This window comes from Streptomyces albospinus (assembly GCF_014648695.1).
In the GTDB taxonomy this organism is placed as follows: domain Bacteria; phylum Actinomycetota; class Actinomycetes; order Streptomycetales; family Streptomycetaceae; genus Streptomyces; species Streptomyces albospinus.
Genome location: NZ_BMRP01000005.1, coordinates 118,464 through 175,949, shown reverse-complemented (window position 1 = coordinate 175,949; position 57,486 = coordinate 118,464). Strand labels below are relative to the sequence as shown.

57 protein-coding genes (2 of these 57 running past the window's edge) are annotated in these 57,486 nt (G+C 68.9%); 49 read left to right on the top strand and 8 right to left on the bottom strand.

Annotated features, from left to right (window positions below; translation table 11 throughout):
* The 26 genes from IEZ17_RS10140 to IEZ17_RS10015 form a co-directional block, all read left to right on the top strand.
* Positions 1-21: the 3' end of a roadblock/LC7 domain-containing protein gene (locus IEZ17_RS10140; RefSeq protein ID WP_189298689.1), read on the top strand. The gene continues 390 nt to the left of window position 1, outside the view; only the last 21 of its 411 coding nucleotides appear in the window; the start codon falls outside the window, past its left edge; the stop codon is at positions 19-21.
* Positions 18-374 (top strand): DUF742 domain-containing protein, encoded by a 357-nt coding sequence (locus IEZ17_RS10135; protein WP_189298687.1) that lies wholly within the window; start codon positions 18-20, stop codon positions 372-374. The genes IEZ17_RS10140 and IEZ17_RS10135 overlap by 4 nt, the downstream gene beginning before the upstream one ends.
* Complete coding sequence (locus IEZ17_RS10130) at positions 352-954, top strand: GTP-binding protein (protein WP_189298685.1); 603 nt, start codon at positions 352-354, stop codon at positions 952-954. The genes IEZ17_RS10135 and IEZ17_RS10130 overlap by 23 nt, the downstream gene beginning before the upstream one ends.
* Positions 951-2,129 carry a cytochrome P450 family protein gene (locus IEZ17_RS10125; RefSeq protein WP_189298683.1) on the top strand — a complete coding sequence of 393 codons (1,179 nt, stop codon included), beginning with the start codon at positions 951-953 and terminating at the stop codon, positions 2,127-2,129. Before IEZ17_RS10130 ends, IEZ17_RS10125 begins: the two co-directional genes overlap by 4 nt.
* A 13-nt stretch (positions 2,130-2,142) precedes the next feature.
* Positions 2,143-3,396, top strand: coding sequence for a cytochrome P450 family protein (locus IEZ17_RS10120; RefSeq protein ID WP_189298681.1), 1,254 nt, complete (start codon positions 2,143-2,145; stop codon positions 3,394-3,396).
* Positions 3,393-4,145, top strand: a complete 753-nt coding sequence (locus IEZ17_RS10115; protein ID WP_189298679.1) for an HAD family hydrolase — start codon at positions 3,393-3,395, stop codon at positions 4,143-4,145. The genes IEZ17_RS10120 and IEZ17_RS10115 overlap by 4 nt, the downstream gene beginning before the upstream one ends.
* Entirely contained in the window at positions 4,142-5,986 is a 1,845-nt protein-coding gene (locus IEZ17_RS10110; protein WP_229852120.1) for a CDP-glycerol glycerophosphotransferase family protein, read from the top strand. Before IEZ17_RS10115 ends, IEZ17_RS10110 begins: the two co-directional genes overlap by 4 nt.
* The gene (locus IEZ17_RS10105) at positions 5,983-6,933 is read left to right on the top strand and encodes a thymidylate synthase (RefSeq protein ID WP_189298675.1); all 951 of its coding nucleotides are present in this window, start codon (positions 5,983-5,985) and stop codon (positions 6,931-6,933) included. Before IEZ17_RS10110 ends, IEZ17_RS10105 begins: the two co-directional genes overlap by 4 nt.
* Positions 6,934-6,950: 17 nt before the next feature.
* Positions 6,951-8,660, top strand: a complete 1,710-nt coding sequence (locus tag IEZ17_RS10100; RefSeq protein ID WP_189298863.1) for a carbamoyltransferase family protein — start codon at positions 6,951-6,953, stop codon at positions 8,658-8,660.
* Positions 8,657-9,709 (top strand): glycosyltransferase family protein, encoded by a 1,053-nt coding sequence (locus IEZ17_RS10095; protein WP_189298673.1) that lies wholly within the window; start codon positions 8,657-8,659, stop codon positions 9,707-9,709. Before IEZ17_RS10100 ends, IEZ17_RS10095 begins: the two co-directional genes overlap by 4 nt.
* A gap of 96 nt (positions 9,710-9,805) precedes the next feature.
* A complete protein-coding gene (locus tag IEZ17_RS10090) occupies positions 9,806-10,315 on the top strand; it encodes a P-loop NTPase family protein (RefSeq protein WP_189298671.1) in 510 nt (169 codons plus the stop codon).
* Positions 10,316-10,346: 31 nt separating this feature from the next.
* Positions 10,347-11,195, top strand: a complete 849-nt coding sequence (locus IEZ17_RS10085) for a class I SAM-dependent methyltransferase (RefSeq protein ID WP_189298668.1) — start codon at positions 10,347-10,349, stop codon at positions 11,193-11,195.
* Complete coding sequence (locus IEZ17_RS10080) at positions 11,192-11,950, top strand: phosphotransferase (protein WP_189298667.1); 759 nt, start codon at positions 11,192-11,194, stop codon at positions 11,948-11,950. Before IEZ17_RS10085 ends, IEZ17_RS10080 begins: the two co-directional genes overlap by 4 nt.
* Entirely contained in the window at positions 11,950-12,606 is a 657-nt protein-coding gene (locus tag IEZ17_RS10075) for a histidine phosphatase family protein (protein ID WP_189298665.1), read from the top strand. The genes IEZ17_RS10080 and IEZ17_RS10075 overlap by 1 nt, the downstream gene beginning before the upstream one ends.
* Positions 12,603-13,439 (top strand): aminoglycoside phosphotransferase/kinase family protein, encoded by an 837-nt coding sequence (locus IEZ17_RS10070; RefSeq protein WP_189298663.1) that lies wholly within the window; start codon positions 12,603-12,605, stop codon positions 13,437-13,439. Before IEZ17_RS10075 ends, IEZ17_RS10070 begins: the two co-directional genes overlap by 4 nt.
* A 36-nt stretch (positions 13,440-13,475) precedes the next feature.
* Positions 13,476-14,474 carry an NAD-dependent epimerase/dehydratase family protein gene (locus tag IEZ17_RS10065; RefSeq protein ID WP_229852119.1) on the top strand — a complete coding sequence of 333 codons (999 nt, stop codon included), beginning with the start codon at positions 13,476-13,478 and terminating at the stop codon, positions 14,472-14,474.
* A gap of 31 nt (positions 14,475-14,505) precedes the next feature.
* Positions 14,506-15,627, top strand: a complete 1,122-nt coding sequence (locus IEZ17_RS10060; RefSeq protein WP_189298662.1) for an adenosylhomocysteinase — start codon at positions 14,506-14,508, stop codon at positions 15,625-15,627.
* A gap of 5 nt (positions 15,628-15,632) precedes the next feature.
* Positions 15,633-16,184, top strand: coding sequence for an NUDIX hydrolase (locus IEZ17_RS10055; RefSeq protein ID WP_229852118.1), 552 nt, complete (start codon positions 15,633-15,635; stop codon positions 16,182-16,184).
* Between the two features lie 34 nt (positions 16,185-16,218).
* Positions 16,219-17,022 carry a 3-deoxy-manno-octulosonate cytidylyltransferase gene (locus IEZ17_RS10050; protein ID WP_189298658.1) on the top strand — a complete coding sequence of 268 codons (804 nt, stop codon included), beginning with the start codon at positions 16,219-16,221 and terminating at the stop codon, positions 17,020-17,022.
* Between the two features lie 475 nt (positions 17,023-17,497).
* Complete coding sequence (locus IEZ17_RS10045; protein WP_189298656.1) at positions 17,498-17,965, top strand: NUDIX domain-containing protein; 468 nt, start codon at positions 17,498-17,500, stop codon at positions 17,963-17,965.
* A 2-nt stretch (positions 17,966-17,967) separates the two neighbouring features.
* Positions 17,968-19,947, top strand: coding sequence for an ABC transporter ATP-binding protein (locus IEZ17_RS10040; RefSeq protein ID WP_229852135.1), 1,980 nt, complete (start codon positions 17,968-17,970; stop codon positions 19,945-19,947).
* A 22-nt stretch (positions 19,948-19,969) separates the two neighbouring features.
* Positions 19,970-22,120, top strand: coding sequence for a methyltransferase, FxLD system (gene fxlM, locus IEZ17_RS10035; RefSeq protein ID WP_189298652.1), 2,151 nt, complete (start codon positions 19,970-19,972; stop codon positions 22,118-22,120).
* A gap of 92 nt (positions 22,121-22,212) precedes the next feature.
* The gene (locus IEZ17_RS10030; RefSeq protein WP_229852117.1) at positions 22,213-23,145 is read left to right on the top strand and encodes an NUDIX domain-containing protein; all 933 of its coding nucleotides are present in this window, start codon (positions 22,213-22,215) and stop codon (positions 23,143-23,145) included.
* A 26-nt stretch (positions 23,146-23,171) separates the two neighbouring features.
* Positions 23,172-24,374, top strand: coding sequence for a bifunctional class I SAM-dependent methyltransferase/NUDIX hydrolase (locus IEZ17_RS44150; protein ID WP_189298651.1), 1,203 nt, complete (start codon positions 23,172-23,174; stop codon positions 24,372-24,374).
* Positions 24,371-25,612, top strand: coding sequence for an MFS transporter (locus IEZ17_RS10020; protein ID WP_189298649.1), 1,242 nt, complete (start codon positions 24,371-24,373; stop codon positions 25,610-25,612). The genes IEZ17_RS44150 and IEZ17_RS10020 overlap by 4 nt, the downstream gene beginning before the upstream one ends.
* A 277-nt stretch (positions 25,613-25,889) precedes the next feature.
* Complete coding sequence (locus tag IEZ17_RS10015; protein ID WP_189298647.1) at positions 25,890-26,684, top strand: class I SAM-dependent DNA methyltransferase; 795 nt, start codon at positions 25,890-25,892, stop codon at positions 26,682-26,684.
* Between the two features lie 141 nt (positions 26,685-26,825).
* On the opposite strand, the gene IEZ17_RS10010 is transcribed toward IEZ17_RS10015, so the two are convergent.
* Positions 26,826-27,236, bottom strand: a complete 411-nt coding sequence (locus IEZ17_RS10010; RefSeq protein ID WP_189298645.1) for an NUDIX hydrolase — start codon at positions 27,234-27,236, stop codon at positions 26,826-26,828.
* Positions 27,233-27,895 (bottom strand): NUDIX hydrolase, encoded by a 663-nt coding sequence (locus IEZ17_RS10005; RefSeq protein WP_189298643.1) that lies wholly within the window; start codon positions 27,893-27,895, stop codon positions 27,233-27,235. The genes IEZ17_RS10010 and IEZ17_RS10005 overlap by 4 nt, the downstream gene beginning before the upstream one ends.
* A 479-nt stretch (positions 27,896-28,374) precedes the next feature.
* Here IEZ17_RS10005 and IEZ17_RS10000 point away from each other — a divergent pair, with 479 nt between their 5' ends.
* The 7 genes from IEZ17_RS10000 (at position 28,375) to IEZ17_RS09970 (ending at position 34,157) form a co-directional block, all read left to right on the top strand.
* Entirely contained in the window at positions 28,375-28,884 is a 510-nt protein-coding gene (locus IEZ17_RS10000; RefSeq protein WP_189298641.1) for a nucleoside-diphosphate kinase, read from the top strand.
* A 73-nt stretch (positions 28,885-28,957) separates the two neighbouring features.
* The gene (locus IEZ17_RS09995; RefSeq protein WP_189298639.1) at positions 28,958-29,257 is read left to right on the top strand and encodes a hypothetical protein; all 300 of its coding nucleotides are present in this window, start codon (positions 28,958-28,960) and stop codon (positions 29,255-29,257) included.
* A 156-nt stretch (positions 29,258-29,413) separates the two neighbouring features.
* A complete protein-coding gene (locus IEZ17_RS09990; protein ID WP_189298857.1) occupies positions 29,414-30,004 on the top strand; it encodes a CYTH domain-containing protein in 591 nt (196 codons plus the stop codon).
* A gap of 40 nt (positions 30,005-30,044) precedes the next feature.
* Positions 30,045-30,812, top strand: coding sequence for a hypothetical protein (locus IEZ17_RS09985; protein ID WP_189298637.1), 768 nt, complete (start codon positions 30,045-30,047; stop codon positions 30,810-30,812).
* The gene (locus IEZ17_RS09980; RefSeq protein WP_189298635.1) at positions 30,812-32,203 is read left to right on the top strand and encodes a hypothetical protein; all 1,392 of its coding nucleotides are present in this window, start codon (positions 30,812-30,814) and stop codon (positions 32,201-32,203) included. The genes IEZ17_RS09985 and IEZ17_RS09980 overlap by 1 nt, the downstream gene beginning before the upstream one ends.
* A gap of 22 nt (positions 32,204-32,225) precedes the next feature.
* The gene (locus IEZ17_RS09975; protein ID WP_189298633.1) at positions 32,226-32,966 is read left to right on the top strand and encodes a class I SAM-dependent methyltransferase; all 741 of its coding nucleotides are present in this window, start codon (positions 32,226-32,228) and stop codon (positions 32,964-32,966) included.
* A gap of 165 nt (positions 32,967-33,131) precedes the next feature.
* The gene (locus IEZ17_RS09970) at positions 33,132-34,157 is read left to right on the top strand and encodes an endonuclease/exonuclease/phosphatase family protein (RefSeq protein ID WP_229852116.1); all 1,026 of its coding nucleotides are present in this window, start codon (positions 33,132-33,134) and stop codon (positions 34,155-34,157) included.
* Between the two features lie 191 nt (positions 34,158-34,348).
* Here IEZ17_RS09970 and IEZ17_RS09965 read toward each other — a convergent pair whose 3' ends face one another.
* The 3 genes from IEZ17_RS09965 to IEZ17_RS09955 all read right to left on the bottom strand — a co-directional run bounded on the left by IEZ17_RS09965 (position 34,349) and on the right by IEZ17_RS09955 (position 36,808).
* Entirely contained in the window at positions 34,349-35,860 is a 1,512-nt protein-coding gene (locus IEZ17_RS09965; RefSeq protein ID WP_189298629.1) for a glycosyl hydrolase family 18 protein, read from the bottom strand.
* 189 nt (positions 35,861-36,049) lie between these two features.
* On the bottom strand, positions 36,050-36,412 hold the full coding sequence (locus IEZ17_RS09960; protein ID WP_189298627.1) for a hypothetical protein: 363 nt from the start codon (positions 36,410-36,412) through the stop codon (positions 36,050-36,052).
* Between the two features lie 219 nt (positions 36,413-36,631).
* Entirely contained in the window at positions 36,632-36,808 is a 177-nt protein-coding gene (locus tag IEZ17_RS09955; protein WP_189298625.1) for a hypothetical protein, read from the bottom strand.
* A 23-nt stretch (positions 36,809-36,831) separates the two neighbouring features.
* On the opposite strand from IEZ17_RS09955, the gene IEZ17_RS09950 reads away from it, so the two are divergent.
* The 6 genes from IEZ17_RS09950 to IEZ17_RS09925 all read left to right on the top strand — a co-directional run bounded on the left by IEZ17_RS09950 (position 36,832) and on the right by IEZ17_RS09925 (position 43,921).
* Positions 36,832-37,689: a hypothetical protein gene (locus tag IEZ17_RS09950; protein ID WP_189298623.1), complete on the top strand. Its 858-nt coding sequence runs from the start codon at positions 36,832-36,834 to the stop codon at positions 37,687-37,689.
* Between the two features lie 121 nt (positions 37,690-37,810).
* Positions 37,811-38,443, top strand: a complete 633-nt coding sequence (locus IEZ17_RS09945; protein WP_189298621.1) for a 2'-5' RNA ligase family protein — start codon at positions 37,811-37,813, stop codon at positions 38,441-38,443.
* A 74-nt stretch (positions 38,444-38,517) separates the two neighbouring features.
* Entirely contained in the window at positions 38,518-39,621 is a 1,104-nt protein-coding gene (locus IEZ17_RS09940) for a glycosyltransferase family 4 protein (protein ID WP_308427619.1), read from the top strand.
* A gap of 247 nt (positions 39,622-39,868) precedes the next feature.
* Positions 39,869-42,046 (top strand): hypothetical protein, encoded by a 2,178-nt coding sequence (locus tag IEZ17_RS09935; RefSeq protein WP_189298620.1) that lies wholly within the window; start codon positions 39,869-39,871, stop codon positions 42,044-42,046.
* A 133-nt stretch (positions 42,047-42,179) separates the two neighbouring features.
* Entirely contained in the window at positions 42,180-43,325 is a 1,146-nt protein-coding gene (locus IEZ17_RS09930) for a hypothetical protein (protein ID WP_189298618.1), read from the top strand.
* A gap of 80 nt (positions 43,326-43,405) precedes the next feature.
* A complete protein-coding gene (locus tag IEZ17_RS09925; RefSeq protein ID WP_189298616.1) occupies positions 43,406-43,921 on the top strand; it encodes an NUDIX domain-containing protein in 516 nt (171 codons plus the stop codon).
* A 121-nt stretch (positions 43,922-44,042) separates the two neighbouring features.
* On the opposite strand, the gene IEZ17_RS09920 is transcribed toward IEZ17_RS09925, so the two are convergent.
* A complete protein-coding gene (locus IEZ17_RS09920) occupies positions 44,043-44,549 on the bottom strand; it encodes a hypothetical protein (protein WP_189298614.1) in 507 nt (168 codons plus the stop codon).
* A gap of 294 nt (positions 44,550-44,843) precedes the next feature.
* Here IEZ17_RS09920 and IEZ17_RS09915 point away from each other — a divergent pair, with 294 nt between their 5' ends.
* From IEZ17_RS09915 to IEZ17_RS09905, 3 genes are all read left to right on the top strand, one after another.
* Entirely contained in the window at positions 44,844-46,769 is a 1,926-nt protein-coding gene (locus IEZ17_RS09915; RefSeq protein WP_189298612.1) for a hypothetical protein, read from the top strand.
* Positions 46,770-46,842: 73 nt separating this feature from the next.
* The gene (locus IEZ17_RS09910) at positions 46,843-47,118 is read left to right on the top strand and encodes a hypothetical protein (RefSeq protein WP_189298610.1); all 276 of its coding nucleotides are present in this window, start codon (positions 46,843-46,845) and stop codon (positions 47,116-47,118) included.
* 257 nt (positions 47,119-47,375) lie between these two features.
* Positions 47,376-48,203, top strand: a complete 828-nt coding sequence (locus tag IEZ17_RS09905; protein ID WP_189298608.1) for a hypothetical protein — start codon at positions 47,376-47,378, stop codon at positions 48,201-48,203.
* Positions 48,204-48,506: 303 nt separating this feature from the next.
* Here IEZ17_RS09905 and IEZ17_RS09900 read toward each other — a convergent pair whose 3' ends face one another.
* Positions 48,507-48,914: an acyl-CoA thioesterase gene (locus IEZ17_RS09900; protein WP_189298606.1), complete on the bottom strand. Its 408-nt coding sequence runs from the start codon at positions 48,912-48,914 to the stop codon at positions 48,507-48,509.
* A gap of 95 nt (positions 48,915-49,009) precedes the next feature.
* The gene (locus IEZ17_RS09895) at positions 49,010-50,416 is read right to left on the bottom strand and encodes a helix-turn-helix transcriptional regulator (protein WP_229852115.1); all 1,407 of its coding nucleotides are present in this window, start codon (positions 50,414-50,416) and stop codon (positions 49,010-49,012) included.
* Between the two features lie 1,069 nt (positions 50,417-51,485).
* Here IEZ17_RS09895 and IEZ17_RS09890 point away from each other — a divergent pair.
* From IEZ17_RS09890 to IEZ17_RS09855, 7 genes are all read left to right on the top strand, one after another.
* On the top strand, positions 51,486-52,547 hold the full coding sequence (locus IEZ17_RS09890) for a hypothetical protein (RefSeq protein WP_189298603.1): 1,062 nt from the start codon (positions 51,486-51,488) through the stop codon (positions 52,545-52,547).
* Entirely contained in the window at positions 52,544-53,299 is a 756-nt protein-coding gene (locus IEZ17_RS09885; protein WP_189298601.1) for an ATP-binding protein, read from the top strand. The genes IEZ17_RS09890 and IEZ17_RS09885 overlap by 4 nt, the downstream gene beginning before the upstream one ends.
* Positions 53,300-53,426: 127 nt before the next feature.
* Entirely contained in the window at positions 53,427-54,056 is a 630-nt protein-coding gene (locus tag IEZ17_RS09880) for a WhiB family transcriptional regulator (protein WP_189298599.1), read from the top strand.
* 68 nt (positions 54,057-54,124) lie between these two features.
* A complete protein-coding gene (locus IEZ17_RS09875; protein WP_189298597.1) occupies positions 54,125-55,501 on the top strand; it encodes a DUF2637 domain-containing protein in 1,377 nt (458 codons plus the stop codon).
* Complete coding sequence (locus IEZ17_RS09870) at positions 55,498-55,689, top strand: hypothetical protein (protein WP_189298595.1); 192 nt, start codon at positions 55,498-55,500, stop codon at positions 55,687-55,689. The genes IEZ17_RS09875 and IEZ17_RS09870 overlap by 4 nt, the downstream gene beginning before the upstream one ends.
* Positions 55,690-56,062: 373 nt before the next feature.
* On the top strand, positions 56,063-56,650 hold the full coding sequence (locus IEZ17_RS42200; protein WP_229852114.1) for a plasmid mobilization protein: 588 nt from the start codon (positions 56,063-56,065) through the stop codon (positions 56,648-56,650).
* Positions 56,647-57,486 carry the 5' end (the start) of a relaxase family protein gene (locus IEZ17_RS09855; protein WP_189298593.1) on the top strand. 882 nt of this gene lie beyond the right edge of the window, so 840 of the gene's 1,722 nt are visible here — the first part of the coding sequence; it begins with the start codon at positions 56,647-56,649; its stop codon lies beyond the right edge, outside the window. Before IEZ17_RS42200 ends, IEZ17_RS09855 begins: the two co-directional genes overlap by 4 nt.

The following is a 57,486-nucleotide window of genomic DNA, read 5'->3' as shown; positions in this document are numbered from 1 at the left end:
ACGGAAACACCGCTGGCATGAGCAGGCCGCGGCAGGACCCGGATCTGGTCAGGCCGTACGTCCGCACGGGCGGACGTACCCGCCCCAGCAAGGACGTGCGCCTGGAGAGCCTGGTCTTCGCCGCGACCGGCACCCTTCCTGGTCTGAGCCCGGACGCACGCCGCGTGATCGCTCTGTTCGCGCCCGCGCAAGGCGGAGGACTCGCCGTCGCCGACATCGCCTCCGCGCTCGCCCTCCCGCCCTCGACCACCCGGATCCTCGTCGCCGACCTCATCGACCACGGACTGATGACCCTCGCGCAGGGCAACAACGTCGACCGGCCCCCGGCCTCACTCCTCGAAAGGGTTCTCAATGGCCTCCGCGCTAACGCCTGACCGGTTTGTCGCGCCGACGGTGACGGATACCGCGAAGATCGTGGTCGCCGGATCATTCGGCGTGGGCAAGACCACCTTCGTCGGCAGCGTCTCCGAGGTGTCTCCGGTCCACATGGAGGAGACCATCACCCGCGCCAGCACCTTGGTCGACGACCTGGCCCGTACCCCGGCTAAGTCCACCACCACCGTTGGCGTGGACTTCGGGCGCAAGCACCTGAGCGATGACCTGGTGCTCTACTTGTTCGGCACCCCCGGCCAGGCCCGATTCAGCTTCCTGTGGCAGGAGTTGATCCTCGGCGCCCTCGGCGCCCTGGTGCTCGTCGACCCCCGCGACCTGGACGCCTCCCACGAGATCCTCGGCCTCCTCGAAGAGCACGGCGTCCCGTACGCGGTCGCGGTCAACCAGTTCGACGGCGCACCCCGTCACCCGCTCGAAGAGATCCATGAAGCCCTCGCTCTGGAGGGGCATACGCCGCTGACCGTGTGCGACGCCCGGGAGCAAGCGTCCTGCATGCAGGCCCTGATCCAGCTCACCGAATACCTCACCCGTCACGCGCACCGTCTGGAGCCCCGACCGTGAGCACGTCGACCCGCCGCATCCCCTTGTACGAGCCGGACTTCGCCAGGAATCCGCACGTCGCCTACCAGCGCATGCGGGAGCAGTTCGGCCCACTGGTCCCTGTGGAACTGGCCCCCGGCATGCCTGCCACGTTGGTCGTCGGCTACGAGGAGGCCCGCCGCATCCTGGGCGATCCGCAGCGCTTTCCCGCCGACCCACGCCGGTGGCAGGCGTCCGTCCCTGACATGTGCCCCATCCTGCCCATGATGATGTGGCGTCCCAACGCCCTGCGCTCGGCCGGCGCTGAGCACGCCCGCTATCGAGCCGCGAACACTGCCGCTCTGGGGGCCGTCGACCAGCACGCGCTGCGTGCCCACGTCGAACTGGTCGCGGAGCAGAAAATCGACGCCTTTAAGGCCAGCGGCAAGGCCGACCTGCTGTCCCAGTACGCCTGGCCTCTCGCTTTCCAGACGCTCAGCTATCTGCTCGGCTGCCCCGACGAGGTCGGCTACCGTATCTCGGACGGGATGGCGAAGATCTTCGACGGGGTCAACGCCTCCATCGGGAATCAGATCCTTGCGCAGGCCGTCGCGGACCTCGTGGCCCTGCGCCGCCGGCATCCCGGCGACGACGTGACCAGCAGGCTCCTCACCCACGTCGCGCGGCTCGACGACTCCGAGATGGGCCACCAGCTCATCACCCTCCATGGGGCAGGCATCGAGCCCTTGGTCAACCTGATCACGAACACCCTCCTGGAGATGCTCACCAACAGTGACTTCTCTGGGGACCTGCACTCCGGAGACGCCTCCGTCCGTGAGGCCCTGGACACCGTTCTCTACCGCGACCCGCCGCTGGCCAACTTCGGGATGAGCTACCCGCCCCGGCCGGTGGACATCGGCGGCTTTCTCCTGCCACCCGACAAGCCGGTGGTCATCAGTTACGCAGCTTGCAACAACGACCCCGCCCTAGGAGCCCACCGGCCGCTGGGCAACCGGGCGCACCTCGCATGGGGCGCCGGGCCGCACAGCTGCCCGGCCAGCTCGCACGCCTACCTCATCGCGGAGGCCGCCATCCTCCACATCCTCGATGCCCTGCCCGAGATGGACCTCGACGGGCGCCGCGAGGACCTCGTCTGGCGCCCCGGCCCCTTCCACCGGTCCCTGGCTGCGCTGCCCGTCACCTTCCCCCTCAGCTGAAAGAGGTCCTGCCATGCCTGAGCAGCAGATACTCGTCCTTGATCCCACCGGATCCGACCCGGACACCGAACACCGGATCCTGCGCGAGCGCGGTTCGGCCACGTTGGTCGACATCCTCGGCGTGCGCGCCTGGTCCGTCTCCGACCCGGCCCTCCTCAAGCAACTGTTGACCAACAAGGACGTCTCCAAGGACGGCCGCGCCCACTGGCCGGTCTTCGCCGAGACCGTGCCGACCTGGCCGCTGGCCCTGTGGGTGGCCGTCACCAACATGTTCACCGCGTACGGCAAGGACCACAGCCGTCTGCGCCGCATGGTCGCCCCCGCGCTCTCCGCCCGACGCACCGCCACCCTCCAGACGGATATCGAAGCCCTTGTGCACGGCCTCCTCGACGGCCTCGACGCGCGTCCGGCTGACGACACTGTCGATCTGCGCGAGCACCTGGCCTACCCGCTCCCGATCGCCGTCATCGGCAATCTCATGGGCGTCCCCGCGGACCAGCGTACGGAGTTCCGCACCGTGGTGGACAACGTGTTCGCCACCCACCTCTCCGTGGAGGAGCAGGCCGCGAACACCACAACCCTCTACGACCTCCTAGACACACTGATCGAGATCAAGCGCGCCGAGCCCGGCGAGGACATGACCTCGCTGCTGATCTCCGCACGCGACGAAGAGGGCGACGGTTCGGCCCTCAACGACGCCGAGTTGCGCGACACGCTCCTCCTGATGATCAGCGCGGGGTACGAGACCACCGTCAACGTCATCGACCAGGCCATCACGACTCTGCTGTCCGACCCGCAGCATCTGGCCCACGTCCGCGCCGGCCGAAGCACCTGGCAGGACATCGTCGAGGAGACGCTCCGCCACGAGCCCGCGGTCAAACACCTCCCCCTGCGCTATGCCTGCGCCGACATCCCGCTCCCCGATGGGCAGACGATCCGGGCGGGAGAGGCGATCCTCGCCTCTTACGCCGCCGCCAACCGCCACCCGGAGTGGCACGGCGAGGACGCCGACCGCTTCGATGCCACCCGGTCGAGCAAGGAACACCTCGCGTTCGGGCACGGCGTCCACTTCTGCCTCGGGGCCCCGCTCGCACGCCTCGAAGTCGCCACCGTGCTCCGAGAGTTTTTCGAGCGCTTCCCCGACGCTCAACTCGCCACCGAGCGCGGCAAACTGGAGCTGCTGCCGAGCCTAATCAGCAACGGCCACAATGCCGTCCCTGTGCGGCTGCGGCCCGCAGCTCCGACCCACTCGGGAACAAGTCGATGAACGCGGCCGGAGTGCCTTCCCCTTCCTCGTGTGCACGGTCTGCCTCGCCTTCGAAGACCACCGAGGCGCCCGAGCCATCAGAAGCCCAACCTGCCGGTACCGGACGAGCGCTACTGCTTGACCTGGACGGCGTCCTCCTGGACACGCGGCCTGTGATGCGAGAAGCGTGGAAGAAGGTCCAGGAGGACCATCACCTCGATATCCCGTTCGCCGCGTACGAGGCCCACCTGGGGCGAGAGTTCAGCGACATCATGCAGCGGCTCGGCGTCGTCGATGCCGACGGCGTCCACCGGACCTACGGATCCGCCTCGACAGCCGCAGCGCATATGGCCCAGGAGTTCATGGGGATCACGGACATCCTGCACGCCTTCGTGGCTGCTGGCTGGCGGCTTGGAGTCGTGACCTCCAAGCACGTCGACCGGGCCGCGCCTCTCCTTGCGCGACTGGGTTGCCCTTTCGGCACCGTGCGGACGCCCGCAGGTTCCGGCCGGTCGAAGCCGGCACCGGACCCTCTCCTCCTCGCGATGGTGGACCTCGGAGTCGACCCTGCGTCGGCCGTGTACGTCGGGGACATGCCGGTGGACCGAGAGGCGGCAGCTCGTGCCGGGATCGCCTACGTACATGCCGCCTGGGGGTACGGCGAGCCCGGCTCGACGGCCGTGAAGGTTGCTCAGTCCCCATCAGACCTGCTCGGCCTCCTTCGCCAGGCCCCGGCATGCGCTCCCTTTGTCGAAGGGAGCCTGGTGTGACCCCGTCGGCATTCGGAGACCTGGGCCTTGTCCGTAACGACGGCCGCCGACCCGCCTGGGACCTCGTCGGCGCCGGCCGCTTTGGCCTCGCCGACTCCCTTCGCATCAGCACGCGAGACCTGGAGGCGCTGCCGCTGAACCAGCCGGTCCTCCGCTCGCTGACCGGACGCGTAATGGATGCCCTGCACGAGTACGGCGCCGGCCGAGCCCACACTCCCGGCGGAGCTGACTGGCTCCACGTCCAGCACGTACCTGTCCGCCGACTGGTCACACAGGTCCTGCGGAAACTGCTGGCACTGAGCGCCTGGGAGCCGTTCGCCACCGCACCCGGGCCCATCACTCCGATGCCGTACGAGGGCCTCGTCGGTGTGCGGCCGAGCAGCTCTCAGGAGTATCGGACCTACACGGTCACCTGGTCGGGCATCGCCTATCTGCTCGGCGGCACAGCGGCACACAATCCGCCGCGCACTGCGGAGTTGAGCACGCTCTTACCCTCCAGCGTGGCTGCCACCGAGTCGCCTCCGCGCCCTGCGGGCCTGCCCCGGGGCGGAGCCGTAGCCCTCTCCTGGTCGTCCCGCCACGCCGAGACCTTGGTGCCGGTACTTCGAGAGCTGGCTCGCCGAGGGCACAACAGCGTACTCATCGACCTCGCCACTGACCCCGGTCAACGCTGCTTAACAGAGAGCGGCGACGGCGTGAGGGTGTGTCCTGCACCAGTTGGGCTCTTCCAGCTCTGGGGTGAGGCCGACGGACTGTGCCCCGAGGACGACGGCCAGACCGTCGCGCTCGGTCCGCACACGATCCGTCTGTCGCGCCTCGTCCGGCTGATGTCCGCGCTCCTGGCGATGGGCGGCGGCTGCACGCAGCCGTCCTGGGCCGCTCTGGTCCAGGTGGAGCGCTGGCTGGACGGCGTCCTAAGTGCCGTTCAACCGCACTCCGTCGTCATCAGCAACGACACAAGTCCCCTGGGAGCGCTGGCGGTTCATACCGCCGACCGGCACGACGCCAACACCGTGCACGTCCAACATGGCGCCTGGACAGCAGAGTCCGTCGCGTGGCCCGCCCTCCATAGCCGGGACGTGGTCGTGATGGGCGAGCGCGACCTTGCCCTCGCCCGTGACTGGGCCAAGCACCCGAAGAGTGAAGTGCACGTCCTGGGGCAGCCCCGATTCGATGCCCTGACCGCCCTGGGCCGTGGGGCGCAGCGGCGGTACCTGGAAAAACTGCTGTCGGTCGGCACACGGCGCACCCCGTCGAAGATCGCCGTATGGGCCTGCCAGCCCTTCCGGCCCGAGCATCTCGCCCGCCAGGCCGACCTCCTCCTCGACGGACTGCGGTCAGCCGGCTCGGACTGGGGACTGGTCATCGCTCCCCACCCGGCGCAGCGCGACAGCGTGTTCGCGCCGCTTGTGGAGCGGGCGGCCGGTCTTCCGGTTGCCGTCGCCGATACCCGGGTGGGAGCGCGCGGGTGCCTGGCCGGCGCGGACGTGGTCGCGAGCGCCTACTCGACGTGCGGCATCGAAGCCGCACTGCTGGGCGTGCCCGTTCTGGAACTCGCCGCCCCAGGCGAGCGGACCCTCGGCTTGGCTGGTCACGGCATCGCGCAGCGGTGCGGCGATGCGGATGAAGTCGCCACCGCTCTGGCGGAGCTGCCCCGCTTCCGCCCGCCAGCTGGTGCCGCCGATTGGGTGTGCCGGTGGCGCGGCGACAGCGCCGCCCAGGTCGCCCGCCTCATCGACCACCGTGCCACGCACCCCGACCTGCCCTTTGACCCCCTTCACGACGAAGCCCGCAGCACGAGGTCCGTGCCTGAGCCGGGCGAAGGAGTTCCAGCCTCATGACCCACCTGACCGCCGACACCATCGCCGAGCTGTTCTCCGGCGCCGTCACCCTGGCCAAGTCCGGCGACAAGGTCAGCCCACGCGGCATGCTCACGCGGGAAGTCCGCGACGTCCACATGCTGCTCACTCAGCCGCGGGCCCGCCTGCTGTACGCACCGCCGGTCAGGATCCTGAACCCGGCCTTCGCCGTGGCCGAGACCGTCTGGCACCTGTCCGGCTCGGACGCTCCGTGGATCTTCGACTACAACACGCGGCTGCGGCAGTACGCCGACGACGGGAGGCTGCTCGGCGCATACGGGCCCCGGATGCGGAACTGGGCCGGCAAGGTCGACCAACTGGCCCGCGTCGTGGAGGTCCTCAAGGAGGACCCCGACTCCCGCCGTGCCCTGATTCAGCTCTACGACCCGGTTCAGGACGCCGCCGGGCACAAGGACGTGCCCTGCACCCTCGGCTTCCGCTTCCATCTGCGCGCCGGGCGCCTGCACATGGCGACGATGATGCGGGGCCAGGACGTGTGGATCGGCATGCCGTACGACGTGTTCTTCTACACCGTGCTGCACGAGCTGGTCGCCGGATGGCTCGACGCGGAGCTGGGCGAGTTCCACCTGCACGTCGGCTCGCTCCATGTCTACGACCAGCACGTCGAGCAGGCCGAGCAGCTCACCTCTCTCACCGCGAGCCCGGTCATGCCCGACCTGCGCACGCCGTGGAAGGGCGTCGACGGGCTGCTCGACCAGGTCGAGGCCCGCGACGTGACCGGCCACCCCGGCTGGGACACGATGGCCGAGACGCTGCGCAGCTACCGGCTGTGGAAGGACGGACTGCGCCAGCAGGCGTGGCGGGCGGCCGACGGGATCGACGGTCCCCTCGGCCAGGCCCTCACCACCTGGTACGGCGAGCTGGAACGCCGCTCCTCGAAGCCCTCCGCGACCGCCGGGGCGAGGTGACGGCCGCCGTGAAGCGCATGCCTTCGGTCGTCCTCGGCCTGTGCTCGTTCACCCACGACTCGTCGGCCGCGCTCCTGGTGGACGGCGAACTGATCGGCTTCGTCGAGGAGGAACGCCTCTCCGCTGAGAAGCACACCAAGCTCTATCCGGCCCGCGCCATCGAGTGGCTGCTGGGACAGGCCAAGCTCACCGCCGCCGACGTGGATGCCGTCGCCTACAACTTCCAGCCTGCCCACTACCTCGCCGAGTCGCCCGCAGCCCTGCGCCTGGCGCTCTCCCCGGCGACCCGCGACCGGGCCCTGGCCCGAGCACGCGGTTTCGCCAAGGTGGCCCTGCGTACCCAGCTCCGCCTGCGCGTGATCGGCCGGCAGTTCCCCGCCGCCCGCGTCGTGCCGGTCCTGCACCACCGCGCCCACCAGCTCACCGCCTTCGCCGCCTCGGGCTGGGACGAGGCCGCCGTGCTCGTGGTCGACAGCCTCGGCGAGCGGCAGACCACCACCATCGCCCACGGGCACACCGCGATCCGCCCGGTCACGCAGCCCCTGGAAGCGATCAACGACCCGGCTTCGCTCGGGTACGTGTACGGCGCCGTCACCGAGCACCTGGGCTGGCGCCGGGGCGACGAGGAAGGCACCGTGATGGCGCTGGCCGCCCTCGGCGACCCCGCCCGCTTCCGCCACCTGTTCGCTGAGGCCGTCCGCACAACATCAACGGGCTTTCACATCAACCCCGCCTACTTCCCCACGCGCACCCTCACGTCGGGATACGAGCGGACGTCCCGCCGTTTCATCGCCGAGACCTGCCCCGAGCGGCACCCGAGCGAACCCCTGGCCGAGGTCCACCAGGACCTTGCGGCAGCCCTCCAGGAGCGGACCGACCAGGTCATGGTGCACCTGGCCCGCCGCGCCCACGTGCTCACCGGCTCCCCGCGCCTGTGCGTGGGGGGCGGTGTCGCCACGAACTGCGTGAGCATCGGGAAGATCATCGAGGCCGGCGTCTTCGACGAGGTGTTCGTGCCGCCCGCGCCCGGTGACGCCGGTACCGCGATCGGCGCCGCCCTCGCCGTGCACGTCGACGTCCGCAGCCCGCGCCCGCTCGTCGGCGCCGCCCGCACCTGCTACCTCGGCCCGTCCTACGAGGATCAGGCCCTCGACCTCACGCCCTGGCCCGGCCTCCACCAGAAGACCCTGGGCATCGAAATCGCGGAGTTCCTCGCCGACCAGCTGGCCCACGGCACGATCGTCGGCCTGTTCCAGGGGGCCGTCGAAGCCGGGCCGCGCGCCCTGGGCAACCGCTCGATCCTCGCCTCCCCGCTGGAGCCCGGCGTCGTCGAGCGGCTGAACGCCACCGTAAAGTTCCGCGAACCATTCCGGCCCTTTGCGCCGATGGTCCTGGCCGAACGCGCCGACGAGTTCTTCACCCTCGGCCAGCAGGCGCCGTACATGTCCATGGCCTCCGGCGTGACGGACACGACGCGCGAGCAGGTGCCAGCCATCGTGCACGCCAACGGCACCTCCCGCCTGCAGACCGTCACCAGGTCGCAGAACCCGTTCATGCACGCAGTCCTGACCGCCTTCGGCCGCCGCACCGGGGTGCCCGTGCTGATCAACACCTCCCTCAACGTCAAGGGCAAGCCGATCTGCGGGACACCGGAGATGGCCCTGGACTGCCTGGCCAGCTCCGGGCTCGACGCCCTGCTCCTCGAAGGGCGGTGGATCACCAAATGAAGATCGGATACAGCTTCTGGGGCTTCCTCGGCAACGGCGTCACCGACACCCCGGACGGGGGCCGCAGTCACCGCCGCCCCTTCATCGACGCCCTCCTCGCCCGCGGTCACGACATCGTCTTCCTGCAGGCTGACCGCGACCGTCTCGAAGCGGGCGAGGACCTCGGCGGCGCGTACGCCTTCGACGACGGCTTCCCGGATATGGACGTCCTGTTCCTGGAGTGGCGCTGGGCGATCACCGGCCGCAACACCACCGTGTGCGGGAGCGAGGGGCACACCTGCGACCTGCACCGCCAGGCCCAGCTCATCAACCACTACACCGTGCGGCACCGGATGCCCACCGTGATCTGGGACAAGGACCGCACCTTGCGGGCCGAGAGCGTGTGGCGCCGCACGGCGCACACCCGGGTCTGTGAGGCCGCCCTCGCTCCGACCCACGGCGCGCACTCCCTGCTCTTCCCCGTCGCCGAGGACCTCCTGGCGCAGGCCGACCCCCTCGCTCTCGCGGCCCGGCCTCGGGACCTGGCGCTCGGCTATGTGGGCAACCAGTACGACCGCGACGAGTCCTTCGACCGCTTCTTCGCCCCGGCCACCGCCCGCGTCGAGCACCTGGTCGCCGGGAAGTGGACGAAGACCGACCGCTGGCCGGACGTCCGCTTCGTGGGCCGGATCCCGTTCGAGGCCGCCGCCGGCGTCTACGGCCGGTCGCTGGCGACGGTGCTCATGCTGCCCGAGCGGTACGCCGCCGTCGGGCAGATGACCCAGCGCATCTTCGAGGCTGTGCTCGCCGGGTGCCTGCCGCTGGCCCCGGCGGACATCCGCTTCGCCGACCGGTTCGTCCCCGCCGAGCTGGTCGTGCGCTCCGGCAGCGACGTGCTCGAACACCTCTCCTACCTCCGCGAGATCGCCGGCACACAGCAGCACGCCGACCTGATCGCCGCGTGCGTGGACCGTCTGCGCCTGTTCGGCCTGAGCAAGCAGGTCGACACCCTGGAATCCGTCCTGCACCGGCTCGTCCAGGCGACCGCGACCGAGCGGGGAGCTGCCTGATGCCGACCGCCCCCCAGGCCATGGTGCCTGGATCATCCGGACGTGTCCTGGAGGATGGCTTCGCCGTACCCCCGAACCTCTCTACGCTGGAGCACCATGAAGAAGGTCGCCATCGTCGGCTGCGGAGGCAGCGGCAAATCCCACGTGGCCCGCGAACTGGGCGCGACCCTCGACGCCCCGGTGACGCACCTGGACGCCGCGTTCTACGACGACGAGTGGAACGCGTTGCCCATGGACAAGTTCACCGAGCTGCAGCGCGAACTGGTCTCGCAGCCGCGGTGGGTGATCGACGGCAACTACAACTCGACGCTGCAGGTGCGGCTCGAAGCCTGCGACACGGTGGTCCTGATGGACGTGTCGACCGTGGCGGCGCTGTACGGGATCTTCTCCCGGCAGATCCGGCACGGGGCCGGGCACAAGGGCAACGGGGTGCACAACCGCATCCACTGGGGCGTGATCAAGTACGTCGCCACGTACCGGCGCAAGATGCGGCCCCGCGTGATGGCGAAGATCGAGGAGTTCGGCTCCGGCGTGGATGTGGTGCTGCTGGCCAACCGGCGCCAGACGCGCCGCTGGCTGCAGAAGGTGGCCGCCGAGCAGTCCTGAACGGCCCGTGCCCCCGGTCAGGGGGTGTGGCATGAACGAGCCCAACCCGTTCCTGGACCCCGCCCGGCAGGAAGAGCTCTACGGGCACGCCGCCCGGCTGGCCGGGCGGACCAGCGCCCTGATGCGCGCGAAGACCTCCGGCCACCCCGTGCCCGAGACGATCGTCAGCCTGGTGCAGACCCACCACGCGCAGCCGGACCGGCTCGGCGTGGTGCTCGATATCGGCTGCGGTCGCGGCACGAGCAGCCTCGTCATCGCCGAGCAGCTCCGGCCGCAGCGCGTTGTTGGCTTGGACTCCGCGCCTTCCCTGCTCGCCCAGGCCCGCGAGCGCGCCAAGGACCTGCCCGACACCACGGTGGACTTCGTCGAAGGCGACTTCCGCGACCTCCCGCTGCCCGCCGGATCGTGCGACGTCGCCGTCGCCGCGTTCTGCCTCTACCACTCGCCGCAGCCCAAGGACGTCATCGCGCAGATCGCCAGGGTCCTCGCCCCCGGCGGCCTGGCCGTACTCGTCACCAAGGGCCTCGACAGCTACCGGGAGATGGACCAGCTGGTTGCCTCCGCCGGCCTCGACGCGCAGGCCGACAAGCACGAGAGCCTCTACACCGCCGCGCACAGCGGCAACCTCGCCGACCTGGCCGCCTCCTCGCTCGACGTGATCGCCGTCCTGGACGAGGAGCACTCCTTCACCTTCGGCGGCCACGACCACACCGCGCAGTACCTGGCCACCAACCCGAAGTACAACCTCGCGCCCGGCCTGTACGGCAACCCCGGGGCCCTGGCCGCGACGTTGCACGAGTTCCTTCCGGACCAGCCGCTGACCACCAGGTCCCTCATCACCTTCGTCGTCGCCCAGCCGAACGAAGGGCGGCAGCCATGACCGTCCCGCAGTTCACCAAGCACTACGCGACACCGGAGCGCGCGGCGGGGGCTGTGCGCCACTACCGGTGGATCAACGAGCATGCCAAGCCGCTGCGGCAGCCGGCGCTCTACGCCATCGGACCGGACAGCCTGACGTTCGAACGGATCGAGGGCCACTCCGTACGCCCCGAGGACCTCCCGCGCATGGCGGAACTGCTGGGCCACGCCCACGGTGCCGCCTGGGCCAGCGACCTGCAGTCCGCATCGCTGGGCAGCCCGCACCGCTTCCAGGACGGCACGACGTTCGACGACTACCTCGGCCCCCGGCAGATCGCGCTCCGGCGTCGCCACGAGCAGGGCTACCTGCCGAGCAAGGTGGCCTTGTACGCGATGCTCGGCCTGCTGGAAGAGACCGCCCAGGGGCCGTTCGCCTTCTACAAGGACAGCAATCCCCGCAACTTCATCATCACCAGCACCGGGGACATCGTCACCGTCGACACCGACGACCTGTCCCTCGCCCCCATGGGATACGACCTCGCCAAGCTCATCGCGACGCTCCACCTGACGTACGGACCCCTCAAGGCCCAAGCCGTCAACGCCGCCCTGCTCGCGTACAACGCGGCGGCCGGAAGCTACGGTGCCCGGCTCGGCGCCACGGACCGCGAACGGCTCGACGACTTCCTGGCCCTGCATGCCGTCCTGACCGCCCCGTACATCGGGCGCAACGGCTACCGCTACAGCTGGCCGCTCCGCTCCCACCTCCGAGGAACCTGATGATCACCACCGAACTCGTCTTCGTCCGGCACGGCCAGGCCCAGTGCAACGCCGACGGCCTCGTCGGGGGCCCGAACACCTGCACCGGACTGACCAACCTCGGGTACGCCCAGGCCGAACAGGCCGCGCGCCGCCTGGCTACCGAACACCTGAAGAAGCCCTTCGACGTGGTCTACGCGGGCCCGCGGATTCGTCTCGTCCAGACCGGCGAGATCATCGCCCAGACGCTCCAGATCCCGCTGCTCTTCGACGACCGTCTCGACGGCCCCGTCCACGGCGATGCCGACGGCAAACCTTGGGATGCGGTGAAGACGGCCGCCAACGGCGGCCCGCATGCGCACCCCGACACTCCCTGGGCCGCTGGCTCCGACACCTGGAACGGGTACCTGAAGCGCGCCAGCAAGAACCTGAGTCAGCTGATAGAGGAGAACGAGGGCAAGCGCGTCGTATTCGCCGCCCACGGAGAGACGGTGATCACCGCGCACACCCTGCTCCTCGACATCCCGCTCGGCTCACCGGCGGGCTTCACGCATAACCACGCCTCCATCACCCGCTGGCAGCACCACCGCAACCGCCTGGGCCAGACCCGCTGGATGCTCGATCGGCACAACGACACCGAGCACCTCAGCCTCCTCACGCCGGAGCCGACCCCGTGATCGCGACATCGGACGATCCCCGGATCCGGCTGGCGTACCACTTCCTCGGCGCAGTCGAGATCGCACCGGACCCCTTGCTCCCTCCCCGGGTCGTGCGTGTGGTGACCGGCGATGGGCGTCACTTCGTTGCCAAGCAGCACGCCGGGCCGGACCGGTACGCGCGTGAGCTTCATGCCTACCGGACATGGGGAACCCACCTGAGCGGCCACGCGCCGAAGCTGGTCGGCCGTGACGACGCCACCCGCACTCTTCTGCTGACCGCGCTCGCGGGCGATCGGGCGGACACCGTGGGACCGGGCTCACCCGAGGAGGAGCTGGCCCATCACGAAGCTGGCCACGTCCTCGGCGCGCTCCACCGGGCCACCTCCATGCCCCGGGGCGGCGCCGCCGGCGCAGCGCTCGCCGAGCGTTTCCAGAGCTGGATCGATCAGGCCGTTCACGCCAGCCTGATCGACACGGCCGAGCGGAACCTGCTGAAACACCACGCGGCCATCCTGGGCAACAGCCTCATGGACAGCGCGGTCTGCCATCTCGACTACCAGCCGCGCAACTGGCTGGTAGGCGATGCCTTTGGTATCTGCGACTTCGAGCACATGCGACGTGACGCTCGCGTCCGCGACTTCGCGCGGCTCGAATTCCGACGCTGGCAGGCCGCACCCCGCCTTCGTACAGCTTTCTTCGACGGCTACGGGCGTCCGCTGAACGACACCGAACGGCGCCTCCTGGAGTCCTTCGGCGCCATTGAGGCGGCCACCGCCCTGGTCAAGGGCCACAAGGAGAACGACCTCACCCTGAGCGCGCACGGCAGAACCGTCCTGTCCCGGCTCACCTGACCTTCCCTCTTCGACCACACCTCTCTGGAGATTCCCGTGCCGCAGCACGAGCAGCCCCCGGTCACCGCTGCCCCCCGTCGGGCCGTGGTGACCGGCTCCGCCGGATTCATCGGCTCCCACCTCGCACACGCCCTCGTCCAGGCCGGCACCACCGTGATCGGCGTGGACCGCCGAGACCCGATCACCGAACCGACGGCCGGCGCCAACCTCGCCGCCCTGCGGGGGCTCCCGGGATACCACCACGTCACCGCCGACCTCCTCCACTGCGCGATCGACCCTCTCCTGATCGACGCGGACGCGGTCTTCCACCTCGCCGGAATTCCCGGCGTACGGCCTTCCTGGGGCCCGCAGTTCGGCGACTATGTCGCGTCCAACGTGCTGGCCACCCACCGGGTCCTGGAAGCCTGCACCCGCATCGGCGTCCCGCGACTGGTCGTCGCCTCCTCCTCCAGCGTCTACGGTCCGACCGACGGCGGCGCGAGCGTCGAGGCCGACCGTCCGAAGCCCGCCTCCCCGTACGCCGTGACCAAACTGGCCGAGGAACAGCTCTGCCTCGCCTACGCCGAGCGCCCCATCGGCCCCAGCGTCGTCGCCCTGCGGTACTTCACCGTCTACGGCCCCCGCCAGCGCGCCGACATGTTCACCCACCGCGCCCTGCAGGCCGCCCTGACCGGACAGCCTCTCCGCCTGTACGGAGACGGCCACCAGCGACGCGACTTCACCTACATCGACGACGTGGTCGCCGCCACGATCGCCGCCGCCGTCGTGCCGACTGCGAACGGTGCGATCAACGTGGGCGGCGGGTCGAACGCCTCGCTGCTGGAGGTGATCAACATCGCCACCAGCCTCACCGGCCGCGACATCCAGCTCCAGCAGGACCACGCCCGCAACGGTGACGTCCTCCTCACCCGTGCCGACCCCAGCCGTGCCCGACAGGTCCTCGGCTGGCAGCCGCGAGTCGACCTCCACAACGGGCTGCGTGCCCACATGCAGGCCCTGGCCGCCCAACTCCCCAACTACAGCCGAGCCGCATAGCCCCGCGACCCGGAGCCCGAGAGGAGAGGTAATGGAAAGTCCCGAGCGAGCGCGGCTGGACGCCTTCTTCCGGCAGATCACCGTGCAGTTCCCCGCGGGCGAGGCGATCACGACGCTGGTCATCACGCATCTGCTCCCCGAGCGGCCTGCGTTCTTGCGCGCCATGACCGCAGTGAGCACGGTCGGCGCCGTGCTGCCCAAGCCCCGGTCGATCCACCAGCCGACCCTCGACGCTGTCCGCCGCACCCTCCCGGTCCACGACCTCACCCGGGAGCGGTTCGCCGACAAGACCCAGGCGCTGCACTACCTGGAGGACACAGCCAGTGGCCAGGACGTCGTCCTGGTGGACATCGGCGGCTACTTCGCGGCGAGCCTCGACACCCTCGTGAGCAAGTTCTCCGGCCGCATCCTCGGCGTCGTCGAGGACACCGAGAATGGACACCATCGGTACGAAGCGCTCGACTCCCTGCCGTGCCCCGTCGTGTCCGTGGCCCGCTCCCCGCTCAAGGACTGCGAAGACCACCTCGTCGGCCGGTCGATCGTGTTCTCCACCGACGCCCTCGTCCGCGCCCGCGGGGACATCCTCACCAGCCGTAACGCCTGCGTCATCGGCTTCGGCAAGATCGGCCGGGCCATCGCCCAGACCCTGCGCGCCCAGGACCTGCGCGTCACCGTGTACGACAGCGATCCGGTCAAGCGAGTACAGGCACACTCCCTCGGCTTCCGCACCAGCACCTCCACCACCGAGGCTGTGCACGACGCGGACCTCGTCCTATGCGCCACCGGCAATCTCGCCCTCCGACACGGAGACTTCGCCGCCTTGCGCAATGGCGCCTACCTCGGATCGGTGACCTCATCCGAGGACGAACTCGAACTCGGCAGCCTCCACGACCTCTACCAGCGCAGCCCCGTCAGCGCCCAGTTGACGCGATACGAGGTCACCGGCCACTACTTCTACGTGCTCGCCGACGGCGGTGCCGTGAACTTCGTGCACGGTGCCGCCGTCGGCGCGTACATCCACCTCGTCCAGGCCGAGATACTCGCCGCCACCGCCGCGCTGAGCCACACCCGCTTCCAGCACGGACTGCACGAGATGTCGGCGGCCGACCGCGACGCCATCGCCAGGACCTGGCTCCACCACTTCGAAAGGTGACCCCAGTGCCTCCCTCCGTCGACCACATCCGCTTCGTCACCGAGGCATACCTCGCCTGCCACCCGGACGAACGTGACTCCCTCACCGTGCTGTTCGCCGCGCTCACCGACGCGGACGACCCCACGAACCGCAAGACGTTCCCTGCCCACGTGACATGCAGCGCCATCGTCATCAACGGCGCCCGGCACGTGCTGCACATCGTGCACAGGGCGTCCGGGAAACTGCTGGCGCCCGGCGGCCACAACGAACCGGATGACGGGCACCTGCGCGACGCCGCCTTGCGCGAACTGCACGAGGGGGCCGGCATCCCGCCCAACGCCGTTGTTCCCCTTTCCGGCTTCGAGGACGTTCCCCTCGACATTGACGTGCACACCATCGACGCGAACCCCTCGAAGGACGAGCCGACCCACCACCACGTGGACTTCCGCTGGGTGTTCCTTCTCGGCGCAGAGCACCCGGTGACCCTCCAGAACAAAGAGGTCGACGGCTACGAATGGCGGCCGTTCACGAGCGCCGCCTCGCCCACCGTCCGCTCCAAGCTCGCTCTGCTGCCCTGAAGTCCCGCCCCTACCCGATCACCAGGAGGACGCCGTGGCCGCCACCACAGCTCTAATTCCCGGCGCCGCACCGCGCCGGCACGTCGCCGTCATACCCTGCCGCTGGGGCGCTTCGCGCTTCCCCGGCAAACCACTGGCCGTCCTCGGCGACAAGCCGCTGCTCTGGCACGTCCACCAGCGCTGCCTGGAGGCCAAACGTCTCGACGGAGCCGTCGTGGCGACCGACGACGAACGCATCGAAGCGGCGTGTCGCCAACTGGGCATCGAGTGCATCCGTACCGGAGAGCACCTCACCGGCACCGATCGCGTCGCGGAGGTCGCCGAGCGCCTGCCGGCCGAGGCGTACATCAACGTCCAGGGCGACGAGCCCTTCATCGAGCCGTCAGCCATCGACGCCGTGTCCGAGACACTCGCCGTCCTCGACTTCGGGACCGCGGCCGTCAATGCGTACGCCGAGTTGCGCGACACAGCAGCCGTCCTCGACCACAACGTCGTCAAGGTTGTCGTCGGCGCCGACAGCCGGGCTTTGATGTTCTCGCGGCAACCGATCCCCTATCCGCGCAGCAGCTGGCCGTCCTTCCTGCGACAGCTCGGTCTCTACGGCTTCACTCGCGAAGCTCTTGAACACTTCCGGCAGCTTCCTCAGGGCCCACTCGAACGGGCAGAGGGCGTCGAGATGCTTCGGTTCATCGAGCACGGCCACCGAGTTCAGATGCTGCCCGTGTCCGACAACGGCATCGCCGTCGACACACCAGAGGACCTCGCCCGCGCCGCCGCAATGCTCTCCCACCCCACCACATCACACCCACGACTCCCGCCCCCGATGCCGCTCGGCTGACCCCGACGGCAGCACCACCCCGCCCCGCCTGATGGGCCATCACCCCTTCCGTCCGCAACCTCCGACACAGCGGCGAAGCGGCGCCGCCCCCACACGCGTGACGAACGCGCGGTTCGCCTTCCGACGGACGCGGGTGTACCTGACCAAACCAATGGAATAGCACATGTGTTCCAAGAAATACCTCTCTCGTGCCCCGAACGACTGGCCTCGCGGCCCGTTATTCCGAGCACCTGTCCGAGAAGCACGCACACCGAGGAGGCCGTATGCCCCGCCACAAGATCGCACTTGGCGCGCACACCATGCTCGAAATCCCCGTGCCCGTGCACCTTGGACCCCCTCCTGGAGCCTGTCCCCCTCATCCGTGTGCGCCCATCTGCGCTCCGGGCGCCGCGTCGGCATGGGAAGTGGCCAGGCCCGAACCCCGGCGCGTCCTGGTACCCGGTCGCACCGGAGGGACACCCGAGGAGGCTCTCGCGTGACGGACCGGTACACCAGCATCGTCGATGTACTCATGCTCCCGTACCGCGACGACGGACGCATGCCGCTACTCCGACGGGCGCATGATCAGTACGCGCCGGGCCAACTCACAGTCGTAGGCGGCCACTTGGAAGATGGCGAATCCCCTCTGGAAGGGGCGATCCGGGAGGCGGAGGAAGAGCTGGGGATCTGGATCAACCCTCGTGACGCCGAGTTCTGTGGACTCTTCCAGTTCGTTGCTGCAGACGGGGCTCGGCGCCTCGGGGCGGCCTGGGTAACCCGCGCCTGGGAGGGGACCCCGACCAACAACGAGCCCGACAAGCACTCGGAGTTGCTCTGGGCCGAGCCAGGCGACCCGCCCCGAGACTGCCACCCATACACACAGGGCGTACTTCGCCACTTCGTCGAGGGAACGATGTACGCCGTCATCACGGCCGAGCCGGCCGCGACAGGCGGTGTTGCGTGAAGATGCTGCGCCGCCCTCGGCTGACTGAGCCCAAGGTCTCCGCCTCCGAACTGGAGCTGTTCGGCGGTCCGTTGCGATACGACATGGGCTGGAGCACACACGAGTACGCCCGCCTCGACCTCACCTTGTGGGGCGCCCTGAAGTCTCTGCCCGGACTTGTCGGGCGCACCATCGCTCTCGCATGGCGCACCGACCGACGCTCCCTGATCACCGTCGGCGTGACGGAGGTCGGCCAGGGCATCGCCGCCGCGGTCAAACTGCTCGCCCTCAACGCCGCCCTGCACGCCATCCTTGCGGCGGGCACCGATGTCCGCGGCCTGCGCCACGCACTACCCGCGGGCGTCATGCTTGTCGTGATCAACAGCGTCAACGCCCTCCTGGCTTCCTGGTCCACCTCGGCCGCAGGAAGTCTCGAGCCCAAGGTCGAACGCGCCGCCTCCGAGCAGTACCTGGCCGCCTGTGAGCGCGTCGAAATGGAGGCTATCGAGGACGGGGCATTTCGGGAGCTGATCGACCGGGCCCAATACGGAGCCAACGAAGCCCGGCACATGATCGGCTCCAGCGTCGCGGCCATCAACAGCGTGCTCTCGCTGGTCGCCTCCGGCGGGGTACTGCTGACGCTCAACCCGGCCTTGTTGCCCATGCTCATCCTGATTGTGGCCCCGCGCGGCTGGGGCGTCATGCGGGTGGCCCAGCAGCGCTACCTCTCGACCATGACCTGGATCGAGCACCTGCGCGCCAGTCGGGTGCTGTCCAATCTCCTCACCTCCGTCACCGCTGCACTGGAGGTGCGCGTCCACGGCGTGGGCGCCTATCTGCTGCGTCACTTCAAAACCATGTCGCACACCGCGGAAAGCGAGCAGGAACGCCTGGCCAAGGACAAGGCCCGCACCGAACTGGCCGCCTCGGCCCTGCAGGGCGTCGGCTACCTGCTGACCTTCACACTGATGATCAGCCTGTGCCTCACCGGCCATATGAGCGTCGCCGCCTTCGGAACCGCTGTCATGGCCCTCAACTCCGGCTCCGCGGGCATCGGCGCTCTCGTGCACACGATGAGCCAGTTGCACGAACAATCCCTGTACGTACACGACCTGGCCGATTTCCTCGTCAAGTCCCAGGAGCGTGCCATTCCGCAAGGCGGCCTCCCCCTTCCCGAGCGGCCCCGCTCGATTCACCTGGACCACGTCTCCTTCCGCTACCCCGGCCGCGACGAACCCGCGGTCAAGGACGTCTCGTTCAGCATCCCGTTGGGCAGCGTCATCGCCCTGGTGGGGCCCAACGGGAGTGGGAAGTCGACGCTGGTCCGACTGCTCTCTGGTCTCCACCTACCTGGCGAGGGCGGCCAGATCCGCTGGGACGACGTCGACGTCGCCGAGGCTGATCGACGCCAGTTGTTCGGCCACGTCAGCCTGCTCACCCAGACGTTCGAGCGCTGGCCGTTCACCGCGGCGGCGAACATCCGCATCGGCGAGCCCGAACGTGCGGCCACCGCCGAGGAGCTGCACGCCTCTGCCGTGTATGCCGGCGCGGACGGTGACATCGCGGCACTGCCCCGGGGGATGGACACCCTGCTGGGCAAGCAGTTTCGCGGCGGCAGCGACTTGAGCGGCGGCCAGTGGCAGAAGATCGGCTTAGCTCGTGCCCACTTCCGCGACGCCTGCATGATCATCGTGGATGAGCCGACCGCTGCCCTCGACCCGGATGCCGAGCAACGGGCCTTCGATCAGATCCTCGGTCTCGCCGGGCCCGACCGCATTATCGTCCTCGTCACCCACCGCATGGCCGCGGTCCGGCACGTCGACCGCATCTTCGTCATGCACGAGGGCCATCTGATCGAACAGGGCAGTCACACCGAGCTGTTCGCTGCCGAGCCCCCCAGCCGCTACGCGCAGATGTACCGGCTCCAAGCCGAGCAGTACGAGCATCTCCCTGCGCGCGCCGTGCCCGGACCCACTCAACCAGCCGCCGCCGAATCGAACTGAACGCATCGCCCCGAGGAGCCCCGTGACCTCCGCTTCCACGACCGACAAGCCCGCCGTCTCCAGCCCCGATCAGCTGCGTACCGCTCTCGTCGACCAGCTGCTCGCCGACCACTGGATCCACACGCCGGCCGTCGAGTCCGCCTTCCGGAAAGTCCCGCGCCACCGATTCGTGCCCGAGGCCGAATGGGCCGACGCCTATGCCAACGACATCGTGGGCGTACGCAAGAACAGCGAGGGACAGGCCACCAGCTCGGTCTCCGCTCCCTGGTTGCAGGCCAACATGCTCGAAGCCGCCCGCATCCGCGCCGGCCACCGGGTCCTGGAGATCGGCTCCGGCGGCTACAACGCCGCCCTCATCGCAGAACTCGTCAGCCCCACCGGCACCATCACCACCCTGGACATCGACCCGGTCGTCACCGACGGTGCCACCCGCTTCCTGGCCCAGACCGGATACGACCACGTCCAAGTGGTCACCGCGGACGCCGAACACCTGCCCGCCGACATCGTTCCCGAAGGCGGCTTCGACGCCATCCTCGTCACCGTCGACACCTGGGACCTGCCCTGGATCGACGCCCTCGCCGACGGCGGACGCCTCGTCGCGCCACTCCGTCTGCACGGATACCACTGGGCCATCGGCTTCACCAAGCGCGACGGGGCCCTGCACAGCGACGAGCCGCTCATCGTCTGCGGCTTCGTCGCCATGCAGGGCGACGGCGCCTGGAACCCGAACCGGCGCACCGTCCCCGGCACCGGCGTCCGCCTGTCCTGGGAGGACGGCACCCCACTGCCCGTCGACCAACTCGCCCCCGCCTTCACCCGCGAACCGACGGTGGCGCACACCCACGTCACCGTCGGCGGCCAGGAACCCTTCGACGCCCTCACCCTCTACCTGGCCGGCGCCCTGCCCGGCTTCTGCCGCCTCTCGGTCGACCCCGACGGCAACAACGGGATCCTGAACCCGCCGCCCCAGCACTGGCCCGGCGCTGCGATCGTCCGCGGCGCCTCCCTCGCGCGGCTGGCCACCGAGCGCATCGGCGACGGAGACGACGGCAACGGCCTGTACGAGTTCGTCGTCCACGGCTACGGGCCCCACGGCCACCTGGCCGCCAAGGAGATGGCCGACCAGGTCCAGCACTGGCAGCGCAACCACCGCGCCGCCCTCTGCCCGCACATCACCATCCACCCACTGGACACCAACGCCCCCGCGCCCTCGCCCGGCGCTGCGCACGTATTCGTCAAGAAGCACACCCGCGTCGCGATCGACTGGCCGACGATCCCCGGCACTGCGGCCCTGCTCACCGACGACGACGGCCGCTACCTGCTCCACCTTCGCTCGGCGAACAAACCGATCTGGCGCCCCGGACACTGGGCCCTGCTCGGCGGCAACACCGAGAAGGGCGAGACCTGCGCCGAAGCCATCGCCCGGGAACTCGACGAGGAGATCGGGCTCGCCATCCCCGACCTGACCGGCTTTGTCACGCTGGACACCCTGGACGCGAGCGGAACCTTCAAGGACCGCGTGCGCGTCTACCGCGGCACACTGAACACCCCAGCGCACGAGATCGAACTTCACGAGGGCATCCAGCTTCGCTGGACGCGCATCGAGGAAATCGACGAGATGACCATGGACCCTGGCACCGCCGCGGTCCTGCACGCCCATCACCACGCGGACCACCACAGGAAGCGCCAGGACACGACGCTCCCCGTGGTGGAAGTCCGCGAGCCGCGCGACCACCGCAGCCGCAGCGTCATCGGCGCCCACCTCGTTCTCATCCGCGACGGGGCCGTTCTCCTGGGCAAGCGCCACCCTGACAGTGCATTCGCTCACTCGACCTGGCACCTTCCCGCCGGCCATCGAGAAGACCTGGAATCCGCCGTCACCTGCATGGTCCGGGAAACGGAGGAAGAAACCGGACTCCGCATCCCGGAGAGCGACCTGTCGCTCGTCCACGTCCTAGACCTGCTCGACCCCGGGAGCACGATCCCGCGCATGGGGCTGTTCTTCGCCCCCTCCCGCTGGGAGGGCGAGCCGGTCGTGCGCGAACCCGAGCGCTGCACCGAGTGGCGCTGGTGGCCCCTCGATGCCCTGCCCGAGCCCATCGTCGAGTACACACGCGTCGCCTTGGACGCCATCTCCAACGGCACCTTCTACGTCCCCATGGGCTGGTCCTGACGGGAGCTGCTTCGAACGACCGGCCTGGGCAGCACTCTCAGCGGATCCACAGCCCTGCCGTCGAACCACCAGCGAGAAGGGTGCGTTCACACATGTTCACCACCCAGGACGAAGAGGACCGCAGCAACGCCGAAGGGCCGGGCATGCCGTCGAGCACACACGAAGAGGAGAAGGCCGCGCCACAGCGCCAGCACCGCTTCCGCCTCATGGGCCGCTACTACGGGCAGGTGGAGTCGGGACGCAAGACGATCGAGGTCCGCGTCGCCACCCCCGAGAAGGCGGCCGTCGAGGCGGGGGACGCCGTCGTCTTCCACGACCGGGACAGCGGCCGGGAACTCGACATCATCGTGAAGCGGATCACTCCGTACGCCTCGTTCGAGGACCTACTCAGCGCGGAGGATGCCACCTGTATCGACCCGGACGGATCGCGTGAGGACCTCCTACGCAACCTCCGCGGCATCTACCCGCAGGCCAAGGAAGCGCTCGGCACCCTAGCCTTCGAGTTCGACCACCGGCCTGCCCGGCCCGGCCGCCCCATGCCGATGACGCCCTCGCAGTACGCGCAGACCGTCCCCCACCACACGGTCTACGGCTGCCTGTACGTCCGCGACGAGCACGACCGGCCGGTACAGCTGCGCTCGGTCTACGGCTCGCGGGGCTGGCAGTTCCCCGGCGGCAACCTCGACACCCCAGGAGAGGACCCACTCCAGACCGCCCTCCGGGAGACGGTCGAAGAGACCGGACTCCAACTCGGCCTGGAGACGCCGTGGCTGCTCATGACGCACTTCCTGCACGCCGGTCCGCGTATGCCGCTGAACAAAATGGGTCTCATCTTCGACGGAGGCCGGTTGACCGCGGACCAGCTCCGGTGCATCCGCCTCGATCCCGCCGAGCACGACATGTGGGCCGTCCACGACATGACCGGCTGGCAGGAGTTGATGGCGCCGCGCGCCTTCGCCCGTCTCGACGCCATCGAGCGAGCCCGGCGAGGCGAGGGGCCCACCTACTTCATTACGCACACCTGATCCAAATCGCCCGCAGAGGAGGCACCGTGTCCGTCGAGGACATCAACACTCAAGCCTGGCAGGTCTACGGTCGGCGCCAGCTGGCCCGCGCCTACGCGCCGCCCATTCCCGACCGGATGTTCTGGGGGCCCTGGGAGGGGGTCGGCCCGGGAGCGGAAGTTCTAGGTGACCTCACCGGCCTCCGTGTCCTGGACATCGGTTCCGGGGCCGGCCACCACGCCGTCCATCTCGCGCAGGCGCACGGCGCTCGCGTCACCGGCATCGAGCTGTCCCCGACCCAGCACGAACGCGCTGCCTCCACCCACGCAGACGTTCCGGGTGTGCAGTTCGCCCGGGGAGACGTGGCCGAGTACCTCGCCGGAACCGAGCCGTTCGACGCCGCGTACGCCATCGGCACGCTGGCGTTCATTGACCCGCACCGCGCGCTGCCGGCGGTGCGCGATGGACTGCGTCCCGGCGCGCCGCTGATCCTCTCGCTCCTGCACACCGACTTGCACGGCCGTGGCCCGTCGACGGAGGTGGCCCCGCGCGAGCAGATGATCCTGCTGCGCGACGACCCGCCGCTGCCGACCCAGATGTGGGTCCTGGCACCGCAGTTGTGGGAGGACCTGCTCACGGAGTACGGCTTCCGGGTCGAGGCCATCGACCTACTGCATCACCCCGACGAGAGCGCAGCGGTCGTCCAGCAGCTCATCCGTGCCCGCCGGCTGCCCGACCGGTCGGCACGCGTGTCCAGCCGCCCCCGCAGCACCAGGCCGCCGGTGGCGCACGCGGCCGTCGGTGTCGGAGCCATCCTCGTCAGCGATAGGGGAATCTTGCTGGGCCGCCATCGTCGCGGCACTCTCGAACTGCCGGGCGGCACCGTCGAGACCGGGGAGTCCTTCGAAGCCGCAGTGGTCCGCGAAGTCGGCGAGGAGACCGGCCTGATCGCCCTTCCCGGCGACGTCCGGCTCCTGGGCACGCTCGTCGACCACGTTGACGGCGTCCTTCGGGTCACCGTCGGCGCGCTGGTCCGCGCCTGGCGAGGGCAGCCGGCCACGCAACCGGACGAGAGCGTCGGGGAGTGGGCCTGGCACACTCTCGATCAGCTTCCCGATGGCCTCTTCGTGTGCAGCGCCCAGATCCTCACCGCGTGGCGGCCCGACCTGCCCATCGACCACGCACCCGCGCACTTCACCCCCTTCGCCCACGGGGGCACACCGGCAGCGACAACGGCGGACGACCTGTGACCGCTGGCGCAGAGTCGAGTCTGTGGCGCCACCGCGACTTCCGCCTCTACTGGACAGGGCAGGCCGCCGATGTGCTGGGCTCTTCTCTCAGCTCGGTCGCCATCCCCTTGGTCGCGGTCGTGAACCTGCACGCAACGACATGGGAGGCCGCCGTCCTCGCGGCCGTGCAGAAGACGCCGCCCCTGCTGTTCTCGCTGCCGGCCGGTGCCTGGTGCGACCGCGTCCGCAAACGGCCCTTGATGATGGCAACGAGCCTGATCTGCGCGGCAGCGATGGCTTCGATCCCGCTGGCCGCCTCTCACGGCAGGCTGACCCTGCTACAGCTGTGGGTCGCGGCGTTCGTGGTCGGCTCCTGCCACGTGGTGGGCATGGCTGCGAGCCTGTCGTACATCCCCCATCTCCTGCTGCCCCATCGGCTCATGGAGGCCAACGCCAAACTGGCCAGCGCCAACACGCTGGCCGACATCGGCGGCCCGGCCCTCGCCGGAGCGCTCATCGGTGTGATCGGCGCTGCCCGAGCGGTCGCCGCCGATGCGGTCTCCTACCTCGTCACTGCCTGGTGCACCCTGCTCATCCGCAGCCCCGAGACCGTGCCCGAGCGGCCCACCGCGCAACGGAGCCTGCGTGGTGAGATCCGGGCCGGCATCGCCTACACCTGGCGCCATCCCGTCATCGGCCCGCTCGTGACCACGAACGCGATCGTCTCCACCGTCCTCGCCGGCACCAGCGCCATCTGGGTCGTCTACCTGCTCCGCGAACTGCACTGGTCACCGGAGACGTTCGCCGTGGTGATGAGCATCGGGGCGAGCGGAGGCTTCCTCGCCTCCCTCACCACGCCCCGTCTCACCTCACGCTACGGAGCAGGCCCTGTCATGATCACCGCACTGACTCTCGCGCCCGCCAGCCAACTGCCCCTCCTGCTCGCCGGCCCCGGGATCGCCGGACAACTCGGCATCGGATGCGGCCTGTTCGCCCAGCTCTTCGGCGCGGTCACGCACGGCCTGACCCAGCGCACCGTCCGCCAGCGCGCCTGCGCGCCCGATATGCAAGGCCGCATGCAGGCGACCGGCCAGTGGACGGCGTTCGGGCTGCGCCCCTTCGCCGCCCTCCTCGCGGGCTACGCCGGAACCACCTTGGGCCTGCACACCACCCTGTCCCTCGGGGCCTGCCTGCTCGTATTGCCGCCCCTACGCCTCGCCCTTACCCCGATCCGCACCCTGCGCCTGGTCGCCCCGTGACCTCAAGGCACCGCACCGCAGACTTCCCGCCCGAACCAGCGCACCCGCCTCGCCGACCGCGGTGGCCACCCTGAACTGGCGACCACGCTCAAGCACCACTCCGAATACCTCACCGGAGTGCCCGTTCCCGCACCCTGAGAAGACAAGAAACCGAGCCCCGCCTCCGCGCCGCAGTCGAAGCTGAGTCCCTGCTCGCCGACGGCGTACTCGCGCAGCTCCACGCAACTGGGACCCACGCGCACCGCACAGAAACTGGCCGAGAACCACAGGGGAGATCATGGAAGACCTGCAGCAGCAAGCCGCCCGCTGGGATCAGTGGGCGCCGTACTACGACGAGGACACGCGTAACCAGGACCCGAGCCGCGCCGCTGCTGCCCTCGCTGACCTCGCCGGAGACGGCGCAGCCCTGGAGCTGGGCATCGGAACCGGCCGCGTCGCCTTCCCGCTGGCCGAGCGGGGGACGCCCGTCTTCGGCCTTGACGCCTCCCAGAAGATGATCAGCTGTCTCGAAGCACGCCAAGAGCAGACGCCAGGGGGGCGCTCGCTTGTCCAGGCGCGGATCGGCAACATGGCTCGGTTCGACCTCGGTACGCACTACCCGCTCGTCTACGTGATAGCGAGCACGCTCTTCTTCCTCACCACACAAGAGGATCAGGTCAGCTGCTTCCGCAGCGTGGCCAGGCACCTCAGTCCCCAGGGGCGGTTCGTTGTTGAAGCGGCGGTCCCGCAGACATCGGGCTTGGCCTCCGAGCGCCAGCAGATGATCGTCCGCGAAATAGGTGAGGAACACCTGCAATGGTCCGCGTTCGTCCACAACCCCGTGCACCAGATCGTCCGGGCCCAGGAAGTACATGTCGGCCCGGATGGCTATCGTCTGCTGCCGAACGTCATGCGTTATGCCTATCCCGCTGAGCTGGACCTGATGGCGCAGCTCGCCGGGCTGCGTCTGGAACGGCGGGCCGCCGACTGGGAGGGCTCCCCGTTTACCGCGACCAGTACGCACCATGTGTCCATCTATAGTCGCCAGTCAGCTGACAAGGGCGCTTCGCCGCTCACCGGAGCGTCAGCATGACCGTCCCTCGGTAGCTTCTCGCCGATGTCTTCGGTGACGGTGACGCGCAGACCACCTTGGTCGTCGACCGGCGCGGCACCGCTCTGTGGCCTGCGCGTCGAGGCTCGCCGTGAGCCGGTCGCTCAGCGGGACGACGGACAGCTAGCTCAGCACGCTGTCGAGATGGGCCTGTACCGGCTCGAAGAGGCCGTACGGGACGAGTTCCGGGATGTCGGCAAGCGCAACCCACTTCAGCTCGGCCAACTCGTCCTTGTCGGCCACAAAGGCGGTGCCGGAGGTGACCGTGCAGGCGGTGTAGGACATGTTCCTTCCGCTCTTGGGGTGCACCCGTCCGCCGAGGGCCTTGACCGCGGTCACCGTCAGGCCGACCTCTTCATGCGTCTCGCGTACCGCCGCCTGCTCGGAAGTCTCCCCGTCTTCGATCTCGCCGGCGGGGAACTGCCAAGACAGCTGGCCCTCGGAGATCCTGCGCCGCACCATCAGGACACGGTTCTCGTGGACCACGATCGCGGCGGAGATACCCGGCCGCTCCACTACCGTCCGCTCAGTCATGCGTCTTCCTCCAGTGCTTCCAGGATCGGCGGGTAAATACTGTCGGCGGGTATGAAGCGGGTGACTGCATTCTTGGCTGCCCACGTCACGTCCACGTTCTCCACGGCATCGCTGTTCGTCGCTTCCCCGGCGAGGTACTCGCACAGGAAGTACACGCAGTGCACCCCAGTCACCGGGTGGAGCCGCTCACCGAGGCTCTGGCGGATGGCGCAGTGCACACCGGTCTCGTCCAGCGTCTCGCGGATGGTCGCGGTCTCAGGCCGGACGCCGGGTTTGATGACGCCCGCGGGGAACTGCCAGGTGATCCCGGACGCATCGTCGGCACGGCGACAGACCAGCAGAACGTCGTCAGCGCGGACGACGACAGCGATGGCGACGCGCAGGACCTGGGCTTTGGGCTTCGTGGCTGCGGCCTCCGCTTGGCCTGCGTCCGCCGTCATCAACGCGAAGCGTTTGCGGACAGATCCCGGTGCGCCCTCGTGGACGGAGTCCAGTAGCTGTTGCATCTCACGGCGAGGGATGACATCGGGGTCAGAGTGCCAGGTAGCGACGGTTCGTGAAGAGATGCCCAAGCGGTTAGCGAACGACTCATTGGTCATGCGGAGAGCGGATTGGAGTGTGCAGGCGAGATGACCGGTCCAGACGTCCACTACTTCCATTGCAGCCCTCACGCATCCGATCGACAACGTGCATGGTCAATGCGGCTCAACTGCAGGCTAGTTGCACTGTCGCTTCATGGCGAAGGGAGCCGAACACCGGTTGACTCTAAGACGTGCCGCCCCAGACTGAACCCACCCTCTCGCACAAATGTCCGAGCGGTGCAGCCGCCCAAGCATGCTAGTTCAGATCCCTTAAGGAATCGGCGAGTTGGAAGATCGAAATACGGTCTGGAAGTGACCGAGAGTCGCCGCCCGGGACGAGGGCCGCGCTCCGGCCGCCACGGGCGGCAGGCGGTCCGCGCCCGACCCGTGCCTGGGCATCACTTTTCGACTATCGAATGTCCGTATCGGGAGGGTGCCCAGCACCGCCATCGGTAGCCCAACTGCCAGGCGCTATCGGCTGATCCAGCGCGGGTAACCTCAGTCACTGACGCGCTGAGCGACCGTCATATCACCCGCGTGGCAGATGAAAGGGAACCATGTCCCAGGAGCAGAGCCAGACCGTCGAGCGCACGCTTGTGCTGCTCAAGCCCGATGCCCTCGTTCGTGGCTTCGCCGGCAAGGTCATCACCCGGTTCGAGGAAGCGGCACTGAAGATCGTGGGGGTGAAGATGAAGCAGATGGACGCCGAGTTCACCCGGCGCCACTACTTCGATCTCGAAGATCGCCTGGGCAAGGAGGTCTACGACTTCACCTCCGCATTCATGCAGCAGGGGCCGGTCATCGCCCTGGTGCTCGAAGGCTTCGACGCGATCGCCACGGTGCGCAAGCTCGTGGGCAGCACGTACCCGAACGAGGCTCCGGCCGGGACGATCCGGGGCGACTTCTCGCACTACGGCAAGGCCGCCAGTGTGGCCTCCGGCAAGGCCGTGGCGAACCTCGTGCACGCCAGCGGCAACAAGGAGGAGGCCAAGCAGGAGGTGGAACTGTGGTTTGACAAGGACGAGCTGCACGACTACCGCACGCTCGCGGAGATCTTCGCCTGCTGAGGCGGACGACGTCACCACGGGGGCGTCGAAGCGTTGAGCACCACTGGGGCACACCGTTAGCAGAAAGGGCACCATGACCAACCAGACCCGTGTCGCGTCCGTCCAGGAACTGGAGTCGGTTTTCCAGCAGGAGCTGGCGACCGACCGATGGGCTGCGGCGGAGACGGCCTACGCGCTGGCCGTCCGGCACCGCGACGTCGGCGACTGGGAGAAATCCCGCGAGTGGGTGAAGCAGACCCTCCAGCTCCTCGAAGGCTTCCCCGCCGAGACCGAGGAGCAGGTGGCCACGCAGCGCACCTCCGTCGGAGGCGTCGACCTGCCGAACTACCTGCATGAAGGCGTCGTGCACAGCCGCTTCGGCGACCTCGGCTGACGCACGCGCGCCCTGATACGGCGGTGCGGATCGCGTCCGCACGCTGACCGCACCGCCGTCGGCCACAACTGCATACCGCCCACCAACCAGACCAGCCAGGCCCCCGCCTGAGCGGGTTCGGGCGGACCACCCATGCCCGAAGAAGGGACCAAGCCGTTGCCCATCGAGATCGAAATGCGCGCCCGGTACGACAAAGAGACCCACGACCGGCTCACCGCCCGCCTGGAGGGCGAAGCCACTGACCTGGGCCGCGACGACAAGCACATCTATTTCTACGTCCTGCCCGACAAGCTGCTCAAGGTCACGGACAACACCGCCGCCGGCACGGCCAAGATCACCCTCAAGCACAGCAAGATCGGCCAGGGTGCGGCCTTCCCGGAGACAGAGTTCCCCATCGCCCGCGAGGACGTCCCTGCGGCTGTGGCCGTCTTCAACGCCCTTGGCTTCGAGCCGCACATGCACCAGGCAGACAACCAGCGGCACAACTACCGCTTCCGGGGCGTAGAGATCGCCGTGAAGTGGAGCGAGGCGTGGGGCCACCACGCCGAGTTCGAAGTGCTGCTGGACGACGACGCCAGCGACACGGCCCGCGAGGAGGCCGCTGCCCGCATCAGCACCGCAGCCCAGGACCTGGGCGTGACGCTGATGACCGAGCAGGAGCTGGCCGACTTCACCGCGGCGTTCGAGTCTGTCGAGCAGGCCCGCAAGGATCAACTGTCGTTCGAGGAGATCGAACCGCAGACCTGATCGGTATCCGCCGTTCCGACCCACCGAGGGGGTAGGCCCGATGAGTACCACCCCGCCGGCCGACAGCTTGGTCGAGCTGGCTGCACGCAAGCAGCTTCCGCACCACCAGTTCACCGACCACGCCACCGTGCGATGGATCGAGGCCAACCGGCCGGACTTCCCCGACTCGGTGACTTCGGCGCTTCGGGCCACCTCCCAGCGGCTCGTCTACCGCTCGGCCATTCCTACCGTCTGGATGGCGAACCCTCAACTCGCCGACTCTCTGCACGGCGTTCGCCACGCCATGCGCACCGCCACCCTGGCCGCGCTTCTCGCCGATGCCGACGATCTGAACGAGGACGACACAGCCACCCTCGTCATCGCTGCAGCCGTCCACGACTGCCGCCGAGTCCACGACAAGGACGACCGTGGGCACGGGGCACGCGCCGCAATCTGGCTGACGGACAACGCCGACACGGTCTGGGCGCACTTCCACATGGCGCCCACCCCGCATCGCATCGTCTCGGTCGCGACGGCCGTGCGGCTGCACGACGTGCCGTACGACGTCTTCGCCCCGGACGACCTCACTGACTACGCACGAACCCGGCACATCACCGACCTGCTCAAGGCCGCCGATGCCCTGGACCGCTACCGCCTCCCGAAGCTCTCCTGGTGGCCGGACCCCTCCCGCATACGGGCCGCCGCTTTCACATCCTTGCGTCCCACGGCGTTCGAACTCGTGGTGGCCTCCGAAGCCGCTCACCTCGCGGGCATCGACAGCGCGGACGCCGTACTCAAAGCTCTGGAGCAGCGGGGGTTAATCACCTGATGGACACCCACGACGCGTACCACCTGTGGGCCGATGCGCACGCCTTCTACGACACCCCGCTGTTACCCGACACCCGCGACCAAGTCGGTCCCCTCGCCGAGCAGTCCGCCCGATGGGAATCCCGGCTGGCCGAGGAGACCCCCCACGGCGCGCTCCTGCGGACGAACGCCCTGTTCGACGCCCTCAACGGAGACGGGCCACTGCACCTGCTGCACGTCACCCACGCCCTGGAAGAGATCAGCCAGCACGGCTTCCTCTACCCGTCGGGCGGGTGCCTGGTCGGCAGCATCTACTGCGCACCGCTGACTGTGCACGGCAGCGGCTACCGGATGCATAACCTCGCCGAGTACGTCCTCAACAAGGAAGCCCCCGCGTTCGTGGCCAAGGGCGGCGCAGGCCGTACACCGACCCCGCTGATCTTCAAGATCACTCGGCCCCGTCGCGCGTACCGCGGTCTGGCGGGCGTGGACTACCTACGCCTGGGCGCGATCCATCTCAGCATCTACAGCGACCTCGAATATCTGCTGTCCAACACCGAGCGGTCCGCGCTACGCGAGACGATCGTCAGCCGCATCAAGAACAGCACCGCGTTCCTCGCCCTCGCGGCGGCCATCGTCTACGAAGGCGCGGAGGTCGCCGCCCCGTCATTCCTCGAGCTGCTGGACGAAACGATCCCGCGCCTGCCGATCCTCGGCTACCTGTACTTCGAGGCCCTGGCTGAGTACCTGATGCTCCACTCCACCAGCGACCACAGCCAGCAGCTCGCCGAGAGAGGCGAATTCAACAACTGGCTCTACAAAGACATGCTGTTCACCACCTTCCCCGACATGGCCGGCAGGTTCGACCTCGCCAAGTTCCGCCCTGCACCTAGCAGGTTCGACATACTCCTGGCCAGCGTTGACACCACGGTGGATCCCACGCACGCCCGCGCCTATCTCCGCGACCGGATCAGCTATCTCGTCGCCGCTCGCCTCTTCACTCCCGGCCAGATACCGGAAGCCTGGCGCCACACACGCTGGGAGTTCGACAGCCTCGCTACGCAGATGGGGCCGCTGCTCGGCCACCTCATCCACCGGGAACTGCGGACCTTCGGCCGCTACCCGGACTTTTACTTCTACTTCGACCAGCACAAGGCGCTCCAGGCGTGGAACTACTGGAACCACATGGACATCATCGCGCCGTTCAACGGCACGATGCCCAAGGGGGAAGTGGGCATCAACCCGGCATACCCCGACCTGGAGTACAGCATTTACCGGGCCGTCCGGGACTCGGCCGGCCGAGTGCACCCCGTCGAGAAGTTGGACCTCACCATCGCGCCCCGGCTCGTGGACATCAAGTACACGCTGATGCGCAACAACAAATGGTCAGTCCCCGAACCCTCACCGAACTGATCCGGCCCCGTCAGGAGACGACATGACCGTGCACTCCGCTGCGCCCTCGCTCGACCTCCTCCGCGAGCAGATCGCTGCTCTCCTGCAGGAGCCCGCGACCGGCCACGGGCTCGCCCGCACCCTGCGGGCCACAACCAAGCAGATCGAGATCAGCCGCTACCACCAGGCCAGCAGCATGGCCTGGCCGAACGGCCGCATCGACACGACGCCCGAGAAGGTGCAGATCGGCGGCGGCACCCACAGGATCGACGGCTTCTTCAACATCGACGCTGTCCCGCCCGCCGACCTCCTGTGGGACATCCGTGAAGGCATCCCTCTGCACGATGCCAGCGTGCAGCTCATGTTCTCCGAGCACTTCCTGGAGCACATCGACTACCCCCGCTCCGTCAAGCACTACGCTCGCGAAGCGCACCGCGTGCTAACCGACGGCGGAGAGCTGGTCACGGGCGTACCCGACGCCGCGTTCCTCCTGAGGCATTACCCCGCCAACACCGAGCTGGCTACCGAGATGGTGGAACGGTGGTACGGCAAGCGGGATTGCCTGGGCGACATCAACACCTTCCTCGATCTGATCAACTACGCCTTCCGCGACCAAGACGACACCCCCAACTACACGCCTCATCTCTGGGCTTACGACGAAGAGAAGCTGATACAGCTATTCGCCGAGGCCGGATTCCGGACTGTGGAACCGTGGGACTTCGACGCCGAGATAGCCAATCCGAAACGACAGTGGGGCAGCGTTTACGTGGTCGCCAAGAAGTAGGTGCCACAGCTCGCCTTCTACCCACACGTACTGGCCCCGATGATCGCTGACCTAACGGCCGCAGACGGCTGCAATCTCTAATTCAGGGAGATCGAACGAGCTCGCCACCACAGCAGCCGTACCCGTCTGTCCTTCATGAACCGCCAAACACTACTTAGGAGAAATGTGCCGCAGAACATCCGGATCGCCAATCTCAACGCATACAAGCTCACCCCCGCCTCTCGAAGCACCAGTTCCTGGACAGCGCGCCTCACAGCCATCCAGGAGATAGCGCCGGACATCCTCGCACTTCAGGAAGTCGTCATCGACGAGAACGTAACCGGCCGCGACGACTGGGAGCATGAAGCCGCCTCCCTCATCCAGGACCTGGCCGACGAATGCGGTCTGAGCGCCTCCGTCGGTGCCAGCGACGGCCATCCGCACGGCACAGCCATGGCCGCGAACTGGCACCGTCCATGGTGGACCGCGTTGATGTGGAATCCCAACGCCGTCGGAGTGATCGAGGGGTCGTACCGCCCGTTCGGTGCGCCCGACTACTGGCACGGCTGCACCACAGTCCGTTTCGACGTCGGCGCCAAAGAGCCGATCCTCGTGGCCAGCTACCACGGAGACCCCTTCCGCCCCGACTTCCGGTACAACGAGTCGCTCCGGCTGAAGGGCACCTTCCGTACGACAGGCGGCGTCAAGCCCGGCTTCGTACTCGGGGACCTCAACTCGATCTCCGCGGCCGAGGTCGACGACGGTCAGGGGGGCCGCCGGTACTACGACGACGAGCCGTATACCGAGATGGACCACGACGATCTGGAGTTCCAGGTACAGGCCGGCACGATCGGCACGACGCAGCTGGCAGACCGCCGGCAGACCGAGACCTTGCTGCGCAAGGACTACATGGTCGATGCCGCTGCTCACCTGGGCGCTCCGTGGGAGCCGACAGTGGGGCATTGGGCGGACGGCCAGGGGGACCCCGACCCATGGGGACCGCGGCGCATCGACCTGATCCTCGCCAGCCGCACCGTCGCCCCGGCGCTCACGGCGTACCGCACCCATCGCAGCCCGGCCGCCGAGCAGGCGTCGGACCACCTGCCGGTCCTCGCGGACTTCGACCCCAGCAACATAAGCCGGGAGTTCGTGAATTCTGACGGCCTTACGGTCGGGAACTCGCGGGGTGGTACCGCTGGGAGTTCCCGTTGAGGGTCCCGGTTCGTGAACTGACGGGAAGCAAGCCTGCTGAGGGCTTAGTCCGCGGTGCGAGGGCGCCGCAGGGCCAGCGTGAAGCTGGCGAGGTCCCGTATGGGCCGGACCGCGGGAGGAGCAATTGCCGTTGTCCGGCGGGCGCCTGCCGCCCGTGTCGACATCGTGTGTCTGGGGCGGCAGGCGGGTGGTCAGGCTGTTTCGGGGCCGGGGGTGTAGAGAGGCTCCATGGCGATGGTCTGCTCGGTGAGCTTCTGGCCGAGTCCTTCGCGGGCGGCGTTGAGGAGGAGGCCGTTGTCCAGGTCGCCCTGCCAGGCGAACATGCCGCCGAGGTTGTGCTGGACGACGTATTCGGCCTTGGCCTTGACAGTGCGTGGAGTATCCAGGGACATGAAGACCCGGGATTCGTGGTTGTAGAGGAAGTCGGCGTTGGCGACTGTGTCGGTGTAGAGGGTGTAGCCGTTGCGGCCTTGACCGGTTTCGAGGTCGAGGTAGTTGGTGATGATGTCCGGCCACTCGGCGACACCGGATTCGAAGGTGCCCAGGGTGAGCCCACGCCCCTCGCTGTCACAGGTGCCGGCGAGCGGGGAGATGCTGGTCATGGTCGCGCCGCGGGCGCTGCGGCCGTAGCTCGCCCACCCGACGTGGATGCTGCGGGAGTCGATCCCCGCTTCCAGCAGGAACTGGACGGCGCCCTCCAAGGACGTGGTCGACTCACTGCCGGGGGTGCCATAGATACCAGCGTGGTGCCCCAGGCCGTCGGCCCAGGGCGTGCCGAAGAAGTCGTAAGTCATCACGTTCAGCCGGTCCGCTCCGGCGTCCACGAGCGCGCTGACCTTCATCGTGCGCAGTACGGCCGTGTCGCTGCTCAGCGCGATACCGATCTTCGCGTCCCGGCGGCCGGCGACATCCAGGGCCCGCCTCAGCTCCCCGATGAGTGCGGCGTAGTTGGCCGGATCCTCCTCGCCGTACTCACTACCGCGCGCGCCCGCGACGCCGGGGTACTCCCAGTCGATGTCCACCTCGTCGAACAACGTGGGGAACCGGTTGAAAATGTCCACGACGCTGTCGACGAACACGGTCCGCTGCTGACGGTCCCGAGCCACCCGATGGAAGGCTTCACTCATCTCCGGGCCGCCGATGTTGAACGCGACCTGCAGCGTGCGGCCGGCCTCCGTGCTGCGCTTGGCCAGCTCGCGCAGGCCACCGAGCAGCCCCTGGACTTTCTCCTGCTGGAAGTCCCGGGGAAGCTGGATGTCCCGCCAGCCGGCGAATCCGCAGTTGGTGTACGCCTGGCAGTCCCCCCACGGGTCGATGAACGTCACCTGACCCGCCGTGCGCCCGAACTGCTCGGCGGCCCGGGCGATGACCTGCTGCTTCTCGCCCCGGTCGCCGACGATCGCGGCCGACTGCACGACGACCCGGTCGTAGGCGGTGGGGCTGGCGAGCAGCTGTGCCAGGTCCGCACCCCGTCCGGCGTTGGCGGGATTCGGGTCCTCCTGCAGCCGCCCGTCGTACTGCGCCCAGTCCGTGAGGTAGCCGGACACTTCGAAGCCGCCGGGCTCGTAGGTGTTGTAGACGGGTTTGGCGACGCGGTTGGACGTGTACGACAACTGGCTGTCCGCGGTCGCCGGGTGGAACCCGGTCTGCTGGTAGGTCCGCTGGGTGGCAGGGTCCGCCTGGACGAACTTCGAATCGCTCATGGAAGGCTGCATCCTCACGTGTCGGCGCCCTGCAACGCAGGGAAGTCGGATGGTCACACCGAGTGCGAGGCTAGATTGTTCGGGGCCACCCGCTCCCCCGCCCCGATGGAACATGGCCGGATCCCGTGCATGGCTGTCCAACTGCCCCCTCCGCGCCAGTCACGGGACTGCACAGGGGGCACATCTCGCTCAGGGCTCGCCGTTGGGAGTACGGGTGATACCGCTTGGGTCGAGGGCGGCAAGATAGCGTTCAGCGCCGGCGATGGACAGACCGAACAGGTCACACACGCGGCGCAGGTCGCCGGTGGCCAGCACCTCGTCGAGGATGCGGTCCTCGCGCAGCGCCTGGGCGGAGATGCCAAGGATGTTGGTGGCCCAGACATTGCTGGTCGGCCCGGTGTGGGTGGCGGTCTGCCAGTTGATGAACAGGTGCGGGTTGACCGTTGTGGGCCAGCGGCGGGCCCGAAGGTTGAGGTAGGCGGCCAGGCGGACTCGGACCGGTTCGGCGAGCAGGATGACGCGCCCGCCGAGGTAGAGGCGACCGTCGCGCACGTCGGTGTGCAGCAGGTGCCGCAGGTCGGCGACGGTCGGCCCGCGAGGAGGTACTGGTCAACGATCTCCTGCTCGAAGTCCTCGCACTCCTGGGGCGTCTCCAACTGCCGAGGAGCACCGAGCGAGCGCACCACCGCCAGAGTCATCGACACCCCCAGATCAGGAGACCCGACCGTGCATCGACATTCCCAGCAGACCGTCAGGATTCCCGACAGAACATCATTGTTTGCGCTCGATGGAGTGAACCCGCCCCGACCTTGCCTGCGGCCTGACCTCCAGGTCTGCTACGCGCAGGAACTCGCGGGGCTTCAGGTAGCGCTCGGCAAGTTCGGCGCGCAGCCGTAGCCCTTTATCCGTCAGCCGCACCATGTGTGTCGGCGCCTCCAGCCACAGCACGAAGACGATGAAAGGGCTTCCTCATGCAGATAGCGACTGGTGAACTGTCCGGCGGTGGCCGCCCGTCCGAGGACCGCATCCTCGTCAATGCCGACTCCACCCTGGTGGTCGTCCTCGATGGCGTCTCCACCCTCACCGATGAAACTCCTCGCGGCGGCTGGTACGCCCTAACCCTCGGCGAGGAGATCCTCGCCTCCCACGAGCGCGCCCAGCAGCTTGACCTGCGCACCACGCTCTACGAGGCCCTCACCACGGCGGTCGGCGAATACGACCTGGTCCCGGGGGCCTCGCCGGCGGCCACCGTGGCGATGGTGCGGCACCGCCCCCACGACCACATGGTCGACGCGCTCGTGCTGTGCGACACGCCCGTCGTTGTCGAGCACCGCGGCGGCGTCGAGGTGCTGCGCGACGAGCGCCTCGAAACCCTCGTCCGCCTCTCGCCGGACAGGGCGGTGATGTTCGAGCAGCTGCACGCCGGGCGCGGGTTCCAGTCCTCCGAGCACCGCCAGGTGGTGCAGCAGCTGCGGGTTCACCAGATGCAGCACATCAACGAGCCGGGTGACCCGCTGGCGTACTGGGTGGCCGAGGCTACCCCGCAGGCCGCCCACCAGGCCGTGGTGCGCTCCTGGCCCGTCTCTGACGTCAAGCGCATGTGGGTCATGACGGACGGCGCCCTGGCTGGCGTCGAGCCCTACGGGCTCTGGTCGTGGGACGCGTTCGCCGACGTCTGCACCGCCATCGGGCCGCAGCAGGTGGTCGAGACCATCGACGTCTACGAGCACACCGAAGATCCGGACGGCTTCAAACATCCCCGCTACAAGGTGAGTGACGACAAGGCACTGGTCTGCATCGACTTTCAGGCAATCAGCAAGGAACGGTAATGCGGACGGATCGTGGGCCACAACCAGCCCTGGAACACGGGCAGTTCGCCGAGACTGCCTCTGAAGGAGATCGCCAGCCGGTAGCGTGGCGACGAGTGACCTACTGGCAGGGGGCATTGGCGTGGAGGACTTCTTTTCCCGGGTGGAGAACCGCGAGCACGCCTGGCCGCCCGGCCGGAGAGACTTGCACTGGCTGATCATTCCGGACCCGGACATCGCCCGTGACCAGCTGTATGAGCCATATCGCACGCTCGCTGAGCAGCCCGGTCTGTACCCGGTGCAGCCGCAGTGGATGCACATTACGGTCCTGCACGCCGGCCCGCAGGACAGTGCTACCGACTCCGAGGCCGACCGTCTGGTGGCCGAGGTCACCAAACGGGCTGCCAATATCGCGCCGTTCGAGGTGGCGCTTTCGCGGCCGGACATCGGCAACGTCGCCATCGAGTCCAAAGGGCGTCCGGGTGCCCCGCACCGGGCCCTCTGGGAGATGACGTGGCAGGCGCAGCAAACCGTGGTCGGCGACCGATGGCCAGTGATTCCCAAGGCGACCTATCCGCACCTGTCCCACAGTTATGCCGGAGCGGAAGCGCACCTGGCCGACCGCACAGCGCTCAAGGTGCTGTTGTCCGACGTTCCGGCTGGGGAGGTGAGGGTGCCGGTCACCACGCTCACTCTGGTCGCGGAATGGCACGACCGCCGCGAGATCAAGTGGGATGTTCTGGCCGAGGTGCCCCTGGCCGGAGGCCGGTCGTGAGCACGTTCCAGGCGCAGCGTCGTTCAGGGGGGCAACGGGTGTACGGCCCTGTGTGCTTTTTGGCACCGGCAGGCGTGGACGACCCGCAGCGCCCCAGCGGGGGAAACCGCTACGACCTGGAGTTGATGCGGGAGCTGGGTGAGCTCGGCTACCCGGTGAAGCTGACGCCGGTGACCGGCGCGTGGCCCCGCCCGTCAGGCGCCGACGGGCGAGAGTTGTCCCGTCTCCTGGAGGCTCTGCCCGAGGGCTCGACGGCTCTCTGGGATGGACTGATCGCCTGCGGTGTTCCAGACATCGTGCAGGCCGCGTCGAGGCGGTTGCGGCAGGTGGTCATCGTGCATCTGCCGCTCGCCGACGAGACCGGTCTGGACCCGCAGGTGGCTCGGGAACTCGACCAGGCCGAGCGCCATGCGCTGCATGCCGCGAACGCCACCGTCGCCACGAGCCGCTGGACGGCCGCCCAGCTCACCGAGCACCACGGCTTGCCGGGAGTACGCGTCCATGTGGCTCCTCCTGGGGTTTGCCTCGCCCCCAGCGCGCCCGGCACCCCCAGTGGGGGGCGCCATTTGTTGTCGGTGGCGAGTCTGACTCCGAGGAAGGGACACGCCACGCTCTTCGCGGCGCTCGGGGCGCTCCCTCGCGAATTGCCCTGGCAGTTGAAGATCGCCGGCGCTCAGCCAGATGCTGCCTACGCCGCCCATCTCCACAGTCTGATCGCCGAGGCCGGTCTCACCGACCGGGTCTCGATACTCGGCCCGCTGGCCGGTGCCGAACTCGACGCCGCCTACGCGTGGGCCGACCTCCTGGTGCACTCACCGGAGAAGGAACCGTGGGGCATGGTGGTCCAGGAAGCCTTGGCCTGCGGCCTGCCCGTGTATGCCTCCGATGTCGGCGGGGTGCCGGAGGCGTTGGGCCACGCATATTTCCCCGGCGAAACCGCCTTCGAGCGACCCGGTCGGCTCCTGCCTGCAGGAGACAGTGCCGCCTGGGCCGAAGCGCTCAACGAGTGGATGTGCGAGCTGCGGCTGCGCGACCGGCTCAGAACTCTGGCCGAGCAGCGGCAGCGCACCCTGCCCACCTGGCGTTCCACCGCGCTGGAGGTCGCCATGGCGCTGGGCGGCTTCCCCTCCACCCCCTGGCACACCGAACTCGAAGCAGCGCCGCTGGCAACGTCATAGCTCAGGTCACCGCTGCAGCACAAGGTCGCATTCAGGACCTTGGTCACGGCCGGCTGCTGGCCATCGCGCGCACGGCCGGATTGCCCGCGATCGTCAGCACGTGCGGCTGGTGTGGAAGCGAGGGTCAGTTCCGCCTGCTCCTCACGAGCGGGCGGAACCGCTAGTACGAGCCGGGCTGCTCAGGCGGCATACGGCCAGGCGCGGCACGGCACTAATGTGGCGTCGAGTCGAGCGAGAGGGGCCCGCGATGGGGGCGCACGAGCACGGACCGGTGGAACTGCCCGGGGGGCCGACCGACGCCGAAGGGCTAGCGGTCAATGAGCAGTTGCTCGGCGCCCTGACGGGGGCGGCCGTCAACGGCTGCACGCCGTGCGTAGACCGGCTGTTGGACGAGGCCGCAGCCGATCCCGCCAGCGTGGGACGCCTGGTGGAGGTGTCGCGGCTGACCGCGCTGCGTCTGAACCGAGGCGAACTCCCCGCGTACTTGACCACCGACGACGACCCGTCCGGCCCTGCGGCGCCGGAGTTCAAGCGCCTCGTGCGGGCCATCACCGCTGCCGAACCGCTGGCTGAGGTGTGCGAGCAGCTCACGGCCCCCGAGCGACGAGCCGCAGCCGACTACGCCATTGAACTACTCGTCGGCCATCTGACCATCGCTAACACGACCGGACTCGACGACGCGGACACGCTGTCCGAGATGTGCTGCGCGATCAGCGCGCTGCTCGTCGAGTGGGTCTTCACGACCGCGCCGATGGCTCGCCAGCAGTTCACCGAGACGTGGCACCAGTACGCGCTCGGGCAGCGGGAGGCGGGACTCCCGGGCAACGGCGTCCACGCACTGGCGCTGCTGCTCGGCGCCGTGCTTCACCACCAGGCGCGCCAGGACCAGGTGACCGTCGAGCAGCTCCGCACTCTGGTCTTCACCCGCGCGCTGCCCGCGCTGAAGGACCCGGAGCAGGCCGGGGCCATCCTGAGCGGCTTCGTGGCCCCGCCCGGCAACGACGACGTCACCGTGCCGGTCAAGCGCCTCGCTCGGCGTGACAGCGCCTTCCTCGCCGACCTGTGCAAGTACGTCCGGCACACAATCGCGATGCATGTGAAGGACTGCCCGCACGGCCTGCGCGAAACCGACCACGCATGCATCCTCGCGCACCGACTCCCCTCCCTGAGCGACAGCGCCGGGCCCCAAGTAGCCGCGCCCACACCCGAAGAGGGGCGTCGCGTCGCCCTGCCTCACCTCGGCTACAGCGAAGACAAGCCCGTTGAAGACGCCCCCGACGGGTACCCCGCCGACCACGTCTGGCAGATCAACACCGGTCGGATCCTGCTGGAGCGGTGGGACGCCGACATCGCGCACTGGAACGAGAGGATCTCCGAGGACTCCAGCATCAGCGAGCCCAACTACGGCCACGAGGTCGGCCTGGAGGTTCTGGCATGCCCAGCCTGCGGAAGCCGGGACGCCTTCCTCGCCGAGGGCCGCTGGGGTGATCCCCTCACCCTGCACTGCCGCTGCGGCGTCACCATGATGTCGCCCCTCGACGCCGGGCCCGACGATCTGGGCCGCCTCCTGCTCAAGCGGCTCATCCTGTGCGAGGCGGACCCTGCCTACGCGGCCCGCCGCCTCATGCCGCCGCTGGCGGAGCGCTGGGAGCGCGAGCACCAGGCTCGCGCCTCCAGCTGGTACCTCGGCCCGGACAACAAGGACGTCGCCCTCCTCGAAGCCCTCGACCTGAGCGGCGACGACCTCTCGGAAGCCCTGACCGCCGCCCTGAAACCGAAGCTGCCCGAACGGCACGGCGGTCGCGGCCTGACCCTGTTCCTCCTTCAGGTCCTGTACGCCCTGTCCGTGCCTGCCGTACGCGACAGCGCAGACGGCAGGAAGCTGGCTGACGCCGTACGCACCCTCGTGGCTGATCTCAGGGAAGAAAGCGACCGGTGGGCGCCGACCCGGCAGCCGGTTCTGGACCGCCTCCAGCAATGGCACGCCGAAGGCGGCCCGCAGCTGTGGCAGGACGCCTGGCAGCGCACTCTGGACGTGGTCGGCCCCTATTTCAAGCGCTACCGCGTCGGCGACGGGCGCATCAGCGACGGCTGCGCAGGACTGGCTCTCGCCCTGTATCTGCTGGCACGTGAGGCGGACACCGGCGTCGACCAGATCGGTGTGGACGACGTCCGCGGCCTGCTGGCCGCAGGCGGCACGGGCGAAGCGGCCAAGGACCCGGCGGAGGTCCCTCGGCACTGGGGTTCGCGGTTGGAGGAACTCGGCCACGACCTCGACTCCGCCGACGACTCCGTTGCCCGTTTGTGGCGGCACCTGCGCACAGACCGCCCCGTCCACGTCCACGACGACCGCCGGGAGCCCGCCTTGGTCCTCGGCCTCGAAAACATCCTCGGCGAGCAATCGTTCTACCGCGTCCGCTTCTGAACACCCGCCGCCCCCGAGACGCGAAGGTGTCCCCGCTCCGGCAGTGCCACGGCACGAACGTGTTGAGCCAGCCGGTACGTTCTGAGAGTTCGTCGTCGAGGCCACGCACCGAGAGCCCAGCAGGAGTCAGCCGATGCCCCTTCACACACCAGCCGCCGGGCCGTGGGGCGACGCCCTACAGCGAGCCACCGAGGCCACCGCCGCACGCAGTATCAGCGGCATGGACGAGATGTGCTGGGACGACGTGGCGATGCGCAACATCGTCGCCGTGGTGTTCTACGCCCTGCACCTGCGCGACAGAGAACCGGTCGAATCGATCTCCTGGAACGCAGTGCTGTGGCAGCTGCGCGACGACCGGCAGGTCGCCGCACTGATCACCAGGGTCCTACCCGAGGCCGGCCACGACCTCGCCCGTACCGCCGCGCCCGGCGATCCCGTGGCCGAGACCTGGCGATGGCTGACCCGCACTTGGGATCCGCACGCCCCCACGAAGGGTTCCAGCTCCGTACTCCTGGGCCATCCGCACCACGCCGAGAGCGGCTGGGGGCCAGATGCCCCGGAGCCTCGGTGGGGCGGCATGAGCCGGGGAATCGGGGGGCTGCCCGACCCGGCCCTGGAGGTCTGCACGCACTGGGCGGCAGGCGTCGTCCAGACTGCGATCATCACCGAGCACGGCGGGCACCAGGTGTTCGACCGCGTCGAGGTCACCGCCGGGGCCTTCGAGGGACAGCGCGGGTACGTACGGGACTCGGGCTGGATCTTCGACGACGGAAACGAGACGGTAGAAGGGCCGGCCGGGTATGTGGTCGACCTCGACGACGTCGAGGGCACCGTGGACATCGACGCCGACCAGCTCCAAGCGTGCGCGGACCTGCGTTGGGCAGATCGCCCCGCAGGCACGCTCAAGGCCAGCCCTCCTCCCGGTCTGGGCGCCACGCTCCCGCCCCGCACGACGTGTGCCGAGGACCTGGCGGAGATCCTCGACCGGGCAAGCAATGCCGAGATCGTCCCCGCCGAGCTGCGCCGCACCATCGGCGCCGCAACGGAGCATCACCACCTGGAGTTGGACTGGCAGGCCAGCCCCTCGCCGCATCGGGTCACATGGCGGGTGCTCCAGCACTGGTACCAGCTGGGCGCGCACTATGCGGACGACCAGCGTGCCGACGTTTTCGAGGTGGTCGTCACCAGGCACCTGCATGATCCTGAGCCCGTCCATCGCCTCGCGCTGAGCGAGGAGGACGTGGCTGCCGTGGTCGCCCGCTGCTCCGTGCTGGATTGATCGCCCAGTGCCCGGAACTCGGCGGCGAACGAGGCGCTGGCTCGGCGACTCGGGGAGGATTGAGTATGGGGTGGACGCAAATGGCGACCGAGGTGGTGCACTGCGGTCCCTTCATTACTCTGAACCGCGACTCGGTAATCCGGCCGGACGGCAGCAGCGGCACGTACGAGCACATCACGATCGACAACGCGGTCCGCGTGGTCGCTCTTGACGACAATGACCAAGTCGCCCTTGTGGAGGATCATTTCTACCTTCAGCAACGGCGCGTCCTTCACCTTCCAGGAGGTGGCAGTGGCGGCCAGGAGCCGAAGGAGGCGGCGTTACGCGAACTGGAGGAGGAGACGGGGCTCGTCGCCGGCAGCATGCGTCCGCTTGGCGTGATCGACCCGCTGCCCGCCGCGACGGCCGCGACCACTCACCTCTTCTTCGCTACCGACCTGCGGGCCGGCACAGTCCATCGAGACGACACAGAGATCGGCATGACCGTGCGCTGGTGGAAGCTGAGCGAGGCCATAGAGGCTGTCCGTGCTGGCCGTATCACCGAGGCTGGCAGTGTCGCCGCGCTACTCCTGGCCGCGAGCGTGCCGGGCCGCTGACCGCCTGCTTCCGGATACTGCTGATTTCCTCGTGGTCCTTGCAACACAGGTGATGGTGGTCGTCAAAGACGGACGGAACACCGCGGAGTGATCGCGTGGGGCCGCGATGCCCTCGATTGCCTCAAGCAGTCGGACCTTGGGGAGCGGTGAGGCTGTGCCCGGTGAAGGCTGCCAGCTTGTCCTGGAGTGGCACGAGGTGTCCGAGCAGGTGCTCCGTGCGGCGGCGGGCCGTGTCGTACGAAGCCCAGGCCCGCACACGCTCCGGGGCGGGGAACTCTCGGTCAAGGGCGCGGACGGTGTCGTCGGTGGTCGGGAGCGCGTGCTCCGCGCAGTGGGCGAGCCACGGCTCCCGGAGCAAGGTCAGCTCGTGCGAGGCCCGGCTCGCGTCGAATACGGGCAGGGTCAGAGGGTGATTCGGCCCGAGTGCGGTCAGCAGGTTGGTCAGCGCCCGGTCCACGTGGACGCTGTGCTCGACGGAGGCACCGACGAGGCTGTCCGGGTCGTCGTAGTGCGCGCCGTGCGCGCAGGCCGGGGCCCGCAGGGCGAGCGTCAGTTGGGCCTGCCACGCCGCGGCCTGGGCGTCCGAATCCCGGGCTCCCGTGCGCTGAAGGCTCCTGATCCAGGACACTCGCTTCTTCCCCTTCCGTCCATGCGCTGGCTTCGTTCGTCACTCTGCCACCGCACGAGGGTGCACACCAGGGGACCTGGAAGCCCGGCCCCGGATAAGAGGGTTCCCCGATGGATTCCGCGTGCTCAGGATTGTCCAAAGGGCAGCCACGACGGCGTAGCCGGCGCCAGTGTCTGTCGGACGGCAGTGCTGAAGTCGGCCTGGCGGCGAGTTTGATCGCGACTGCGGAAGCCCGATCTTGGACTTCTCCAGGACCCCTGCTCCGCGACGCTGCGCGTGTCTACGATGCCGTTCATGGGCAATGACCTCGTGGGCAAGCGGTGGGATGCGGCGTGCGCGAAAGCGCGGGAGAGCCGGCCGTGGCCGAGAGACGAACAGGATGCTCTCGCCTTGGTCTACTACCTCATCGCGACCCACGAGTCGGTCGAGGTGGAGGGCATCTCCACGCAATCGGTGCGCTACCGGATCGACAATCCGTTCGTCCTGCAGCAACAGCTCACCGAACTGATCCCTGGCCCACGCTCCGGGCCCTCCCTCGATGCCGCGGCGGCAATGGCCGAGCGGACCCGGACACGGCTGGCTGAAGCCGAGGCGGATGCGAACGAGTCCAGTGGACAGCATCCGGTGGAGGGCCGGATCCGGCACGTGTGGAACTCGATGCAGGGTGTCCATTTTGAGGACCGGGAGGATAGCCTGATGTCCGACGAGGTCGGCATCACGCTGGCCGAGGGGCACCGGTGGCGTGACACCGGGGTGAATCTGTTCGAGCAGGCGGTCGGCAAGCTCCGAGCCAGTCTGGATCGCGAGTTGCTGAGCGCCGGCGGGCACCCGTCGCTGGGGGCCACGGTCGAGGTCACTGATGGTGTGCATGTGGGCCGCACCGGCAGCGTGTCCGCCGTCAGCTGGCAGGCGGATCACGAGCGGCACACCATCGAACCGGCGCCGGAATCGTTCACGGTGCGGTTCAGTGATCTGTACGAGAGCATCGACATCGCGGCCGCTGATGTGACCGCGCTGCCAGAGTGGGACCGCAATTTCGTGGTGGTCCACGCGGGAGGGCCGTTCCCAACGGAGTGGAGTGCCTCCGTCCTGCTCGCGGATGCCGACGAGAAGTCGCTCTGGCGGCAGACCGTGCTCGATGCGCTGCGCGATGGGTGGACTGGCTTCGGGCGCCTGGTCGTCTTCGTCCCGCGCCAGGGCGACGGCAGCCAGATGGCCGCCGAGCATCATGACTGGGTGAGCCGGGCGGCCTCGTGCGCCGACGAGATCATCGTCCGCTGTCTGCCTGGTGTCTCCGCCCCGCTGCAGCGGGGCCTGTTGGCGGACATCCCGACCGCTGCGGTCTGCGGGCGGCTCGTGGTCATGGTCCCTGGCGGTGAGCCTAATCAACTGCTGAGCCGGTGGCTGGAGCAGCACGCGGCGCCTGTGGCCGGCGGTGCGGCCGAAGCGGCCTCCATCGCCCTCAAGCGCATAGAGCGGGGAAGCGAACGCAAGGGCGGGGAACGGGACGTTCCCCTGTTGGCGGCCCGGACAACCGGCTACTTCTGGTGGAGTTCCGCCCTGCGGGACGCCGGCAGGGCACTCATCAGTGCCGAGATGGAATGGGTGCACAGCAACGAAGACACGGGGCACGAGGCGCTGTGGTGGTCGATGCGCGCGCGCATCCGGCATGCCGACTACCACGTCACCAGCGAACTTCTCCTGTGCCACCCCATGATGACCAGCGTGGTCGCCTATCGCCGACGCGAGAAGTGGACGGACTGCGAGATCGTGCTCGTCCCCTGCGACAACAGTCTGTCCAACATCCCTGTCCGCGAGGCCCCGAAGGGCCTAGCGCTGCGACTGCCGACGATCCTCACGGACTTCAGCGGCGGAAGTGATCACCGCGAGCGCAGCCGACGAACCCTCCACGAACTCTTCGATATCGACGGCATCGATATGGACCGGCTCCGGACACTCGGTGGGCGCAACGACTCATCCCTCGTGGCCGCCAACCGCAATGTGACCGTGCTCGAACTGACCGAGGACGAACTCGCATCCCTCCTCGGCCGAGACGACGGCGCCACCGACGGCCCGGCGGGACCTCCGTTGGTGATCTGCCGAGTAGCGGACCTCCTGGCCGAGCCGGTCTGCGACTGGGCCACGTTGGGTGCCATCACCCGGGCCGTCATGCCCACCTGGCCGCCGGCTTCCGGAGACTTCTACACGGGCCGCATGTGAGCAGCTCCCAGCACAACACCCCACGTCCGCCGGGCACCGAGTTCCGTATGGTCACCGCGACCGGCTGGGCGACTTGAAGAACGAACTGATGAACCCGGCGCCGCGCGTGCAACGTACCGGGTGCACGCGGCCGGTGCAGCCTTGGGAGGGGCAGACAGCGATGGATGAGCCAGAAATGACACGTCCCGATGAGCAGGACGAGCACCATCTGGCATGTGGTTCGATCCTGCTGCAGGAGGAGTTGGTCCGGTTCAGCTCCAGAGCCATGATCGACGACATGATGGCTGTGGTGAGCCGGGAGGCGATGGCGGCCCGACTGCGGCAGCAGGGACACGGCGGGATCGGGTAACCAGCACAGACCTGACAGGTTCGGCTCAACAGCCCCCTCCTCGTACGTTACGTTGGGGGCGGCGCAGGTCGTGCACGCGCCGAGACCGCCTGACATCGTGCCCACGCCGCATCTGTCCGGCGCCCGGTCGAAGGCTCGCCGGATACGGTCCGGCACCCGGAGCGCTCGCTCCGGCGAGGGCCCACGCTGCTCAGCCCTGTCCACACCGCGGACTTCAGGGCGGGACGGCGTGGGCGCCCGCTCGATCGGAGTCGACCATGACCAAGCGGGGCAGCAACGATCGCAAGGCCAAGGCCCGAAAGGTCGCCCGGGAACAGGGCGTTCGGATGACCGTGGCGCACTCCCGGTTGCTGGAGGCCAAGAACCGGGACACAGCCAGGCCGGCCGACACCGATGGGAAGCGCATGCAGCCGGAAGACCCTCATGAGCTGCGGATCCATCGCTTCCTCGTCGAGGGAACCGTCGAGGTCCTCGACGGATATGCCGCGTCCCACACCCTCGGGTACGACAGCACCGGCCGTCTGCGGGCTGGTTGCCGGTGCGGCTGGGTCAACCCTCACAAGGGACCGCGCTTCCCGGACTCGCCCAGCCCCTATGGTGTGGAGGCACCCGAGCAGAAGCACTGGCGCTGGTACCACCTGACGGCCTGGTCCCAGCACGCCGCGGACGCAGAGGGCGAGCCGCCATCGGCACAGGTCGTCCAGGATCCAGACATCTCCATCAACGACCTCACCCGCCAGGTGATCTTCGACCTCCGGCTGCTCCTGGACCACGCCCAAGACGACGCAGACACGGTGGCCTCCGTATACGGGGCCACCGAGACACTCCTGCGGGCCGAGCGTGTCCGCATTGCCCGCGAGCGCACCCCGTTCCTGGAGCCGAGCGGCCGGGAAGCCGTCGAGGCGCCGGGGGTAGATCTGCACGGACTCCCCGACAATCTTGCGGTGGGCCTGCGCGTCCTGCTCCGGCGCACCCATAGCGGCCGGACCGGCGGCCACTGGGAGCTGCGCGCCATCGAGCTCGCGGCCGGCGAGCTGCGCCGCCTAGTCCTGCTCACGGCGCACCGGACGTCCGCCTCAACCTGAGCACCGGGTTGGAAGCGAGCGGACGCCGGACGGGGCGCTGGCCCCGCTCAGAGACGATCCCCCAGCCGATACCCAGGGGATGAGAGGCAGAGTGCCTGGAGGGCGAGGCGCTCCGAATTCAGCGACGATCCGTAGCACGGAAGTTGTGGCCGAATCGCCCTCCGCAGACCGGCGAAACGCCCGGCGCTCAGGACTCGCTACAGCGGTCGATGAACGCCAGCTCCGCTCCGGTGAGGCGACGGGGCCGGCCGGTGCCGAGCTCGTAGACGTCGACGGCGGCCATGCACCGGCACCGGGGGCAAGTCAGGCTTCCGTGTAGCGGGCGAAGAACTCGGCCTCGGCTTCCGAGATGCGCCGCGGGCTCCCCGTGTCCAGGTTGTACGCGGCCATCTTGGTGATGGCCTCGGCGTACGTGCGGTCGGCGTCCCGGATCGCGTATCCCAGCTCAAGTCGCGCCCCCCGGCAGGTGACGACCCATACATCCACATCGACCGGCGCCTCGCGGTAGACGAGAGGCGCCTGGTAGTCCACGACGGACTGCTTGACCACGAAGGCGTGCTGACGGCGCTCGGCCTCGTCGGCGGGCAGCATGTCGTGGAACATGCGAGTCCTCGCCTCCTCCAGGTACGTGAGGAACCGCGAGTTATTGACGTGCCCGTAGGAGTCCGCGTCGACCCAGCGCAGCGGGAGCGGATAGGTGTACTTGGCCATGTGGGGGGGCTTCCTGTGAAGAGGGCGGGGTACGGCGGAATGTGCATCCGCGGGGAAGCCGCCGACCGAGGCGGCCTCCCCGCAGCACTGACGGTCTAGAGTTCTTGCCCCCGCCGGGCATCCGACTCGCCGGAGTCGCCGCCTTCGATCATGTGCCGAACCTGGCGCAGCACCCGCTGCTCGGTGTCACGCTGTTCGATCAGCTGTCCGATGCGCGCGGTGGCCGCGTCGGCCTCGGCCGGCAGTGCGGCACGTACCAGCTGGTGGACCTCGGCGAGGCACTCTCCCTGCATGGCTTCCCTCGGTATACGAGCGATGACGGTGGTGGGCGAGACGTGGGTGACGGACCAGCAGTCGGCCACCTCTTCCACTGCCCACACGACAGTGTGCTGATCGGGCGCGAGTGTCAGCTGGGCGTCGGGGCCCATGAGCTTGCTGATCGCCGGCATCGGGATGCGGCTCTCCCCGGCCAGCGCTGCCGCCTCTTCTGCGGTCGATACGACCATCCGGGACGCGAGGGCCGCTGCCTCCCGCCGCCAGCGGGTGGCGGCGTCCTCGGCCACGCGATTCTGTGCGTGCCGCTGTGCTGCTTCCAGGTCGTCCTGGTTCGCCGTCACCGCGGCCCAGGCGTTGCGGGTGCCTCCGAGGGCATCGCGCTCGTCCTCGCCGCCTTCGACCCAGGTGATCACGACGAAACGGCACTGCGGCATCGACGCAGGGTAGAGGACATGGCTGACGACCTCGACCGTCTCCCAGTCCAGCGTCGGCACGTTCATGCGGAACACGTGGCCGTCGCGGGTTTCACCCATGTCGTTCTCGGTGTCCCAGATGTGCCTGACCTTGGGGTCCTTCTTGACCTTTTCGATCAGGGCGCGCAACTCGGGGTCGTCGTCCTGCCTCGTGGCCTCGGCGAACTTGAGCATCTTCACGTAGGCCGAGGCGTGCATGTCCCAGTCCTGGTAGTGGTCGCGCGCCTCCTTCGACGTCAAGGCCCATAGGATGAGGTTCGCCCCCGGCTCCATCACCCAGGACCACCACTCGGCCATGGCGGTGTTGAAGCCGAGGATGTTCCAGTGCTGGTCGCACAGGTAGGCGGGGCTGGGCATCTGCCGGTCGATGAGCAGCCGCAGCGCCTGCTGCAGCTCCGGCTGGCCGGCGCCGCGCGGTGGTTTCAGATTCGACCCGATGTTGTGCAGCTGGAGTGCACGGCGCTCCTCGCGGTCCAAACCGAACAGGGTCGACAACGATTCGCATTGCGCGGGGGTGAGCCGTGGCGGCGTCGCGCCCTTTTCGATCTTGCGATAGGTGCGCTCCCCTATGCCCATGGCCTTGGCCGTCTTGGCCTGGGTGGGGCGACCGCGTGCAGCCTTCCGCCATCGGTACAGCAGCGCGCCGAAGCCCATGTACTGGCCTGCGGGCTGCGGATCATCGCCGCCATCCTTGCCCCGAGCGCCTTCGTCTACACCGTCATTACCGCTGGAGTCATGTCCATGTGCGACCACGAGAAACCTGCCTTACGCCTCTGAATGACTCCCAGATCCCGGGCACACAAAAGGGGTCAGCGCATGCGCACTGAACCCCCGCCCTTGGCCCCCCGCCAGGGAACAATAGCCAATATTTAACTGATCTTGAATTCATGTGGCACGGGCCACAAATAACCCCTTCACCCTTGTTCAACATCGGACAACTTACATCCGACAGGTCGGCACGTTCGCACCCGAAACGGACGCGCCACTTGATCACTAAGGGGTGCCCGGCCGGAAATCGGCAAAACGGTGCCGGTTTTCGTCAAGGCCCCTATTTACTGGTCTAGACCGCCCCCCGCAGGGCGTCGCCGAGACGGCGAACCACCCCCATTCCCCTTATGCGGTAAGCGACTTACGGCACCGTAGGCGAATCGGCGAGGGCATGCCAGCCGCCTGACCTATGCGTGTAAATCGGGCAAAAGATCACCGTTGACGCCCCTCATGCAGCTTGGCTTAAATCCTTCTGACCAGCCGGTTCAACACGTTGTGTCATGAGGTGCAGGGGGTCGCAGTGCAGATCATCTCCGGGATGCTCGGGGCGATCCGACGGCTGCCCACGTCACGACCAGCAGCCTCGACCCGCAGGCGCAAGTGCCGGCGCCCGCCTTCTGCGACTTGTACCGCGGCCTTTAGCTAAGTCTGGATCTTGTCGCAGCGTCCGCATATGTTCGTCGTCCCTCGCCGGGCACCTCGCCCGGCGCCGGAGACGAGGAGGAACAGCGTGGGCCTTAGAGGGACCGGCCGGGGCGGATAGCCCGGAAAAACAGCGGCGGCGCCTGAGAGGTGCAACTCCCAAGCGCCGACCGCCAAATGGAACTCCTGCCCGTGCAAGGGCCGGAGATTTACCCACCATCACCGCACCGGGCCAATTCCCTAACACGCCCCGGAGCGGCGCTCACTTCAGAGGAGAGTGTTGCATGCGCACTGCCCTGCGCAAAAGACCGGTCAGCCCGGTCAGCGCGGCAGGCTGCCCCCTGTCCACTGCCCGTGACCGCATGCCGGTCCGGCAGGGCCCGCTCCGGCGCAGCACGGGAGGTGGGGCCTGATGGCACGCATCCGCACGATCAAGCCGGAGGCGTTCGAATCGGAGGACCTGGCCTCGGTCAGCCTCACCGCCGAGCGGACCTTCTTCGGGCTCCTGACCCAGGCCGACGACTCCGGCCGACACCGCGACCACCCCGCCATCATCGCCGGGCGGCTGTGGGCCCTGCGTCCAGAACACACCGCCACCCACGTCGCCCGCGACCTTGACGAGCTGGCCTCGGCCGGGCTCCTGTGCCGCTACACCGGATGTGACGGGCGGACCTGGCTGCACATCGTCACCTGGGACCAGCACCAGAAGATCAACAAGGCGACCGCTTCCCGCCTGCCGCGCTGCCCCAGCCACCAGGCCCGGCAGCACTGCGGCAAGTGCCAGAACGCGGCCTGCCCCAGCGCGCGGGCAGAGACGTCGGCCACGTTGGCACTGACTCCTCCCGCAGGACTCCCGGAAGACTCCCGGAGCTCGCAGGGAGGGCGCCCCAGCCCCGTCGTCCACACCCCCGGCACCCCGGAGGGTGCTCTGGAGCCCGAGACGGCACCGGTGGGCGCCGCTACGGGCACCGGCTCGACGCCAGCGGGTAAAACCGCAGGTCAGACTGCACTACCGGAGGACTCCCGGAGGACTACGGGAGGACTACGGGAGGAGTCACGCCCTGGATCTAGGATCTTGGATCCTGGATCTTTCCTTACGGGGCGCGAGGCGCCCGCGCCCGACGCCTCGTCGGCGAAGGTCTCGGCCAAGCAGCTGGTGGCCGAGTACGTCCGAGGCTGCAACCGCCGCCCTCCGGAGGACTTCCTCGGCCACCTGGGCCGGAAGATCAACGCCCTGCTCGACGAGCAGTTCGAGGCCGGCGACATCCGCGCCGCGCTCGACAAGCTGCGGGCCAAGGGGCTCAACCCCAGCGTCCTGCCGAGCCTGGTGAACGAGGTCGTCAACGCGACGCCGCAGTCGGCCGCCGCGCTGTCGTCCGCCTCCGGCGCGGGGCCCTGGGCCAGCACCGCAAGCTCCTACACGCCGTACCTCAACCCCACCGCCGAGCCGACGACGTTTGGAGGCCACCTGTGACCCGCGCCCGCTACGCCGACCCGCAGCCCGCGATCCCCGAGCGGCTGCGCAAGCGCCTGGAGGCCAAGCACGCCGAGCTGGGCCTGGACCTGGACCGTCCGCTGCCGGACACCCCGGAGCCGATCCCGGCCCTGGAAGCCGCCCAGGCCCGCATCCCGGTCGACTACCGCGCAGCCCTGCCCGAGCACCCGGACGTCGCCGCGTGGGTGAGCGCCATCGCCGGCAACTCCGTGGCGCCGAACGCCGAGGGCGTCAACCCGCACTACGGCACCGCCGGGCGCAGGGAGATCACCCACGGGCCCAGCCTGCTGCTGTGGGGCTCCACCGGCGCCGGCAAGACGCACCAGGCGTTCGGCGCGATCCGCGCCCTGACCGCCGCCGGGTGCGGGGTGCACTGGCACGCCACCACCGCCGCCGACCTGTACGCCGACCTGCGTCCGCGCGCCGGGGTGGACCCCGAGCACATGCTGCGGCGGATCATGCGGATCCCGCTGCTGCTGCTCGACGACCTCGGCGCGGCCAAGCCGAGCGAGTGGACCGAGGAGATCACCTTCCGGCTGATCAACTGGCGCTGCCAGAACCGGCTGCCGACGATCTTCACCAGCAACATGCCGCCCGTGCGCACCGACCGGATGCCCGCGCGCCAGGCAGTGCTGCGCGACAAGGTCGGCGACCGCGTGCTCTCCCGCTTGTCCGGCATGTGTACCGCGGTCGAGTTCACCGGGCCCGATCGCCGCTTCCAGCGCCGCTGACCTGCCCCTGCGCCACCGATCCCCTCGTGCGGCCCTTGCCCGCCGCACCCTGTCCCGCCTCGCCGCACACCGCCGCACCTGCGGTGCTGCCCTGCCGCCTTCCTGCGAGGCGACCTCGGAGACTCCCTTGCGCTACAAGACCACGAACGACTCCCCCGCACCGGACCTGCGGGGCACCGGCGACCACAGCTGGCACGACCGTGGCGCCTGCTACGGCATGGCCCCGGCCCGCTCCGACAAGCTGTTCTTCCACACGGTCCGTGACCGCCTGGCCATCGCCGAGGCAAAGCGGATGTGCGCCACCTGCCCGGTGAAGAAGGACTGCTTCACCTACGCGATCGACCACCAGGTCAAATTCGGCATCTGGGGCGGCCTGACCGACAAAGAGCGCAAGCAGTGGCTGGAGAAGCGCGGCGAACGCCTGGACTACGACCGCATACGCTCCACCCTCCAGGGCCGCGATGTGCCCCTGACCACCGCGGAGCGCAGCACGGTCATCCACCAGCTGTGCCTGCGCGGCTGGAGCCCGGAACGCGTGGCTCACCGCCTGAACGCCGACCTCGACTGGATCCGCGACCTGATGCGCGAGGCCGCCCGTGTCATCGAGGCGCGCGACCTCTACTGGGACCTCGTGCAGGAACCCGACGGCAGGCTCCGCGAACCTCACCCCGGCAACCCCGACGAGGAGCACGCCGCAACGCACGGTCGCGAGGCGCAGTCCCACGCCCTGATCGCTTCCCTCGGAAAGGCTGCATGACCACCCCACCGCTTCAGAGCCTGGGACCACTTCGCCATCGAGCCCACCCGGACCACAAGGTGCCACCGGTGAGCATCACCACGACCCATCGCAACTTGATCATCGGCGGTGCTGCCCTGGTCGCCGCTGTCGCCATGGCAGCCTCCGCCGACACCCTCGCCGCCCTCGGCCGCGCCGTGGGCTGGGGATACGTGCTCTCCTGGGCTCTCCCCGTCAGCGTCGACGTCCTGGCCCTAGTCGCCGGCCTCGCCTGGATCGCCGCCGGCACCGGCCGCAGCCTCGGCCGCGTCCTGACCCTCCTCACCGTCGCCGTCTCCGTCCTGCTCAACGCCTTGGGCCACCTCGTGTCGACCAATCACCTCACCGCCAGCCCGTACCTGGTGATCGGCGTCTCGGCCGTGCCCCCGCTCGCCGCGGCACTCGCCGTGCACCTCGGTGCCACCGTCACCACCGACCGCACCGCGCCCTCGGCGGACCACGGCGGAGTGGACCACGACGACGGACGGGCGAGCCAGACCAGTCCGAAGGACGCGGACCGGGGTGCCTGGGCCGACCAGATGCCGGATCGCGAACGCTGGCGGACCGCGGACCAACCGACCGCCCCCGCCCTTGCCCTCGCCGACGACGAGCACGGACCGTCCGAAGGGTCTGGTCCGGTGCGCGCGGACCAAGGCGCCCCGGCGGACCAGACGCCGGACCGCGAGCACCCGCAGACCACAGACCACGACACGCGGACCACGGACCAACCAGCCGACACCGCCCCAGCCGACCAGCGGACCAACCCCGCACCGGACCACGAAGCGGACCAGGTCGCGGACCATGACGTGCCAGCTGCGGACCAGCAGATCGCCGCTGGTCCGCAGGAGGCCGACAGCGGGGGCCGGACCAGTAACGCCGCAGGTCAACCGGCCCCCGACCCGCATGGTCCGGCGGGCCACGAGCGGGCGGACCACGTACCCGGACCGACCGAAGGGTCTGGTCCAGTGAGCGCGGACCAAGGCGCCCCGGCGGACCAGACGCCGGACCGCGAGCACCCGCAGACCACAGACCATCCGGGCGACTCCGCCCCTGCGGACCCGCGGACCACCCCCGCACCGGACCACCCGGACCACGAAGCGGACCAGCCTCTGGACCCGTCGGCGGACCAGGTCGAGGACGGCTCCTCGGGCGGACCGCGGGGGGCGCGGACCACGGACCACGACGCCTCGGCGCCGGACCCGCAGACCAAGCCCGCAGACCAGGACGAAGTCCCGTGGGAAGCGAAGGTCAAGGTCGCGCGCAAAGCCGCCCTCGCAGAAGGTCGGATGACCCGCCGGGCCATCCGACCGCACCTGCGGAACGCCAACATCACCGTCAGCAATGAGCTGTTCAGCGACCTCCAGGCCGCCCTGTACGCGGACCCGACGCTCGCTCACCTGCCCCGAGACACGAGGAGAGCCCGATGAAGACCTGCGAGCGCTTCGAGCGCATCAAGAGCGGCTACGAGCGGGACATCACCTACCTGCGCAACCACTCCCAGCGCAGCGCGGGCACGAACGCCGCGAAGACGAGCGCAACCAACGCCCTGGCCGTGAGGTCCCGGATGGCCAAGGCCCTCGGCCGGCACTTCGCGGCCTGCCCGATATGCGGATGACCAGGCGGTAACCGCAGGTCAAACGCCCTATCCCATTTCTGTGACGTGGTGGTGGCCCGGCGTCGGGCCACCACCCTGACCCTGGAGGACCCGCCATCCGCTCCCGCCACTCCCGTACGTCGGTCCCGACCCCCGCCGAAGCGAGCGCCTGGGCCGAGGTCCTGGTCCGCCGCCGTCTCCTGCATGCCGCCGTCCTGGCCCCGAGCGGTCAGTGGCTCGTGCAGAGCGCGCCCGAGGCGCCCGTCCGCGTCCTGGACGGGCCCGTCGCCATGGTCGATCTCGCCGCCCAGATCCAGCACCACACCCGCACCACGAGGAACCGCACCCGATGACACGCCCGAACGACCCTCAGCCACACACCCCCGACGAGGCGGTGACCAACTCCGTCTCGCGGGGAGCAAGTTGGGGCGGAAGCGTAGCTTCCGCCGACCCCGCCCCGAAGGGGGCGGGAGCGGACCTGCACCAGGGGGCGCAGGTCCGGCAGGCTTCGACCGAGGGCGGACCGAAGCCTGGGGGGAAAGACGAAGCGAACCGCCGCCGTCGCCGCTCGTCCGCCGCGCCGCGCGCCCGTCAGCGTCCGCGCCAGCCGCGCGAGAAAAAGCGCCTGCACCAGCCCAATGCCCGTTTCAATGATGAAGAGTTCGCCCTGATCAAGTCCGCCGCCGCCCAGTCGAATCTGTCCGTCGCCGGCTTCCTCGCCCGCTCCGCCCTGCGCGCCGCCCGCGACGCTGACCGCACCGCCGCCGAGATAGCCGACGAACGCGAAGTGATCACGGCCCTGTTCGACTCCCGCCGCCGTCTCGGCTGGGCGGGCAGCAACCTCAACCAGGCCGTCAAGGCACTCAACTCCGGTGTTGAAGCGCCGCAGCTCGATGCCGCGATCGACGCGGTCCACACCGCTGCTGAGTGCGTCCGCGAGGCCGCCGCCCAGCTCATCGCCAGACAGCAGACCCCGGCATGATCCCCAGCGTCAACGAATCCGGCGACAAGACCTTCGGCCTGCTCAATTACCTGTACGGCCCCGGGCGTGCCGAGGAGCACGTTGATCCGCACCTCGTCGCGTCCTTCGACAGCATGGCGCCCGACCCCGGCCGGGCTGCCGACTTCGACGCCGCCCTTGAGGACCTGGCGCTCCTCCTCGACCAGCCCGTCGAAGCTCTGCCCGCGCACGCGAGGCCCGCCCAGCACGTGTGGCACACGTCGGTGCGTGCCGCTCCCGGCGACCGCACGCTGTCCGACGACGAATGGGCGGACATCGCCCGCCGAGTCGTCGCCGCCACCGGCATCGACCCAGGCGACGGGGAGCCCGGCTGCCGCTGGGCGGCCGTACGGCACGCGGACGATCACATCCACATCGTCGCCACGCTCGTGTGCGAGGACGGCAGTCGCCCCGACGACTTCCGCTCTGGTATGCGGGCCCAGGCCGAATGCCGTCTCATCGAGAAGGAGTTGGGCCTGACTCTGGTCAACGCGGGCGACGGCACGGCCGCCAAGCGACCCACCAGCGCGGAGCGCCACAAAGCGGAGCGTCAGGGCCGGGAGCAGACCGCCCGCGAGGAACTGCGCGAGACGGTCCGCCGTGCGGTGGCCGGCGCCACCAGCGAGGAGGAGTTCTTCGACCGGCTGGCCGCCGCCGGCCTGCTCGTCCGCAAGCGCCAAGCGCCCTCCGGTGACCTGCTCGGCTACAAGGTCGCGCTGGTCGACGACCGTAACGAGGACGACGAGCCGGTCTACTTCGCGGGCTCCACGCTCGCCCCCGACCTCTCCCTGCCCCGCATCCGCGAACGCTGGTCCGCC

What these genes read in the sequence shown, in the direction of transcription:
- IEZ17_RS09870 (WP_189298595.1), top strand. Translation starts at nt 55,498, where the DNA reads ATGAAGACCTGCGAGCGCTTCGAGCGCATCAAGAGCGGCTACGAGCGG.
- IEZ17_RS10120 (WP_189298681.1), top strand. Translation starts at nt 2,143, where the DNA reads ATGCCTGAGCAGCAGATACTCGTCCTTGATCCCACCGGATCCGACCCG.
- IEZ17_RS09975 (WP_189298633.1), top strand. Translation starts at nt 32,226, where the DNA reads ATGACCGTGCACTCCGCTGCGCCCTCGCTCGACCTCCTCCGCGAGCAG.
- IEZ17_RS09965 (WP_189298629.1), bottom strand. Translation starts at nt 35,860, where the DNA reads ATGAGCGATTCGAAGTTCGTCCAGGCGGACCCTGCCACCCAGCGGACC.
- IEZ17_RS10135 (WP_189298687.1), top strand. Translation starts at nt 18, where the DNA reads ATGAGCAGGCCGCGGCAGGACCCGGATCTGGTCAGGCCGTACGTCCGC.
- IEZ17_RS09925 (WP_189298616.1), top strand. Translation starts at nt 43,406, where the DNA reads ATGGCGACCGAGGTGGTGCACTGCGGTCCCTTCATTACTCTGAACCGC.
- IEZ17_RS10010 (WP_189298645.1), bottom strand. Translation starts at nt 27,236, where the DNA reads ATGACTGAGCGGACGGTAGTGGAGCGGCCGGGTATCTCCGCCGCGATC.
- IEZ17_RS10015 (WP_189298647.1), top strand. Translation starts at nt 25,890, where the DNA reads ATGGAAGACCTGCAGCAGCAAGCCGCCCGCTGGGATCAGTGGGCGCCG.
- IEZ17_RS09995 (WP_189298639.1), top strand. Translation starts at nt 28,958, where the DNA reads ATGACCAACCAGACCCGTGTCGCGTCCGTCCAGGAACTGGAGTCGGTT.
- IEZ17_RS10040 (WP_229852135.1), top strand. Translation starts at nt 17,968, where the DNA reads ATGCTGCGCCGCCCTCGGCTGACTGAGCCCAAGGTCTCCGCCTCCGAA.
- IEZ17_RS10095 (WP_189298673.1), top strand. Translation starts at nt 8,657, where the DNA reads ATGAAGATCGGATACAGCTTCTGGGGCTTCCTCGGCAACGGCGTCACC.
- IEZ17_RS10005 (WP_189298643.1), bottom strand. Translation starts at nt 27,895, where the DNA reads ATGGAAGTAGTGGACGTCTGGACCGGTCATCTCGCCTGCACACTCCAA.
- IEZ17_RS09905 (WP_189298608.1), top strand. Translation starts at nt 47,376, where the DNA reads ATGACCAAGCGGGGCAGCAACGATCGCAAGGCCAAGGCCCGAAAGGTC.
- IEZ17_RS09930 (WP_189298618.1), top strand. Translation starts at nt 42,180, where the DNA reads ATGCCCCTTCACACACCAGCCGCCGGGCCGTGGGGCGACGCCCTACAG.
- IEZ17_RS10100 (WP_189298863.1), top strand. Translation starts at nt 6,951, where the DNA reads ATGCCTTCGGTCGTCCTCGGCCTGTGCTCGTTCACCCACGACTCGTCG.
- IEZ17_RS09900 (WP_189298606.1), bottom strand. Translation starts at nt 48,914, where the DNA reads ATGGCCAAGTACACCTATCCGCTCCCGCTGCGCTGGGTCGACGCGGAC.
- IEZ17_RS10060 (WP_189298662.1), top strand. Translation starts at nt 14,506, where the DNA reads ATGGAAAGTCCCGAGCGAGCGCGGCTGGACGCCTTCTTCCGGCAGATC.
- IEZ17_RS10080 (WP_189298667.1), top strand. Translation starts at nt 11,192, where the DNA reads ATGACCGTCCCGCAGTTCACCAAGCACTACGCGACACCGGAGCGCGCG.
- IEZ17_RS09980 (WP_189298635.1), top strand. Translation starts at nt 30,812, where the DNA reads ATGGACACCCACGACGCGTACCACCTGTGGGCCGATGCGCACGCCTTC.
- IEZ17_RS09915 (WP_189298612.1), top strand. Translation starts at nt 44,844, where the DNA reads ATGGGCAATGACCTCGTGGGCAAGCGGTGGGATGCGGCGTGCGCGAAA.
- IEZ17_RS10085 (WP_189298668.1), top strand. Translation starts at nt 10,347, where the DNA reads ATGAACGAGCCCAACCCGTTCCTGGACCCCGCCCGGCAGGAAGAGCTC.
- IEZ17_RS09890 (WP_189298603.1), top strand. Translation starts at nt 51,486, where the DNA reads ATGGCACGCATCCGCACGATCAAGCCGGAGGCGTTCGAATCGGAGGAC.
- IEZ17_RS10105 (WP_189298675.1), top strand. Translation starts at nt 5,983, where the DNA reads ATGACCCACCTGACCGCCGACACCATCGCCGAGCTGTTCTCCGGCGCC.
- IEZ17_RS09935 (WP_189298620.1), top strand. Translation starts at nt 39,869, where the DNA reads ATGGGGGCGCACGAGCACGGACCGGTGGAACTGCCCGGGGGGCCGACC.
- IEZ17_RS10075 (WP_189298665.1), top strand. Translation starts at nt 11,950, where the DNA reads ATGATCACCACCGAACTCGTCTTCGTCCGGCACGGCCAGGCCCAGTGC.
- IEZ17_RS10130 (WP_189298685.1), top strand. Translation starts at nt 352, where the DNA reads ATGGCCTCCGCGCTAACGCCTGACCGGTTTGTCGCGCCGACGGTGACG.
- IEZ17_RS09950 (WP_189298623.1), top strand. Translation starts at nt 36,832, where the DNA reads ATGCAGATAGCGACTGGTGAACTGTCCGGCGGTGGCCGCCCGTCCGAG.
- IEZ17_RS10000 (WP_189298641.1), top strand. Translation starts at nt 28,375, where the DNA reads ATGTCCCAGGAGCAGAGCCAGACCGTCGAGCGCACGCTTGTGCTGCTC.
- IEZ17_RS10090 (WP_189298671.1), top strand. Translation starts at nt 9,806, where the DNA reads ATGAAGAAGGTCGCCATCGTCGGCTGCGGAGGCAGCGGCAAATCCCAC.
- IEZ17_RS09985 (WP_189298637.1), top strand. Translation starts at nt 30,045, where the DNA reads ATGAGTACCACCCCGCCGGCCGACAGCTTGGTCGAGCTGGCTGCACGC.
- IEZ17_RS10030 (WP_229852117.1), top strand. Translation starts at nt 22,213, where the DNA reads ATGTTCACCACCCAGGACGAAGAGGACCGCAGCAACGCCGAAGGGCCG.
- IEZ17_RS10115 (WP_189298679.1), top strand. Translation starts at nt 3,393, where the DNA reads ATGAACGCGGCCGGAGTGCCTTCCCCTTCCTCGTGTGCACGGTCTGCC.